Source organism: Paraburkholderia sp. D1E (genome assembly GCF_052682275.1).
Map to the genome: position 1 here is coordinate 5,898,242 of NZ_JBQYMB010000001.1, position 56,683 is coordinate 5,954,924.

General features: G+C 60.7%; 54 protein-coding genes, 1 tRNA gene, 2 pseudogenes and 1 riboswitch (1 of these 58 only partly in view). Of the genes and pseudogenes, 30 read left to right on the forward strand and 27 right to left on the reverse strand.

Annotation, left to right across the window (positions count from 1 at the left end):
* Positions 1–179 precede the first annotated feature (179 nt).
* The 3 genes from ACUN0E_RS26575 to ACUN0E_RS26585 all read right to left on the reverse strand — a co-directional run bounded on the left by ACUN0E_RS26575 (position 180) and on the right by ACUN0E_RS26585 (position 3,748).
* Positions 180–677: a hypothetical protein gene (locus tag ACUN0E_RS26575; RefSeq protein WP_445568451.1), complete on the reverse strand. Its 498-nt coding sequence runs from the start codon at positions 675–677 to the stop codon at positions 180–182.
* 366 nt (positions 678–1,043) lie between these two features.
* Positions 1,044–2,975: a phosphomethylpyrimidine synthase ThiC gene (gene thiC / locus ACUN0E_RS26580; RefSeq protein ID WP_445568452.1), complete on the reverse strand. Its 1,932-nt coding sequence runs from the start codon at positions 2,973–2,975 to the stop codon at positions 1,044–1,046.
* Between the two features lie 89 nt (positions 2,976–3,064).
* A riboswitch (TPP riboswitch) is annotated at positions 3,065–3,183 on the reverse strand.
* Positions 3,184–3,337: 154 nt separating this feature from the next.
* On the reverse strand, positions 3,338–3,748 hold the full coding sequence (locus ACUN0E_RS26585; RefSeq protein ID WP_408228960.1) for a GreA/GreB family elongation factor: 411 nt from the start codon (positions 3,746–3,748) through the stop codon (positions 3,338–3,340).
* Between the two features lie 528 nt (positions 3,749–4,276).
* Between ACUN0E_RS26585 and ACUN0E_RS26590 the strand changes: the two genes are divergently transcribed.
* From ACUN0E_RS26590 to ACUN0E_RS26615, 6 genes are all read left to right on the forward strand, one after another.
* A complete protein-coding gene (locus tag ACUN0E_RS26590) occupies positions 4,277–4,735 on the forward strand; it encodes a hypothetical protein (protein ID WP_408228963.1) in 459 nt (152 codons plus the stop codon).
* A gap of 189 nt (positions 4,736–4,924) precedes the next feature.
* Positions 4,925–5,755 carry a DUF1223 domain-containing protein gene (locus ACUN0E_RS26595; protein ID WP_445568453.1) on the forward strand — a complete coding sequence of 277 codons (831 nt, stop codon included), beginning with the start codon at positions 4,925–4,927 and terminating at the stop codon, positions 5,753–5,755.
* 43 nt (positions 5,756–5,798) lie between these two features.
* On the forward strand, positions 5,799–6,437 hold the full coding sequence (locus ACUN0E_RS26600; protein ID WP_445568454.1) for a cytochrome b/b6 domain-containing protein: 639 nt from the start codon (positions 5,799–5,801) through the stop codon (positions 6,435–6,437).
* 42 nt (positions 6,438–6,479) lie between these two features.
* Complete coding sequence (locus ACUN0E_RS26605) at positions 6,480–7,283, forward strand: molybdopterin-dependent oxidoreductase (RefSeq protein ID WP_445568455.1); 804 nt, start codon at positions 6,480–6,482, stop codon at positions 7,281–7,283.
* Between the two features lie 119 nt (positions 7,284–7,402).
* On the forward strand, positions 7,403–7,651 hold the full coding sequence (locus tag ACUN0E_RS26610) for a pentapeptide MXKDX repeat protein (protein WP_408219950.1): 249 nt from the start codon (positions 7,403–7,405) through the stop codon (positions 7,649–7,651).
* 366 nt (positions 7,652–8,017) lie between these two features.
* A complete protein-coding gene (locus ACUN0E_RS26615; protein ID WP_408333479.1) occupies positions 8,018–8,947 on the forward strand; it encodes an EamA family transporter in 930 nt (309 codons plus the stop codon).
* 105 nt (positions 8,948–9,052) lie between these two features.
* Here ACUN0E_RS26615 and ACUN0E_RS26620 read toward each other — a convergent pair whose 3' ends face one another.
* Positions 9,053–11,152 carry an oxidoreductase gene (locus ACUN0E_RS26620; RefSeq protein ID WP_445568456.1) on the reverse strand — a complete coding sequence of 700 codons (2,100 nt, stop codon included), beginning with the start codon at positions 11,150–11,152 and terminating at the stop codon, positions 9,053–9,055.
* A 358-nt stretch (positions 11,153–11,510) separates the two neighbouring features.
* On the opposite strand from ACUN0E_RS26620, the gene ACUN0E_RS26625 reads away from it, so the two are divergent.
* The gene (locus ACUN0E_RS26625; RefSeq protein WP_408228984.1) at positions 11,511–12,308 is read left to right on the forward strand and encodes a DUF4397 domain-containing protein; all 798 of its coding nucleotides are present in this window, start codon (positions 11,511–11,513) and stop codon (positions 12,306–12,308) included.
* Positions 12,309–12,539: 231 nt separating this feature from the next.
* On the opposite strand, the gene ACUN0E_RS26630 is transcribed toward ACUN0E_RS26625, so the two are convergent.
* Both ACUN0E_RS26630 and ACUN0E_RS26635 read right to left on the reverse strand, forming a co-directional pair.
* A complete protein-coding gene (locus ACUN0E_RS26630) occupies positions 12,540–12,674 on the reverse strand; it encodes an entericidin A/B family lipoprotein (RefSeq protein ID WP_007181189.1) in 135 nt (44 codons plus the stop codon).
* A 234-nt stretch (positions 12,675–12,908) separates the two neighbouring features.
* Positions 12,909–14,540: pseudogene (locus tag ACUN0E_RS26635) on the reverse strand (sensor histidine kinase); the annotation flags it as partial.
* A gap of 107 nt (positions 14,541–14,647) precedes the next feature.
* Here ACUN0E_RS26635 and ACUN0E_RS26640 point away from each other — a divergent pair.
* From ACUN0E_RS26640 to ACUN0E_RS26660, 5 genes are all read left to right on the forward strand, one after another.
* A complete protein-coding gene (locus ACUN0E_RS26640) occupies positions 14,648–14,824 on the forward strand; it encodes a DUF1328 domain-containing protein (protein ID WP_132373772.1) in 177 nt (58 codons plus the stop codon).
* 122 nt (positions 14,825–14,946) lie between these two features.
* Positions 14,947–15,108: a DUF1328 domain-containing protein gene (locus ACUN0E_RS26645; protein ID WP_006052455.1), complete on the forward strand. Its 162-nt coding sequence runs from the start codon at positions 14,947–14,949 to the stop codon at positions 15,106–15,108.
* 87 nt (positions 15,109–15,195) lie between these two features.
* Positions 15,196–15,768, forward strand: a complete 573-nt coding sequence (locus ACUN0E_RS26650) for a ferritin-like domain-containing protein (protein ID WP_408228987.1) — start codon at positions 15,196–15,198, stop codon at positions 15,766–15,768.
* 280 nt (positions 15,769–16,048) lie between these two features.
* A complete protein-coding gene (locus ACUN0E_RS26655) occupies positions 16,049–16,681 on the forward strand; it encodes a response regulator (RefSeq protein WP_408228990.1) in 633 nt (210 codons plus the stop codon).
* Between the two features lie 20 nt (positions 16,682–16,701).
* A complete protein-coding gene (locus tag ACUN0E_RS26660) occupies positions 16,702–17,130 on the forward strand; it encodes a response regulator (RefSeq protein WP_408228993.1) in 429 nt (142 codons plus the stop codon).
* Positions 17,131–17,350: 220 nt separating this feature from the next.
* Here ACUN0E_RS26660 and ACUN0E_RS26665 read toward each other — a convergent pair.
* From ACUN0E_RS26665 to ACUN0E_RS26680, 4 genes and pseudogenes are all read right to left on the reverse strand, one after another.
* A pseudogene (locus ACUN0E_RS26665) lies at positions 17,351–17,536 on the reverse strand (integrase core domain-containing protein); the annotation flags it as partial.
* Between the two features lie 12 nt (positions 17,537–17,548).
* Positions 17,549–18,598, reverse strand: a complete 1,050-nt coding sequence (locus ACUN0E_RS26670) for an IS110 family transposase (protein WP_408341249.1) — start codon at positions 18,596–18,598, stop codon at positions 17,549–17,551.
* A gap of 78 nt (positions 18,599–18,676) precedes the next feature.
* The gene (locus ACUN0E_RS26675) at positions 18,677–19,462 is read right to left on the reverse strand and encodes an IS3 family transposase (protein ID WP_445568078.1); all 786 of its coding nucleotides are present in this window, start codon (positions 19,460–19,462) and stop codon (positions 18,677–18,679) included.
* Entirely contained in the window at positions 19,459–19,761 is a 303-nt protein-coding gene (locus tag ACUN0E_RS26680; RefSeq protein ID WP_256456800.1) for a transposase, read from the reverse strand. Before ACUN0E_RS26680 ends, ACUN0E_RS26675 begins: the two co-directional genes overlap by 4 nt.
* A 247-nt stretch (positions 19,762–20,008) precedes the next feature.
* Here ACUN0E_RS26680 and ACUN0E_RS26685 point away from each other — a divergent pair, with 247 nt between their 5' ends.
* On the forward strand, positions 20,009–20,956 hold the full coding sequence (locus ACUN0E_RS26685; RefSeq protein WP_445568457.1) for an IS110 family transposase: 948 nt from the start codon (positions 20,009–20,011) through the stop codon (positions 20,954–20,956).
* A gap of 1,056 nt (positions 20,957–22,012) precedes the next feature.
* Here the strand turns inward: ACUN0E_RS26685 and ACUN0E_RS26690 are convergent.
* Complete coding sequence (locus ACUN0E_RS26690; RefSeq protein ID WP_445568458.1) at positions 22,013–23,212, reverse strand: MFS transporter; 1,200 nt, start codon at positions 23,210–23,212, stop codon at positions 22,013–22,015.
* Positions 23,213–23,479: 267 nt separating this feature from the next.
* Between ACUN0E_RS26690 and ACUN0E_RS26695 the strand changes: the two genes are divergently transcribed.
* Together ACUN0E_RS26695 and ACUN0E_RS26700 are read left to right on the forward strand one after the other, a co-directional pair.
* A complete protein-coding gene (locus ACUN0E_RS26695; RefSeq protein ID WP_445568459.1) occupies positions 23,480–23,950 on the forward strand; it encodes a DUF2569 family protein in 471 nt (156 codons plus the stop codon).
* Between the two features lie 23 nt (positions 23,951–23,973).
* The gene (locus tag ACUN0E_RS26700) at positions 23,974–24,459 is read left to right on the forward strand and encodes a DUF2569 domain-containing protein (protein ID WP_445568460.1); all 486 of its coding nucleotides are present in this window, start codon (positions 23,974–23,976) and stop codon (positions 24,457–24,459) included.
* 13 nt (positions 24,460–24,472) lie between these two features.
* Here ACUN0E_RS26700 and ACUN0E_RS26705 read toward each other — a convergent pair whose 3' ends face one another.
* The 6 genes from ACUN0E_RS26705 to ACUN0E_RS26730 all read right to left on the reverse strand — a co-directional run bounded on the left by ACUN0E_RS26705 (position 24,473) and on the right by ACUN0E_RS26730 (position 30,463).
* Complete coding sequence (locus ACUN0E_RS26705; protein WP_445568461.1) at positions 24,473–25,300, reverse strand: phosphodiesterase; 828 nt, start codon at positions 25,298–25,300, stop codon at positions 24,473–24,475.
* 45 nt (positions 25,301–25,345) lie between these two features.
* On the reverse strand, positions 25,346–26,392 hold the full coding sequence (locus tag ACUN0E_RS26710; protein WP_408391607.1) for an ABC transporter ATP-binding protein: 1,047 nt from the start codon (positions 26,390–26,392) through the stop codon (positions 25,346–25,348).
* Positions 26,389–27,303: an ABC transporter permease gene (locus ACUN0E_RS26715; RefSeq protein ID WP_445568462.1), complete on the reverse strand. Its 915-nt coding sequence runs from the start codon at positions 27,301–27,303 to the stop codon at positions 26,389–26,391. The genes ACUN0E_RS26710 and ACUN0E_RS26715 overlap by 4 nt, the downstream gene beginning before the upstream one ends.
* A gap of 32 nt (positions 27,304–27,335) precedes the next feature.
* On the reverse strand, positions 27,336–28,160 hold the full coding sequence (locus ACUN0E_RS26720; protein WP_408391611.1) for an ABC transporter permease: 825 nt from the start codon (positions 28,158–28,160) through the stop codon (positions 27,336–27,338).
* Complete coding sequence (locus tag ACUN0E_RS26725) at positions 28,157–29,236, reverse strand: ABC transporter substrate-binding protein (RefSeq protein ID WP_445568463.1); 1,080 nt, start codon at positions 29,234–29,236, stop codon at positions 28,157–28,159. The genes ACUN0E_RS26720 and ACUN0E_RS26725 overlap by 4 nt, the downstream gene beginning before the upstream one ends.
* Before the next feature lie 156 nt (positions 29,237–29,392).
* Entirely contained in the window at positions 29,393–30,463 is a 1,071-nt protein-coding gene (locus ACUN0E_RS26730) for a substrate-binding domain-containing protein (RefSeq protein WP_445568464.1), read from the reverse strand.
* Between the two features lie 183 nt (positions 30,464–30,646).
* On the opposite strand from ACUN0E_RS26730, the gene ACUN0E_RS26735 reads away from it, so the two are divergent.
* Positions 30,647–30,731 (forward strand) — tRNA-Leu (locus ACUN0E_RS26735).
* A gap of 177 nt (positions 30,732–30,908) precedes the next feature.
* Here ACUN0E_RS26735 and ACUN0E_RS26740 read toward each other — a convergent pair.
* Together ACUN0E_RS26740 and ACUN0E_RS26745 are read right to left on the reverse strand one after the other, a co-directional pair.
* Positions 30,909–31,526, reverse strand: coding sequence for a DNA-3-methyladenine glycosylase I (locus tag ACUN0E_RS26740; RefSeq protein ID WP_445568465.1), 618 nt, complete (start codon positions 31,524–31,526; stop codon positions 30,909–30,911).
* Positions 31,527–31,750: 224 nt separating this feature from the next.
* A complete protein-coding gene (locus ACUN0E_RS26745; RefSeq protein WP_445568466.1) occupies positions 31,751–32,386 on the reverse strand; it encodes a 2OG-Fe(II) oxygenase in 636 nt (211 codons plus the stop codon).
* Positions 32,387–32,758: 372 nt separating this feature from the next.
* Between ACUN0E_RS26745 and ACUN0E_RS26750 the strand changes: the two genes are divergently transcribed.
* The 6 genes from ACUN0E_RS26750 (at position 32,759) to ACUN0E_RS26775 (ending at position 38,883) form a co-directional block, all read left to right on the forward strand.
* The gene (locus ACUN0E_RS26750) at positions 32,759–33,667 is read left to right on the forward strand and encodes a TauD/TfdA dioxygenase family protein (RefSeq protein WP_445568467.1); all 909 of its coding nucleotides are present in this window, start codon (positions 32,759–32,761) and stop codon (positions 33,665–33,667) included.
* A gap of 53 nt (positions 33,668–33,720) precedes the next feature.
* Positions 33,721–34,758 (forward strand): ABC transporter substrate-binding protein, encoded by a 1,038-nt coding sequence (locus ACUN0E_RS26755; protein WP_445568468.1) that lies wholly within the window; start codon positions 33,721–33,723, stop codon positions 34,756–34,758.
* A gap of 70 nt (positions 34,759–34,828) precedes the next feature.
* On the forward strand, positions 34,829–35,659 hold the full coding sequence (locus ACUN0E_RS26760) for an ABC transporter ATP-binding protein (protein ID WP_445568469.1): 831 nt from the start codon (positions 34,829–34,831) through the stop codon (positions 35,657–35,659).
* Positions 35,656–36,534 (forward strand): ABC transporter permease, encoded by an 879-nt coding sequence (locus tag ACUN0E_RS26765; RefSeq protein WP_445568470.1) that lies wholly within the window; start codon positions 35,656–35,658, stop codon positions 36,532–36,534. The genes ACUN0E_RS26760 and ACUN0E_RS26765 overlap by 4 nt, the downstream gene beginning before the upstream one ends.
* Before the next feature lie 259 nt (positions 36,535–36,793).
* Positions 36,794–38,200: a selenium-binding protein SBP56-related protein gene (locus ACUN0E_RS26770; RefSeq protein WP_445568471.1), complete on the forward strand. Its 1,407-nt coding sequence runs from the start codon at positions 36,794–36,796 to the stop codon at positions 38,198–38,200.
* On the forward strand, positions 38,197–38,883 hold the full coding sequence (locus ACUN0E_RS26775) for a hypothetical protein (protein ID WP_445570524.1): 687 nt from the start codon (positions 38,197–38,199) through the stop codon (positions 38,881–38,883). Before ACUN0E_RS26770 ends, ACUN0E_RS26775 begins: the two co-directional genes overlap by 4 nt.
* A gap of 33 nt (positions 38,884–38,916) precedes the next feature.
* On the opposite strand, the gene ACUN0E_RS26780 is transcribed toward ACUN0E_RS26775, so the two are convergent.
* From ACUN0E_RS26780 to ACUN0E_RS26795, 4 genes are all read right to left on the reverse strand, one after another.
* The gene (locus ACUN0E_RS26780) at positions 38,917–39,819 is read right to left on the reverse strand and encodes a DUF1932 domain-containing protein (protein ID WP_445568472.1); all 903 of its coding nucleotides are present in this window, start codon (positions 39,817–39,819) and stop codon (positions 38,917–38,919) included.
* A gap of 70 nt (positions 39,820–39,889) precedes the next feature.
* A complete protein-coding gene (locus tag ACUN0E_RS26785) occupies positions 39,890–41,191 on the reverse strand; it encodes a cation:dicarboxylate symporter family transporter (RefSeq protein WP_445568473.1) in 1,302 nt (433 codons plus the stop codon).
* A 211-nt stretch (positions 41,192–41,402) separates the two neighbouring features.
* On the reverse strand, positions 41,403–42,638 hold the full coding sequence (locus ACUN0E_RS26790) for a LysR family transcriptional regulator (RefSeq protein ID WP_445568474.1): 1,236 nt from the start codon (positions 42,636–42,638) through the stop codon (positions 41,403–41,405).
* A gap of 29 nt (positions 42,639–42,667) precedes the next feature.
* Positions 42,668–43,591: a LysR family transcriptional regulator gene (locus ACUN0E_RS26795; RefSeq protein WP_445568475.1), complete on the reverse strand. Its 924-nt coding sequence runs from the start codon at positions 43,589–43,591 to the stop codon at positions 42,668–42,670.
* Positions 43,592–43,723: 132 nt separating this feature from the next.
* Between ACUN0E_RS26795 and ACUN0E_RS26800 the strand changes: the two genes are divergently transcribed.
* The 4 genes from ACUN0E_RS26800 to ACUN0E_RS26815 all read left to right on the forward strand — a co-directional run bounded on the left by ACUN0E_RS26800 (position 43,724) and on the right by ACUN0E_RS26815 (position 47,871).
* A complete protein-coding gene (locus ACUN0E_RS26800) occupies positions 43,724–44,587 on the forward strand; it encodes an amidohydrolase family protein (RefSeq protein ID WP_445568476.1) in 864 nt (287 codons plus the stop codon).
* A gap of 182 nt (positions 44,588–44,769) precedes the next feature.
* Complete coding sequence (locus tag ACUN0E_RS26805; protein ID WP_408227472.1) at positions 44,770–46,071, forward strand: dicarboxylate/amino acid:cation symporter; 1,302 nt, start codon at positions 44,770–44,772, stop codon at positions 46,069–46,071.
* Between the two features lie 117 nt (positions 46,072–46,188).
* Positions 46,189–47,277: a porin gene (locus ACUN0E_RS26810; protein ID WP_445568477.1), complete on the forward strand. Its 1,089-nt coding sequence runs from the start codon at positions 46,189–46,191 to the stop codon at positions 47,275–47,277.
* 366 nt (positions 47,278–47,643) lie between these two features.
* Entirely contained in the window at positions 47,644–47,871 is a 228-nt protein-coding gene (locus ACUN0E_RS26815; RefSeq protein WP_408227466.1) for a hypothetical protein, read from the forward strand.
* Positions 47,872–47,949: 78 nt separating this feature from the next.
* On the opposite strand, the gene ACUN0E_RS26820 is transcribed toward ACUN0E_RS26815, so the two are convergent.
* From ACUN0E_RS26820 to ACUN0E_RS26830, 3 genes are all read right to left on the reverse strand, one after another.
* Positions 47,950–49,746 carry a chloride channel protein gene (locus tag ACUN0E_RS26820; protein ID WP_445568478.1) on the reverse strand — a complete coding sequence of 599 codons (1,797 nt, stop codon included), beginning with the start codon at positions 49,744–49,746 and terminating at the stop codon, positions 47,950–47,952.
* Positions 49,747–49,748: 2 nt separating this feature from the next.
* Positions 49,749–50,165: a MarR family winged helix-turn-helix transcriptional regulator gene (locus tag ACUN0E_RS26825; protein ID WP_408227460.1), complete on the reverse strand. Its 417-nt coding sequence runs from the start codon at positions 50,163–50,165 to the stop codon at positions 49,749–49,751.
* A 95-nt stretch (positions 50,166–50,260) separates the two neighbouring features.
* Entirely contained in the window at positions 50,261–51,427 is a 1,167-nt protein-coding gene (locus ACUN0E_RS26830) for an HPP family protein (protein WP_445568479.1), read from the reverse strand.
* Between the two features lie 339 nt (positions 51,428–51,766).
* Between ACUN0E_RS26830 and ACUN0E_RS26835 the strand changes: the two genes are divergently transcribed.
* Positions 51,767–52,210 carry a universal stress protein gene (locus ACUN0E_RS26835; protein WP_445568480.1) on the forward strand — a complete coding sequence of 148 codons (444 nt, stop codon included), beginning with the start codon at positions 51,767–51,769 and terminating at the stop codon, positions 52,208–52,210.
* Positions 52,211–52,327: 117 nt separating this feature from the next.
* Here the strand turns inward: ACUN0E_RS26835 and ACUN0E_RS26840 are convergent, their stop codons facing one another.
* Positions 52,328–53,305 carry a LysR family transcriptional regulator gene (locus tag ACUN0E_RS26840; protein WP_445568481.1) on the reverse strand — a complete coding sequence of 326 codons (978 nt, stop codon included), beginning with the start codon at positions 53,303–53,305 and terminating at the stop codon, positions 52,328–52,330.
* Between the two features lie 130 nt (positions 53,306–53,435).
* On the opposite strand from ACUN0E_RS26840, the gene ACUN0E_RS26845 reads away from it, so the two are divergent.
* The 3 genes from ACUN0E_RS26845 to ACUN0E_RS26855 form a co-directional block, all read left to right on the forward strand.
* Entirely contained in the window at positions 53,436–54,779 is a 1,344-nt protein-coding gene (locus tag ACUN0E_RS26845) for an MFS transporter (protein WP_445568482.1), read from the forward strand.
* A gap of 143 nt (positions 54,780–54,922) precedes the next feature.
* Complete coding sequence (locus ACUN0E_RS26850) at positions 54,923–55,987, forward strand: porin (RefSeq protein WP_445568483.1); 1,065 nt, start codon at positions 54,923–54,925, stop codon at positions 55,985–55,987.
* A gap of 104 nt (positions 55,988–56,091) precedes the next feature.
* Positions 56,092–56,683: the start of an FAD-dependent monooxygenase gene (locus tag ACUN0E_RS26855; protein WP_445568484.1), read on the forward strand. The gene runs 908 nt beyond the window's last position; 592 of the gene's 1,500 nt are visible here — the first part of the coding sequence; it begins with the start codon at positions 56,092–56,094; its stop codon lies off the right edge, out of view.

Sequence of the window (56,683 nt, forward strand, 5' to 3'; positions counted from 1 at the left end):
GCATAGAGCCCGGATGTTGGCCGTCAAGAAGGGAAACTACGGGAGAAGGCGGGAATCGGTGAAAGCGCCGCGTTGTGCGGGCTGGACTGCGCGCGGCACGATGCGTGCGCAGGGAGCCCAGGAAGGCTCGCCATGCACACGCATAAGGGGGTCAGTGGGGGAAGCCAGGTCGGCAAGACTCAGTGATAGTGCCCGTGGCCACCCCATCCACCGCGGCCGCCGCCCCAATAGCCGCCGAAACCGAAGCCGATCGAGACCGACGGGCCATACCAGCCTGGGTATCCGTAATAAGCCGGATAGACCGGCGGCGGATAGTAAGCGGGATAGGCGGGATAGGGCGGAGCAACGTATACAGGCGGCTGGGCGACCGCGTAGGAGGGCGGTTGGGATTGCGCATTGGCCCGCGCCTGCTGCGCGGCTTGAGCCTGTTGTTGCGAGGTTGCCGAATCGCCGGCAGTTCCGACGGCGACTTCCCGCTGAACGTCGGTGGGCGGGACGGTGCCGTAGGCGTAGTAAGGGTAGTAGCCCGGATAGTAGCCGTAAGGGTAATAGCAGCCGGATAGCGTCAGCATGCAGGCCGCGCCGGCAAGCGCGATTCCGGTTCGGGAAAGACGGGGTAAGCCGCGCGGCAGCCGCTGGCTGATTGTGCAAAGAGAATCGATGACGCGGGACTTCATGACGCGCTCCTGTTTACCATCGGACGCCGCCATCCGGGGCGTAATGGCCTGAGCTTACGCCGCTGTAGCGCCAACACGATTGCAAAACCGTAACGGCTTATTTCACCCCATTGCAAAGCATTTTTCGCAGCAATCGGCACGCATCCAGATGCACGGGCATGTGTCAGCAGATTGTCGATGTCGTGATCGCATGCTTACACTCTGTCGGCATGTGGCATGTGGCATGTGGCATGTGGCATGTGGCATGTGGCATGCCGGCTTGCGCAGAAATGCAAAAGCCCGCCAGGGGCGGGCTCCTGTGCTGCAATGCAATGAGGCAAAGGGTTCGAATGGCGGGCGTGCACGTCTGCGCCCGCGATCCGTACCTTACTGCCGCTGATAAATCTCAGCGCCTTTCTTCATGAACTCGATCGACTTCACTTCCATGCCTTTCTTCAACGCGTCGTCGTCGGAGAGGCCTTGTTGCGCGGCGAATTCGCGCACGTCCTGCGTGATCTTCATCGAGCAGAAGTGCGGGCCGCACATCGAACAGAAGTGCGCGACCTTGGCAGAATCCTTCGGCAGGGTTTCGTCGTGGAATTCGCGTGCCTTGTCCGGGTCGAGACCGAGATTGAACTGGTCTTCCCAGCGGAATTCGAAACGCGCCTTCGACAACGCATTGTCACGCACCTGCGCGCCCGGATGGCCCTTTGCCAGATCGGCGGCGTGCGCGGCGAGCTTGTACGTAATGATGCCGGTCTTGACGTCGTCCTTGTTCGGAAGTCCAAGGTGTTCCTTCGGCGTGACGTAGCAGAGCATTGCCGTGCCGAACCAGCCGATCATCGCAGCGCCGATGCCCGAGGTGATGTGGTCGTAGCCCGGCGCGATGTCGGTCGTCAACGGTCCCAGCGTGTAGAACGGTGCTTCGTCACACCATTCCAGTTGCAGGTCCATGTTTTCCTTGATCAACTGCATTGGCACGTGGCCGGGGCCTTCGATCATGGTCTGCACGTCGTGCTTCCACGCGATCTGCGTGAGTTCGCCGAGCGTTTTCAGTTCGCCGAGTTGCGCTTCGTCGTTCGCGTCGTAGATCGAGCCGGGGCGCAAGCCGTCGCCGAGCGAGAAGGCCACGTCATACGCCTTCATGATTTCGCAGATGTCTTCGAAGTGCTCGTACAGGAAGCTTTCCTTGTGGTGAGCGAGGCACCACTTCGCCATGATCGAGCCGCCGCGCGAGACGATACCCGTCATGCGCTTGGCCGTCAGCGGCACATATTGCAGACGCACGCCCGCGTGGATCGTGAAGTAGTCGACACCTTGCTCGGCCTGCTCAATCAGCGTGTCGCGGAAGATTTCCCACGTCAGGTCTTCGGCCTTGCCGTTGACCTTTTCCAAAGCCTGGTAAATCGGCACCGTGCCGATCGGCACCGGTGAATTGCGGATGATCCACTCACGCGTTTCGTGAATGTGCTTGCCGGTGGAGAGATCCATCACCGTGTCGCCGCCCCAGCGGATCGCCCACGTCATCTTGTCGACTTCTTCGCCAATCGACGAGGTCACCGCCGAGTTGCCGATGTTCGCATTCACCTTCACGAGGAAGTTACGGCCGATGATCATCGGCTCGCTTTCCGGGTGATTGATGTTGTTCGGGATGATCGCGCGGCCACGTGCGACTTCTTCACGCACGAATTCCGCGGTGATTTCCTTCAGGCCGTCGGGACCGAATGCGCTCGCGCCGAACGCCTGGCCCGGATGCTGGCGGCCCATCATGGCCGCGAGCTTTTCGCCGTTCGGGCCGCTCGTCCTCAGGGTTTCCAGATACGCGGCGCGCTGCTGGTTCTCGCGAATCGCGATGTATTCCATTTCCGGCGTGACGATGCCCTGACGCGCGTAGTGCATCTGCGAGACGTTCTTGCCGGCGACTGCGCGGCGCGGCGTGCGATGCAGGCCCTGGAAGCGCAGTTCGGCGGTTGCCGTGTCGGCGGCGCGTTCACGGCTGAAGCCGCTCGACAGGCCCGTCAGGGCTTCGGTGTCGCCGCGTTCTTCGATCCAGGCTTGACGCAGCGCCGGCAGACCCGCGCGGATGTCGATCTGCGCTTGCGGATCGGAATAGGGGCCCGACGTATCGTAGACGAAGACCGGCGGATTCTTCTCGCCGCCGAAGCTATCCGGCGTGTCGGACTGCGAGATTTCGCGCATCGGCACGCGGATATCGGCTCGCGAGCCGGTCACGTAGACCTTGCGGGAATTCGGCAGCGGGGCGACAGCGGCGGCATCGACGTGAGCGTCGGCGGAAAGAAACTTCGGATTGGCGTTCATGCGTATCTCCTCGCAAAGCAATGTGGGCCGCTAAGCAGGAGACGAGATGGAAGTTGTCGGAAATCGCGAGAGATGAAACGGTAGACCAGGTGCGAAATCCGTACGCTTCCCTGCGCTGGCATTATCCAGATCAGGTTCAAAGGGTATTTCTCACCCACGCAACACGGACCTCCAACCTCCGCGCTACGCAGGACCCCCGCGTTAGCAGCGCACACGATACACCGCCCGGGCGGTGCTTGGCAACCCGTCTTGAAAAAGTCAGATGTCGGAGATAACGCCGGTCAGCCACGCACTATTCTTATTGTGATAGGGCTGCCGGGGATGGTGCGGCGCAGCGGTTCTGCGTCGCGAGTGCGCCTGGCTTACAGCGTGAAATCGTCGGCGGCTTCCGGCTGAAACAGGATCTTTTCGAGCTTCAGGACTTTCTCCGTGCCGCTCGGCGGCGTGAAGCGGATGCGTTCGCCGCGTTTGGCGCCGAGCAAGGCGAGGCCGACCGGTGAGAACACGTTCAGGCGGCCGTGCGCGAAGTCCGCATCGGGCGGATAGACGACCGTCCAGGTCATCTGCTCGCCGTTGGTTTCGTCGACCAGCGTGGCTTGCGAATTCATTGTGAGGACGTTCGCGGGAATGTCGCGCGATTCGACGATCACGGCGCGTTCCAGGACGTCGTCGAGCATGTCTTGCAGTTTGGCGTCGGCGCCGGGCGCGGCCGCGTGTTTTTCAAGACGAGCGACGTCGAGTTCGGTGAGGTAACAGGTTTTCGTCTTTTTCATGACGGGTTCTCCAATTGATCTGCACATATGGGAATTGCGTGCGAATGAGATCAGCCCGGAGCCCGACGACGTGGCTCCGGTTATGGAGGAAGCAACGTCAGATCGGGCGCCGGGCGGCGAGAAGCGGGAGCGTTCGGGACGGCTGACCGGCGTGAGGCGCTGCTACGTCCGCGCGCGCGCCACCGGTTGCGCGGCGGGGGCGCAAGCGGGTGAGGGCACGGGAGAACGGAGGACGCATGGGATAGCTGGCAGGGAGCGAAAAGTATTGGGGTAAGCGCCGGAAAGAAGACTTGATCGACGCAATCGAAAGGGGAATGTTAGCACGGGCCGGGCGTCTCCTTAATCGCCGCCGAGAGGTGCCGTGTGCGCAGGGTGCGGCGCGTCTATTTCGCACCGGGTCGTTCAAGGCCGCCGCGGCGCTGCCGTTAATCCGCCTGTAGGGGCGGCCGTTGCCCAGCCGGACGACCGGCGGTGGGTGGCGCGTCAATGGCGTGATGCGGATCGATACGGCTTTAAGGAGATGGGCTCATGAAAACGGGACTAGTGCGGTTTGGGGCGCTCGGCGCGGTCGCGGCGATGGCGGCGCTGGTTGCATCGCCAATGCCGGCGGTGGCGGCGAGTAATGGAACGATTAGTTTTTCGGGAGCGATCGTAGCGCCGCAACTGGCGATTTCGGCGGCCCCGGCTCCGGCCGGGGCACGCGTCGATGCTACCGGCGGGCGGCTCGCGCAAACGGGTTCGGCGGTCACGCTAACCTTTAGCGCTGCGCCGGGCGTGGCTACGGGTGCTGATGTTGCACTTCAGGTGAATAACGGTGCGACGGCGCGTGATGCGGTGGCCGGACGTTTTGTCGATAGCGGTGGCCGTGTGTCTCGCGCTGCCAGTGATGGGCACTACCGGGTTGGCCGCGATGGCGGGGTGTTGTCGCTTGCACCGAAGAATGCAGCGCTGGATACCCGGGTGACGGTTGTCGTTAGTTACGATTGAGGCGTCTTCGCGGGGCAGCGGTGTATTGAGGCAGTTTGCCCTCAAGCGTACAGACACGCCGCGCCCCGCGGGCGTATATAGCATGGAACGGTCGCGACCGCAGTTGAACAACCCCAAAAAAAAAAAGAACTGGCTGTCATAAGCGGGCTCGTGGATCGACAAACGTGCAGATCCTGATGAGAGCACGCCATGCAAACCGCCCGAACCCGCCGAGCCAACCGGCATGTCACCCGCGCAATCGCGCTAGCCGTCGCGCTGACAACGCTGTCAGCCAGCGGCCTCGCCACCGCCGCCGGTGCCGTATGCGCGTCGCACAGTCCATCCCACCGCGTAGCGCTGGTCGAGCTCTACAGCAGCGAAGGCTGCAACAGTTGCCCGCCCGCGGACAACTGGCTGAGCCAGTGGAAAAACAGCGGGGCAACCCAAAGCATCGTGCCATTGGCTCTGCACGTGGACTACTGGAATAGCCTCGGCTGGACCGACCGCTTTTCGCAGCATCGCTTTACCGAACGTCAGCAAACCCTCACTGACCTCGCCGGCGGCCACACCATCTACACACCCGAGATTTTCGTATCCGGCCGCGAGCTGCGCAGCTGGTCGCAGCGCGACAGTTTCCAGAGCCGCATCGGCAAGGTTGTCGCCGAACCGGCGCAGGCGAACGTGGCGCTCGAACTGAAGCCGCAGGCGAAGGGCGCCTTCAATGTCGATGCGCAATTCACCAGCAAGGCGGCAGACACAACAGCTCAGCTGAATGCCTACGTCGCGGTCTACCAGAACGCATTGAACTCGCAGGTCAGAGCCGGGGAAAACAGCGGCGCGACGCTGCATCACGAACGCGTCGTGCGGCAATGGATTGGCCCCGTGCCACTTGTTGCCGGTAACGCGCAAATCCGCCGCGATATCCGCATCGACGATGCCGATGCCAACGCCCCGGCTGACAACTTTGGCGTAGTCGCGTTCGTCGAAAACGCGGCGACCGGCGACGTGCTGCAAGTGGGCGAACTGGCCGCCTGCAATTGATCGCGCGACGCCCCTCGGTTCCCCTATTTCACCGGAGATTCTCATGGCAACGCCTCATGCTCTCAGCGAAACCGCTCCGCCCGTTATACCGAAGAGCGGCACGATTCATCCGGTGTGGGTGCGCATCACGCATTGGCTCAATGCACTCGCAGCCATCCTGATGATGCTGTCCGGCTGGCGCATCTATGACGCGTCGCCGATCTTCAAAGGTTTTACGTTTCCCACGACGATCACGCTCGGCGGCTGGCTTGGCGGCGCGCTGCAATGGCACTTCGCGGCGATGTGGCTGCTGGTCTTCAACGGTCTGCTGTATCTCGCGCTGAACCTGGCGAGTGGGCGTTTCGTGCGCAAGTTTCTGCCGGTCTCGCCGCGCGCCGTGCTGCACGACTTCGTCGCCGCACTGACCGGCAAGCTCTCGCACGCCGATCTGCGTGTCTACAACGCAGTGCAGAAATTCGCTTACCTGTTTGTCGTCTGCGATCTGATCGCGCTGGTGCTTTCGGGCCTCGCGATCTGGAAATCGGTGCAGTTTCCGCTGCTGCGCGATCTGATGGGCGGCTATGACAATGCGCGCATCGTCCACTTCTGCGCCATGTCGCTGATGGCTGCGTTCATCGTCGTGCATCTGGCGATGGTGGCGCTCGTGCCGCGCTCGCTGCTGGCCATGCTGCGCGGACGCTAAGTCGCGGGTTCATGGATACGCACAGCTTAAGGATATCGAATCATGACCAAGCCCGATACAAAACCTGATCGAAAGCTCGCCCCTATGGCTGGCAATAAGCTCGACCGCGAATCGATCCTGATCGACGCCCGGCGCGAACTCGCGATGCCGTCGCGGCGCCTGTTCGGCAAACGGCTTCTGACGCTCGGCGGCCTGTCGATGCTGACGGGCTGCTCGCTCACCGACAACGATTCAGTCAACGCATTCCTGACCGCCGTGTCGCGCCTGAATGACCGGGCGCAAGCCGCACTGTTCGATCCGAAGCAACTCGCGCCGACCTACACCGAAGCGCAGATTACGCGGCCATTTCCGTTTAACGCGTTCTACGGTATCGACGACGTCCCCGAGGTCGACGCCTCCGACTACAAGCTGAAAATCAGCGGTCTCGTGACCGGTCAGCGTGCCTGGACCTTGCCCGAGTTGTATGCGCTGCCGCATGCCGAGCAGATCACGCGGCATATCTGCGTGGAAGGGTGGAGCGCGATCGGCCGCTGGGGCGGCACGCCGTTTGCCGATTTCCTGCGGCGTATCGGCGCGGACACGAGCGCGAAGTACGTCGGTTTCAAATGCGCCGACGACTACTACGAAAGCATCGACATGCCGACCGCGCTGCATCCGCAAACGCTGCTCACGTTTTCCTATGACGGCGAACGTCTGCCCGCGAAATACGGCTTTCCAATGAAGCTGCGCATGCCGACCAAACTCGGCTACAAGAATCCGAAACACATCGTCGAGATGTTCGTCACCAACACGTTCCCCGGCGGCTATTGGGTCGACCAGGGCTACAACTGGTTCGGAGGCTCCTGACGCACGGGTCGGCGCGTGCAGGACCCAGCGCGCGACCCCGGGCGGCAGAAGCTTCGGAAGTACCCCGGCACAAGCTGGAAGCCGGTTCATAGTTATCCATAACGAAACGGAGTTATCCCATGAAAAAGTTCGCAATCGCAGCAATGGCCGTCGCTCTCCTGACCAGCGGCGGTGCCGCGTTCGCTCAGGCAAGTGGCGCAATGTCCAACGATGCGATGTCCAAGGACACGATGTCGAAGGATTCGATGTCCAAAGACACCATGTCGAAGGACAGCATGAAGAAGGACACGATGAAGCACGACAAGATGAAAAAGAGCGGCGACGCAATGGGCATGAAGCACGAAGCCTCGGGCGCGATGGCCAACTAGGCGTTTCCGGCGATGCCGGTTGCATAGCTTCAGCGCCGGTGTCACGGGCGGCTCAAAAGCCGGGGATACGTCCCCGGCTTTTCTGTTGCAAGTACGCAAAAAAGTTACGATTCTTTCAGGCAACGCGGTGGGCGCTTACTGCATAATGCGATGCGCGCCAAACTTTGGGCGCGTGTCAGCCGTGGATCGATTTTTATCGACCGCCGCGGCGTTGTGGCCCCATTGGCCATCTATCGTCTTTCTGTTCCACCAACATGTCCGCCAGCCTCGCCCGTCAGACCGCATCGCCGATGCGGTATCCGCCATCCCGACACCGGGTTTTCAGCGGGGGCGCAGCACCTCGAGCGGCATGGGCGGGTTGAACGCATGTCGCCGCAACTCCCCAGCCGTTTTCCGCGTGGTTTTCCGATCCGTTTGCCGCAGTCCCGCAATGGACAGATCGCGCTCGCGCTCGCCGTCGTTTATCTCGTGTGGGGTTCGACCTATCTCGCCGTGCACGTCGCGCTCGGTTCGTTTCCGCCGCTGCTGCTCTCGGGGCTGCGCAATCTGTTTGCCGGCATAGGGCTCTTCGTCTTCGCGGCGCGCCGCAATCCGGTCTGGCCGAGCGCGGGTGAAATCCGGAACGCAGGCCTTGTCGGCACGATGCTGGTCGGCTTATCGAGCGGCATGCTGGCCTATGGCATGCGCACCGTCGGCACCGGCACTGCGGCCGTGATGGTCGCAACTGTGCCGCTGTTCGCGACGGTGATCGCGGCGGTGGCGGGGCGCAAGATCGGCAGGGGCGAGTGGTTCGCGGTGGGCCTCGGGCTGGTGGGCATCGCGATCCTGAGTCACGGCGACAGTGCGCCGGGATCAGCCGGCGGCAGCCTGGCGATCCTGTGCGGTGCGCTTTTCTGGGCGGGTGGCGCGCATCTGGCCGGCCGGCTGAAACTGCCGTCGGACCTGTTTCTATCGACGTCGTTGCAGATTGGCCTCGGCGGCGCGATGTCGACGCTGGTCGCCTGGGTATCGGGTGAGCGGATGATGGAGGTGCATTTTCTGCCGGTGCTGGCCTTCGTCTACCTGATGCTGATCGGGACGATGGCCGCCTATGTTGCGTACGGTTTTCTGATCCGGCATACGAGTCCGATCATCGCCAGCAGTTGCATGTACGTGAATCCGGTAGTCGCGGTGGCGCTCGGCGCGTTGTTGCTCGGCGAGCCGGTCACGCATTCGACGGTGATCGCGACCTGCGTGATTCTGGCCAGCGTGGGGCTGTCTTTCTGGCTCGATTACCGGAAGAAGGGTCTCGTCTGAGGTCGGGTGGCGGGCAGTTGTCTGCTGCCGGTTGCCCGCTGTCCATTCTCCGGTCTTCGCGTTCCGCTGCTTTGGAGCGCGACGATCACTCCGCTTTCCACTGAGTTAAAGCGCCGCCGCCACTTCCGCGCCTTCGCGAATTGCGCGTTTCGCATCCAGTTCGGTTGCCACCTTTGCACCGCCGATCACGTGATAGCGCGGACCATTCGCGCCATTCGAACCTTTAACGCTGTTCGCGCTGCCGGTCCCATTCGCACCGGTGGCGCCATCCGTAACCCGTGCGGCCGTCTCCGGATGCAGATCGCGCAACGATTCCTGCCCAGCGCACACGACGATCGTGTCCACCTCGAGCCATTCTTCGACACCTTCGCGCGCAATCTTCAAGCCGCGCTCGCCGATCTCCAGATACGACACGCCGCCGAGCATCTTCACGCCGTTTCTCGCCAGCGTCGCGCGATGCACCCAGCCCGACGTTTTGCCAAGCCCCATGCCGAGCTTGCCCGCTTTGCGCTGCAGCAACCAGATCTCGCGGAATGGCTGCGCCGGCGACGGTGCTTTCAAACCGCCGCGTTCCCGCACCGTGAGATCGACGCCCCATTCGTCGAGCCATGCGTCGCGCGGCATCGGTAGCGGATCGCCAGAACGATGCAGCAAAAACTCGCTGACGTCGAAGCCGATGCCGCCCGCACCGATCACCGCGACGCGTCTTCCCACCGGCGCACCGCGCAGCACGTCCACATAAGAGAGTACGTTAGCCCCGTCGATGCCCGCGATCGCAGGGCTCCGTGGCACGATGCCGGTGGCGATGATCACATCGTCGTAACCACCTGCTGCGAGCAGCGCCGGATCGACGCGCGTATCGAGCCGCACGTCGACGCGATGGCGCTGCAACTGGCTCTGAAAATAGCGGATCGTTTCGCTGAATTCTTCCTTACCCGGCACGCGCATCGCCAGGTTGAACTGACCGCCGATGGTTGCGCTCGCATCGAATAATGTCACGCGATGTCCGCGCGACGCCGCGACGGTCGCCGCGGAAAGTCCCGCCGGCCCCGCACCGACTACCGCAACCGAACGCGCCGCCTGCGGGCTTGAAACCGGCAGGTAGATCAACTCGGTCTCGCGTCCCGCACGCGGATTCACGAGACAACTCGCGCGCTGGTTCTTGAACGTGTGATCGAGGCAGGCCTGATTGCAGGCGATACAGGTGTTGATTTCGTGCGCGCGTCCCTCGGCGGTCTTCAGCACGAACTCGGCGTCGGCGAGCAATGGCCTCGCCATTGAAACCAGATCACCCGCTCCCTGAGCGAGCAGTTCTTCCGCGACCTCGGGCGTATTGATGCGGTTCGACACGATCACAGGTACCCTGACCGCGTCTTTCAGACGTGCGCTCAGCGCTGCGAAGGCCGCACGCGGCACCGAGGTCACGATGGTCGGCACCCGTGCTTCATGCCAGCCGATTCCCGTGTTGAACATCGTTACGCCGGCGGCCTCGAGCGCCTGGGCGACCTGCACGGTTTCCTCCCAGGTGTTGCCGCCTTCGACCAGATCGATCAGCGAGAGGCGGTACACCACGACAAAGCGTTCGCCGCACGCCGCGCGCACGTGCTCGACAATTTCCCGCGCGAGCCGCATGCGGTTCTCGATGCTGCCGCCATAGCGGTCGCTACGATGGTTCGTGCGTGGACACAGGAACTGGTTGAGCAGATAGCCTTCGCTGCCCATGATCTCGATGCCGTCATACCCGGCGCGCTGGGCGAGGCGCGCACAGCGCGCATAGTCGCGCACCGTCCGCGCAATACCGGCTTCGGTGAGTGCGCGCGGTTTGAACTTCGAGATCGGCGATTTGAGCGCCGACGCCGACACGACGAACGGCTGGTACCCATAGCGGCCCGCATGCAGGATCTGCAACGCGATCTTGCCGCCTTCGGCATGCACGGCCTCGGTCAGCAAGCGGTGATTGCGCAGATCGAACACCGAATTCAGCGTGCCGCCGAAGGGTAGCAACCAGCCTTGCCGGTTCGGCGAAATTCCGCCCGTGATGATCAGGCCGACACCGCCTTTGGCGCGCTCGCGGAAATACGCGGCCAGTTTCGGGTAATTCCAGAAACGGTCCTCCATGCCGGTGTGCATCGAACCCATCACCACGCGGTTGCGTAAGCGGGTGAAGCCGAGGTCGAGTTCGGCGAGTAAGTGTTGGTAAGACATGCAGGGGGCCGTGTAAGTATTGGGTGCGCACGAACAATACACCGCTCACCGATCCAATCTTCCGAGGAAAAATTCTAATCCGCGCAACTCATTGCTCCGTAAGACATTCATCAGGTGCCAGAAGCCGTATGGAGCCCTGCGGCACGCGCATTGCTGAATTCGAGCGTCCATCGACACGGACCGCGCCGCTCACCAGAACGGGCGCGATGTGCAGCAGGGAGGGGGCGCTTCCTTTCGGAGAGCCGGCCTGGAACCGTTCCAACAACCAACGAACAAGGTTTCCAGCCGGCGCATTGCCCGAAGCGGAGCGCTCGCAAATTAACGGGTCGTGGGCCCAACATAGATAGAGGTGAGCACAATGAAAATGATCCGAACCATGGCGGCTGTGGCCGCTGTTGCATCCGTTCTGAGCGCATGCGGTGGCGGCGGCTCCAGCGACGTAGGCAAGGAACTCGGCCTGACGAATCCGGAGATCCATTTCATCAACGCAGTTCCAGGCGGCCCCGCAGTCGACTTTCTCGTGAACGGTACCGCGCCCTCGGGACAGACGAACATCAGTTATAAGGGCGTGACGAACTTCACCAATATCAACACCGGCGCAACCACGGTCGCGTACTCGAACACTGGCACGACGACCGCATTGGCGAGCGGTAGCTTCCCCGATGTTGCGAAGGGCCACGATTACACCGTGCTGGCTTTACCGGGCCTGACAGCACCGGATATCGGCCTGATCGACGACCCGTTCGACAAGGGTCTGCTGTCCAACAGCGCGCGCCTGCGTGGCTTCAACGCATCGGCTAATGCGACCAACCTCGATCTGTATCTGGTTCAGGCAACCAGCACCGACATCACCAACGCCAGCCCGACGATGGCGGGTGTGTCGTTCAAGAACGCGGTGCCGGCAAGCGGTCAGGATTCGATCTACGTATCGGGCGGCCAATATGTGCTGATCGCGACGGTGGCGGGCAGCAAGACACCGATCTTCCAGTCGCAGTCCTTCTCGCTGTCGAACAACGCCGACTGGCTGGTGACGTCGGTGCCGATCGCCGGTACGCTGAGCCAGCTCGTGCCGGGTCAGATCCATCTGCTGGTCGCGCAGAACGGCAACACCAGCACGCCGAGCGTTGAGTTGACGAATACGCTGACGGGTCAATAAGCGCGCGAGCCAGCATGCGCGTATAGCATGCGAGACATACGATAAGCGACAGTCCCAGGGAGGACGGAGCGGCGATCCACGCGAGTGGATCGCCGTTTTGTTTGTGGGTCTTTTGTGGGCCTATGTCTGTGGCCATAAAAAAAGCCCGCCGCGGTTTCCCGCGACGGGCTATGGAGATCCTGCCTGGCAAGGCGCCGCGAGGCGCCATGCAGTCGCCTGGATCTCGCTAGCTTACTTGGCCTGGTCAGCCGAATTCGTGATGGCGTTGCCCCCCTTCGAAATATCCTGCCCAGCTCCCGCCATCGTGTTGCAACCCGCGAGTGCCGCCGTCCCTGCAATGAGAAGCAAAGCGATCAGTCGATTCATGAAAGTTCTCCTTGTCGAGAATGCATCGGTTGACGTGCCTATGTTTTACGGCACGCGCTAGCCGGGCTAGCTGTCGTCCGACCGGGGCCTACACCAGTCGATCCGGTCTGATTGCATGTTAAAAAAAGGGCGAAGGCCGCGCTGTCAGTTGCGTTGCGATTTTGTTGTAAGCGTGCTCCGGTGTTGACGTCGGCGCACTCCTACACGGGCTTGGCAATAGACCGCAAAGCCTTGCTAGACGGACGTTGGCGACGGCGCCGACGGCGGCAGATCGACTGACGGCGTTGCCGTGCTGACGCTGGGCATCACCACATGGATGTCGGTGCCGTTCGGCACAGCGCGCTGGATATCGAAGCGCCCGCCGTGTGCGGCGACCCGCTGGCGCATGCCGAGCAGCCCGTGGGTGTGCGTACGCTTCAGATCGGCTGGCATGATGCCGACGCCGTTGTCCGCGATATGCAACGCCACCTCGTCGTCGCCGATCTGCAGGGAGATCGATACCTTCGAGGCCCGTGCGTACTTGGCCGCGTTCGTCAGCGACTCCTGCGCGACGCGAAAGAGCGCGATCTCGGTTTGCTCGTCGAGCTGGATATCGTCGGCGGGCAGGTGCGATTCGAGTGTCCAGTTGTTGCGCTGCGCGGCTTCGTCGGCGAGCGTGCGCAGCGCGGTGACGAGCCCGAAGTTCGCCAGCACGGTGGGCCGCATGTCTTCGATGATGCGGCGCTTCAGTGCGATGCCCTGGTCGAGATTGGCGAGCGCGCGTCTGAGTTTTTCGGAGATGTCGGGGTCGCTGTCCTTCAGTTTGCGGTTGGCCCAGGCTACATCCATTTTGCTCGCGGTCAGAATGGCACCGAGTTCGTCGTGCAGTTCGCGCGCGAGCTGCGTCTTTTCGTTCTCACTGACGGCCTGCAAGTGCCAGCCCAGCGCTTCAAGTTGGCGTGTGCGTTCGTTGACGAGTTGGTCGAGCTCTTCCTGTTGCGTGATCAGTTGACGTTGCACACGCGCCTGCCGGTCCATCTGGATGCCGATATTGCGAAACAGCAGGATGAACAGCACGATGTTCAGCGCGGACAGCCCGGCCGCGCACAGCGTGGAGATGCGCTGGTCGGCGCGGCTTGCGTCGAGTGCGTGCTGTGCGCGGCGCTCTTCGTTGTCGCGCAGCAGTGTGAGTGTGCTGTCGACCAATGCGGCGTCGGCGGGACTGGCCTCGCTCGCACTTGCGCAAGTGGAGAGATCGAGTGGGTGCGCGGCCGCGCGTTGCAATGCAGCAGCGCCCGCGCCGATGCGCGCTTCGATCAGCGCGACGATCTGCGTGAAACTCGCGAGCTCGGCGCTGTCCGGTTTGCCGCTACGGTAGAACCTGCCCAGTTGCTGTTCGTTCTGCCGTATCTGTCCGGCGGTCGCGCAAAAACCCTGCGCGGATGCATCCTGCTTCGTCAGAAGAAAATCGCTTTGGTGCGCGCTCAGGCGGGATAGCTGGCTTGCGAGCGTGCTCAGTTGCACGGTGACGTCGCGTGCTTCGAGCGCCGTTTCGTATTCCGCGGCAATGCGCTCGCGCGCGGTTTCGAGAATCACGAGCCCGCCCACGGTGATGACGATCGCCACGGTCATCGCGATCGCCCAACTGCGATTGCGCATCCAGCCGCTCAGTCGCGCTGCAGCCCCTGGATTTTCCGTGTTCGACAGGTTCGGCACATTCGGCTCCTGAGGTGGAACATCAGTGTAACGTCCGCTGGGTTCGAGGATGAAGTGAGTGCATCGCCCTTCGGATCGCAAGCTCCGTACGCCTGGGTAATCGACGCAAACGCGACGCAAACGCGACGCAAACAGCGCGACGCAAGCGGCGTAACCCTGCCGTAATCCAATGTAAGCGGATTCTCACACGAAAAACGGAATGCGTCGGAATGCGCCCACCGCCGCCGGTCGATAGGATGGACCTGATCGTTCATTGATTGATTCTGGAGGAAGCCATCATGCTGAAATGGGCACTATTTTTCGCCGTTATCGCGGTGATCGCCGGCCTTCTCGGCTTTACCGGTGTCGCTGCGGGCGCGGCGGCAATTGCGAAGTTCCTGTTTATCGTGTTCGTGATTCTGTGCGTGGTGTTCCTCGTACTCGGCTTTGTGGTGACGAAGAAAATCGTCGATTAGCACCGCTCGATGAGGCGGTTGCGTGCCGTTCCCGCCGATTGTGAGGGAGCGGTTTGCCTCGGGTTGCTTCAGGTTCGCTGCAGGTCCGTTTCACGCAGAGACTAACAACAGGGAGAGTTGCCATGCTTCACTATGCCATCGTCTTTTTCGTCATTGCGATCATTGCCGCCGTATTCGGATTTACCGGTATCGCAGCGGGCGCGGCGGAAATCGCGAAGATCCTGTTCTATATCTTCCTCGTCGTATTTGTGGTCACGTTGCTGCTCGGCGTATTCCGAACGTAGACGAATACTCCATCCTTAAACCGGCGTATCAGGCGCGATTCGTGCGGGATACGCAATTCCCCCAATACCGGATAAAGGAGAAATTCAATGGCGAAGTCTTCTGGCGCGCACAGCGCAGCATCTCAATCCAGCGATCCATTCGTGATGGACGTGAAAAAGATCCGCGACGATGCGCGCAAGCACATGTCGGATGGCGCGGTTACGCAAACTTACGGCGCGGATCGCGAGACGGTGCTGAAGTTGCTCAACGACTCGCTGGCCACTGAAATCGTCTGCGTGCTGCGCTATAAACGACATCATTTCATGGCCAAGGGCATCAACTCCGAGGGCGTGGCGGCGGAATTCGCGGCGCATGCGACGGAAGAGCAGGAGCACGCCGACCGTATCGCCGAGCGCATCGTGCAGCTTGGCGGCGAGCCGGATTTCGCACCGGACGGCCTGAAGACGCGGTCGCATTCGGAATACCAGGAAGGCGATAATCTGACGGATATGATCCGCGAAAATCTGATCGCAGAGCGTATCGCGATCGATACGTATCGCGAGATTGTGCGCTATCTCGGCGAGAAGGACGTGACGACGCGCCGGATGTTCGAAGAAATCCTCGCTGTCGAAGAAGAGCATGCTGATGATATGGCGGACCTGCTCGAAGGGCGCGAGTAACAAGGTCGAAAAGCGAGGCTGCGGCAGGCGGAAGTTGATAAGCGGGTATCGGCTGTGGATGTTGGTGTCGATAAGCGTTGGGTGGCCTAAACGCGAATTATCGCTTCCGTTGCCGCATTTGTTCGGGCGGTGCGGCCGGTGCGGGAAGGTCTGAATGGTCTCCCGCACCCGCAGTGTCCGCTGCTTCTGCCGCTGTGATTCTCCATCTTCGGCCGAAGCCGGGCCGGAGATCATTACAATGTCTGTTTTGGAGCAATCCTGTTGCACGGACACCAGACCGATGATTCGAGTGTTGATAGCTGACGATCATGCGATCGTCCGAGGTGGCTTCAGGCAGTTCGTCGCTGACGAGCCGGATATGTGCGTCGCGGCCGAAGCGGCAACCGGCGACGAAACCATTAGTCTCGTGCGGGAGCAGGCATTCGATGTGGTGCTGCTCGACATCGCGATGCCGGACAAGAACGGCATCGACACGTTGCGTGTAATCAAGCAGATTCGGCCGGAGCAGGGCGTACTGATTCTGTCGGGCTATCCGGAGAGTCAATACGCGATCAACCTGCTGCGCGCGGGGGCTAACGGTTACCTCAACAAAGACTGCGAGCCCGAGGAGATCGTGCGGGCGATCCGCGCGGTGGCGCGCGGGCATCGTTACCTGTCGGAGGCAGTGGCCGATACGCTGGCCGACAACCTCGACAAGCCGGCTGCGGGGCGGCCGCACGAAGCGCTATCCGAGCGCGAGTTCCAGGTATTCTGCAAGCTCGCGGCGGGACAGATTCCGACTGACATTGCAGAGGAATTGCATTTGTCCGTGAAGACCGTGAGTACTTACCGGGCTCGCGTGTTGGAGAAAATGCGGTTGGCGAACAATGCCGATCTGACTTATTACGCGATCAAGAACGGCTTGATCGAATAATGGACGATCGAGATACACCGATGAACAGCGAATCGAACACTGTTGAACCAGCCAGTCGCGCACCGTTGCGCGTGCTGCTGATCGAGGATTCGCCGCTGATCCGCAGGAGCCTGGTCGAAGCGATCGACGCGTCCGGTTTGCTGCAGGTGGCCGCGTATGCGGATTCCTCCGATCAGGCGATTGCTTTGTTGAGCGACGAGACGTTTGATGCGGTGATTGTGGACTTGCAGTTGAAGCAGGGGTCAGGGGTGCCTGTACTTGCGTATTTGCAGCGCGAGGGCATGATTGATTCGATTTTTGCTGCAGTGCTGACGAATCATGCGTTGCCGGCTTATCGGGAGCGCTGTGAACAGTATGGGGTTCGGCACTTTTACGATAAGTCGTTTGAGTTTGATCGGGTTATTGATGCGCTGCATGAGTATGCGTTTGCGCGGGGCGCTGGGGGGTAGGGGTTTGTTTTTGTTTGTTCGTTTTTTTGTCTTTCGTCTTTTGTCTGTTTGCCTACGGCGTTGGCTTTTTCTTGATTAGGTTGCTTGCGCGGTGCTTGTTTGTCTGTGTTTTTATTGCGTTGGCCTTTCCTTGTTTTCTTAGTGGTCTATTAGCGTCGCCCCTGTGCGGGGCAGGCACTGTAGTGGTCAAGTAAACATGGACACCCGGAGAGGGGAATATTTAAAAAAGTGAAGCTTCGCATCGTGCCGGCGGCTGACCGCCTGCTGCCGAATGGATGCGACGGTAGTTATAAAAGTCGTCGATGTAGGCCCCGATGTCGTGTTCGGCGTGCGCGTGATCGGGGTACCCTTTCTCGTCGATCCATTCGCTTTTCAGGCTTCTGAAGAAACGCTCCACCGGCGCGTTGACGCTCCTATGTCAAGCAACAGGCGTCGAATCGGCCAGATCAGCCAGAATGAGCGGGTACAGCTCCCGGACGATATAGCGTTTCAGGCAGCGGTGGATTTCCTTGTGCGACATGCCTTCCTTTGTCCGACGATCGACGTAGGTCCGGGTACGTGGATCACTGCGCATCCGAACCATCGCAATGGTCCATAGGGCGTTGTTCGCAGACCGGTCACCGCCCCTGTTCAAACGATGCCGGACCGTCTTGCCGGACGACGCCTGCAATGGACTTGTGCCACAGAGTGCCGCCAGCGCCGCTTCACTTTTCAAGCGTTCGGGATTGTCGCCCGCCACAGCAACCAATACTGCAGCGGTCTGCGGGCCGACGCCGAATCGTTCGCGAAGTCGCCTGGCATGCTGGCTGGTCAGGCTGTCAAGCATGGTGTCGAGTGCTTTGATCTCCTCTGCCAGCGTCAGCCAACGCTTCGCCAGCAAACGCAGTGTGGTCGTGAGCGTTTGCAACATTGGCGTTTTGCCCAACGAGCGAAGACGGGCGCAACCTTCAACGCACTCTGCAGTCTTCGCTTTCAGAAGACGCTCACGGATTTCCTGGGGAGCGCTCACGAGCAAGGCCCGTAACTGATTGATAGCCTGCGTCTTTGCCTTGACTGCACTGCGTCTCGCAACGGAGACGGCGCGCATTGCCTCCGCGGCGCCGGATTGCTCCTTCGGGATAGCCGTAGCCTTTCCGGCGAGGACTGCGCGCGCCGCGTTCTCGGCATCGGTGGGATCGGACTTCCCTTTAGATCGGCGCATCGCGCGATCGGGACGATTGACTTCAAACACCTCAATCTCATGATCGCGAAGCACGCGGGTCAATCCCGCTCCGTAGGTTCCAGTCCCTTCAACGCCGGCGCGCCGTAGTTGGCCGAACGAATTTGCCCAGGTCAGCAGCTCGAAATAGCCTGCTGTGTCGGTCGATACCGATAGCGTTCCGAGAAGCCTGCCTGTATCGCTGATCACAGCCCCGACATGCTTATCCAGATGCGTGTCAACACCCAGAATCACTTCGTTTTGTTCCATGCGTATATCCGTTGTAGTGGGCGCATCGCCAACCCCACTCGCAGGACAGGACACTCACGGTGCAGAACAAAGCTCCTATCAGGTCACAGACGGTGAGCCCGGCAACGCTCGGGGAACGCCGGAATCCGATCGACAGGTCAACGCAAAGGCAGCTTGGCCAATCCCAGCACGGGTCAGATCGGTCCGACATTCAGAAGCGATCTTAGACTGAGTATCCCAGCAATTCCCCTTTCTACTCATGCTCTGAACGATGCCGTTTGCCTTCAGTTCGTTCACGAAGTGCGCGCTGGTGTACTGGCATCCCTGGTCCGAGTGGAACATCAGCCCCGGCGGCGGACGTCGCTGGTCGCGCGCCTGCTGCAAAGCCCTGATGACCAGTGCTGTATCAGGCAGCAGTGCAAACGCCCAGCCGACGATGCGGCGCGAATACAGGTCCATCACGATGGCCAGATACGACCAGCCCTGAAGCGTTCTCACATAAGTTATATCTCCTGCCCACACCTGGTTGATGGACGGCGGCTCGAAGTTACGCGCCAGCAGATTCGGCGCCACCAGCGCCTCGCCATTGCTCTTCTGATAGCGATGCGTGCGCTTTCTGGTGACCACCAGTTGCGCGCGCTGCATCAACGTGCGGGCACGATAACGCCCCACCTTGTGACCGCGCCTTTGAAGCTCATCCGACATCCTGCGGCTGCCATAGCTGCAGCGGGTTTCGCGATGAATTTCACGTGCAGCGGCCATCTGCGGGCAGGGCGTTGGGCTAGCCGACGGGCGCCCCGCGAACGCGTAATAGCTGCTGCGCGCCACTTTCATCACCTCACACATCACCCTCACAGGCCAGGCCTTCTTCAGTGAATGGATCACTTCGAGAAGCGATCCATTTCCTTGACGAAGAAGGCCGTAGACTTTTTTAGAATGTCGCGTTCCCTCTCGAGATCAGCGACCTTCGCCTCGAGCTCGCGAATGCGACGCGCGTCGGTCTCGATCTCTATCGCTGTGCGCGGCGGTTTGGCCTGCTCCTCTCGCCACCGCGCGACCCAGCGACGCAACGCCGTATCGCCAACGCCCAGCGCTTCGCAGGCCTGCGAGTACGAATAGCCCTTGCTGACCACCAGCTGGACTGCTTCTGCCTTGAATTCTTCAGGAATGTTCCGTCTGCTCATTTCTCACCTCAGTTGGAGAATTATCCCCTTTAGAGGTGTCCAGGTTCATTGAACCACTACACACCTACTTGTATATTCCCTCCTGTGGCGTCGACCCGATCAGTTGTCGCCACACGGACAGTCAGCTCGTCTGCCTACAGTGCCTCGAGCCCGCAGAAAAGCCTGAGCGACTGTCCTTTTTATCCTCGTAACCCGAACAGTTGACTGAGCCTCGAGCTCGTATTTTCCTGCAAGTATGGGTACCGTGATGAACCAGACTTCCTCTTCCGTTTATATCGGCATCGACGTCAGTGGTAGCACCCTCGACGTTGCCATCCACGACACTACCGAACATTTCAGTGTCGACAATGAAACCGCCGCCATCGACCAGCTGGTCCAGCGTCTGATGGCGCTGAGCCCCACACTGATCGTCATGGAGGCCACCGGCAAGCTCGAACTCGCTGTGCTCAGGGCACTCTGCGAGGCCGGTCTGCCCGCTGTCGCAGTCAATCCCCGACAGGTTCGGGATTTCGCGCGTGCCACAGGCCGACGCGCCAAGACCGATCGCATCGACGCGTTCGCCATCGCCCATTTCGGCGCCGTCATCAAACCCGTCGTGCGTCCGTTGAACGATGTGCAGACCGAGCAGTTGCAGGCGCTGCTGTTGCGCCGCGCCCAGCTTATCGACATGCTGGTGGCGGAAAAAGCCCGCCTGGAGCGCGCCCACGCCGCAGCTAAGGAAAGCCTGAACGACCACATCAAATGGCTCAAACGGCAGCTCACCGTCGCGGACAAGGACATCGATTCGTTCATGCGCTCTTCGCCCGCCTGGCGTCAGAAGGAGGATCTGCTGCGCTCCGTGCCCGGGATCGGCCCCGGTGCCGCGGCCACGCTGATTGCATTCATGCCCCAGCTCGGCTCGCTGAACCGTCGCGAAATTGCCGCACTCACCGGTGTCGCGCCGTTCAATTGCGACAGCGGCAAGCACATCGGCAAGCGTCGCATTCAGGGCGGTCGCGCCATCGTGCGTCGCGCGCTTTACATGGCCTGCATACCTGCGCTGCGCTTCAATCCGGTGATCAGAGCCTTCTATGACCGTCTGCGCAAGGCCGGCAAACCATTCAAGGTGGCCATGACCGCGTGCATTCGCAAGCTCATCGTGACGCTCAACGCCATGGTCCACAACGCCACACACTGGAACGCATCGATGAATTGACCGGCGGTATAGCTTTGCCCGGATGCTGTGCCTGAACGCGATCACTCGCGTGGTCTGCGCTCGCCTGTACGGACTGGCGAACCGCACTGAGAATCCAGCACCCGGAAACAGCCTGTCGCTTGACTTCCAATACGGTTGCTTTTCTTTGCCTGCCGCAAAGAAAAGTAGGCAAAAGAAAGCAGCTCAAACCGCTAGCTCATAAGCGGGTCCCCTGGCTTGGAAGGGACAGTGGAGCATCTGGAATCCGTGTTCTCGCACAATTCGGCATCAGTGACAAGGCCGTCATACTTCCGGCAGCGCTGCGCGCGCCGAAGCGCACTTCATAAACCCGCGCGCTGTGTTTTCGCGCTCACAACTCATTCGCCTCAGTGATTCAGCCGGTATCGTGCTTATCGCTTCGCCGCTTCGCTACTTCAGTGCTTCGGTACATCGGTACATCGGTACTTCGGTACTTCGGTACTTCGGTACTTCGGTACTTCGGTACTTCGGTACTTCGGTACTTCGAATAAAGCATCGATGCTTTATTCGAAGTACAAACTATGAAAAGTTCCGACTGGGACGGCTTGCTGGTCGGTCGGAGTGAAGTAGCGATACCTGCAGAGCGCTGCGGTACTTGCGCATTTGGCGTCTTGCCAAGGCGAGGCGAGGCGAAGCGAAGTCGATGGCCCCCATCGCGCCCAAACGAAGCCCCTGGTTTCCCATGCAGACCCATCCGCGACGCACGCAGTGCGGAGTGGGAGCTGATGAGTGCTTTGTCACTAAGGCTGAATGCGCGTGGACACGGATTCCAGATGTACCACTACCGTGGCTGCGCAGGGGATCCACTTAAGAGCTAGCGGTTTGAGCTGCTTTCTTTTGCCTACTTTTCTTTGCAGCAGGCAAAGAAAAGTAGGTGCCTGCCCCGCACAGGGGCGACGCTAATAAACCACTAAGAAAACAAGGAAAGGCCAACACCATAAAAACACAGACAAACAAGCACCGCGCAGGCAACCAAAAATCAAGGAAGGCCCAACGCCACAGACAACCAGAAAAACAAGCGCCGAGCAGGCAAAACCCCTAACCTCTAACCCCGGCTGGAAGCCTCAAATGATTCCAGGCCGCCAGCCCGGCAAAAACAACCCCAGCAACGCTAACCCCCATCCACCCAAAGGCCGGCCAAACCACAGCGCCGACCCCCGACCCGACAGCTCCGCCAATAAAATACGCCACCATGTAGACCGTATTCACGCGGCTCCGCGCTTCAGGCTTGAGCGCATAAATCCGTGATTGATTGGAAATCTGTGCCGCCTGCACGCCGATATCGAGGATGATCACGCCAATCACCAATCCGGCAATGCTCCTGGCCGACAAGGCAAAAACAACAAACGAAATCGCCACCAGCACAATTGATACCGTGATAATCGCCCGCGGCCCGCGTCGATCGGAAAACTTGCCGGCGAGCGGCGCGGCCATCGCCCCCGCTGCACCGACGATCCCGAATAAGCCGGCCGCCTGCGGCCCTAGATGAAACGGTGCGCCGGCCAGCAATAACGCCAGCACGGACCAGAAAATGCTGAACGCCGCAAACATTGCCGCGCCGGTCAAGGACGCTTCACGGAGCGCGCGATGCTCGACCACCAGGTGCCACATCGAGACCAGCAGCTTGCCGTACGGCAATGTTGACGTCGGCTTGCTCTTCGGTAGACGCATGATGATCACCACCGCCAGCACCAGCAGCGCGACGACCGAAGCGCCGAACACCGCACGCCAGCCGAAATACTCCGCGACAATGCCCGCCGCGGTCCGTGCCAGCAAAATTCCGAGCAACAGTCCACTCATCACCATGCCAACGGCATGGCCACGCTCCGTTGGCGGCGCGAGTTCGGCCGCGAACGGCACGGCCTGCTGCGCGATGGTGGCGAGTATGCCGATCGCGAGGCTCGCGATAATCAGCACCGACAGCGTCGGCGCCGCGGACGCGACCACCAGCGCGATACACATGCCCACGATCTGCAACAGGATCAGGCGGCGTCGATCGAAGCGATCGCCGAGCGGCGCCAACAACAGCATCCCGGCTGCGTAGCCGAGTTGGGTCACGGCCGGCACCGCGCCGACCCACGACGCGCTGTTCGGAAACGACTGCCGGAAATTGTCGAGCAGCGGCTGGTTGTAGTAGATGTTGGCGACTGCCACGCCGGCAATCGTCGCGAGCAGGAGCAGCAGCCCGCGCAATGACCGGTCGGCGGAAGCGGGAGTGGAAGCGTCGGAAGTGGACATGAGAGGGGACGATCGTTGGACCGGCCCATGCGCGGTCCTCAAGCGTGCCGATCATACCGGAGCAGGAAGGATCGTGCTGACGGCCGCTGATGCACCTCTGCAGTACTGCGTGGACGGAAAGGCAAGGTGGGCCAAGCCCCGCGCTACAGAGAAGCGGAGGCAGTTTTGAATGCCGTGCAGGAAAAATGAGATGGTCGTTCGGTTTTCGTTCGTAGAATCGGTACGCGCCGCAACAGGCGCAATCAAAACTATGACGTGAACGACTTCATGAAAACTAAAACGAAACTTGAACCGAAGGGCATCGGTGGCTGGCTGCTGCTGCCGCTGAGTGGATTGCTCCTGACGCTTGCGTCGCTGCCCAGCGATCTGTACGGACCGTTGAAGAAAATCATCGCCGAATGTAGCGCCAGTTGCGACGGTTGTGGTGGCGTCGCGCTAGTGCCGATCGGGTTGATACTGTTCTCCGCTTTCGTAATGGCGACGTTCATCGTCTGGCTGCTGTCGCTGTCATACCGGCGTTCCAGGCGCTTTCCAAAGTGGATGAAAATCTCGTTGTTCGCCTGTACCGTGTTCGGCGCTCTGATCGGCCTTTGCGAGTACATGGCCATGGAGCATGGGCTGGTTCCAAGAAAATCCCCATCGGTCGATCTGTGGACTGAGCCACTCACTTATGCCTTGATCTGGATTCCATACTTTCAGTGGTCCCGGCGCGTAAAAAATACGTTCACGCAACCGTGATCTCGGTGAATGGGTACGAAAAGATGAACACAACGACACAGCCCGCACCGCGGGCCGTTGGCGGTTGCTTGCTGCTGGCCCTGATCTGCCTTGCCGCATGGGCGCTTTCAACCGCGATCACGCTGCGCGATCCGTTGAAGCTGATGCTCGAATGGGAACTCCTGGCAGTATTCGTGCGCCCCGAAACGCATGGCTGGTATCGCACCGTGATCGCCATGGTCGGCTGCGACGTGCTCATCGGGGCGTTCATCGTAGCCGGCGCAGGCTGGCTGGCGCTGCTCGTGCGGCGCAAATCGGCACGCTTTCCCGCACAGGTGCAGGCGTGGCTGCTGGCCATCGTAGTAATGCGCACCGGCGCCTATCTGCTCGGCGATCATATGACCCACGCCATTGGCATCGACATTGCCATTCCATTCGATGGCTTTGTTCAGGCCGTTGTTGCCGCCGCGCTCGGAATACCGTATTTCAGGCTGTCCCGGCGCGTACAGCAAACTTTCGTCGCCGCCTGAACTGGCGGCACGCTCAATCGATCAGGTCACCCTTGGGCTCGTAAAACGGATACGGCCCATCGGCTTTATCAACATACGCATGATGCGTGACGATGCCCGTCGGCGGATCGTAGCGATGCAGTGCATACGCAGGCGGCTCCATCACGAACGCGGATGGCGCATCGTCGCGCAAGTCGAGCCTGACCTGATGCGCGGGCGCCGGCACCGCCGACGCAATCGTGCCGCCAAAACGCACGAACATCGGCCGATGCACATGGCCGCAGATCACCCGTTCGACGTTTGGATAACGCGCGATCAACGCGGCGAGCTTGTCGGCGGCCGCGGGATCGAGCCGCAATTCATCCATATGCCCGATACCGCAGACGAACGGTGGATGATGCAACGCAATCACCGTGGGCCTGCCTTGTGCCGCATCGAGTTGCGCCGCGAGCCACGCTAAACGCACATCGCACAGATTGCCGGCGCTTTGCCCCGGCACCATCGAATCGAGCGCGATTACGCGCAGCGGTCCGACGTCGACCGCGTATTGCACGAACTCGTCGCCACTGCGCAATTCGTTGCGATCGGGAAACGCCGCGCGCAACGCGGTCCGTTCGTCATGATTGCCCACCAGCAGGAAGTAGGGGATCTCGAGCGGCGCGAGCAGGGTCTTGAGGTGCTCGTACTGTTCCGGATCGCCCTGATCGACGAGGTCGCCGGTCATGATCACTGCATCGGGACGCGGCTCCAGCGCATTGAGCGCGGCGATGGTGCGCGCGAGATAGGCGCCGGTGTCGACGCGGCGGTAAGCCAGCGCGCCGGGTCGTTTGATATGCAGGTCGCTAATTTGAGCCAGCAGCATGGGGATATCCTTTTTATGGCGCGCTAAAAACACCGCGCTGCCTCGTTACGATAGCGCAATCAGCGCGTCCTGCGCGATCGAAATCCCGACCGGTGTGCCGCGCGCGAGTTCTACCCGACCCGCCACGTCGATCAGCAAAGCATCCGGCGCGGCGCCACCGATCGTCAGCCGGGTGCGCTCGCCGAGAAACGCCGTGCTTTCGATATTGCCGCGCAACTGGGCGCTGGCCGGGTCGGCAAGATACGCGTCTTCAGGGCGGAAGAAAATTTCGTGTGCCGCGCTGGCGTGGGCGGGACCTGAGGGCAGCGGTACAGCACCGCCAGTCGTCGTCAGCAGGCCATCGCGCCGCTCGCCTGCCAGCCGGTTGATCGTGCCGACGAATTGCGCAACCGTGCGATTCGCCGGCCGGTAGTAAATGTCGCGTGGCGAGCCGATCTGTTCGATACGCCCCGCACTCATCACGACGATGCGGTCGCCCAACTCCATCGCCTCGGCCTGATCGTGCGTCACGTAGACGGTCGTGATGCCCAAGTCGCGCAGCAGCGTATTCATTTCGCTGCGCAAGGTGTCGCGCAAACGTGCATCGAGGGCGGTCAACGGTTCGTCGAGCAGCAGCACGCGAGGTTGCACGGCGAGCGCGCGCGCCAAGGCAACGCGCTGACGCTGGCCACCCGAAAGCTGATCGATGGATTTGTCCGCGTGCGCGGTGAGACGCATCATCGCGAGCAGTTCATCGACGCGTTGCCGTACAGCGTTCGCCGGTACGCGTTTGATCCTCAGCCCGTAGCCGATGTTGCCGCGTACGGTCAGGTTCGGAAACAGCGCGTAGCTCTGGAACACCATGCCGACCTGGCGTTTTTCGATCGGCAGCGTGGTGACGTCTTCGTCGCCGAACGCGATGCAGCCGCCTGCGTCGGGTGTCTCGAGACCCGCGATCATACGCAGCGTGGTGGTCTTGCCGCAACCGGACGGGCCGAGCAGCACCAGCGTCTCACCGGCGCCGATGCGCAGATCGAGCGGTTCGAGTACGCGCGTGCCACGAAACGTTTTCGCGCATTGCGTGAGCGTGATGGGAACGGAGTCGAGTTTCATGGCGTGGACGTTGGTATTGGCTTTGAACGGGCGGCGGCAATGCGTTTTTTCCCCGCACTGCGCTGGCCGGTCGCATCGACGCCGAGCCATTGCATTGCGACGAGTAGCGGCATCGTCATGATGAAAAACAGAATCGTGTAGGCGCTGCCGATCTCGATGCGTAACGACGCATAGGTGTCGGCGAGACCGACCGGCAGCGTCTTGGTGTCGGGCGTGTGCAGCATCCACGTCAGGTTGAATTCGCCGATCGAGAGCGTGAGTACCGCCAGCGCACCGGCGACGATTCCTGGGCGTGCATTCGGCAGCACGACCGTTATGAAACGTTGAAGGAAGCTCGCACCGAGGCTCGCCGCGCCTTCCTCGAGCGTGCGCAGATCGCTGCTCGCGCACACCGCTGCGACCGCGCGAACCATGAACGGCAGTGTGAACACCACATGCCCGACAACGATAAACGCGACGCTCATGCGAAACATCGTGAAGCCGCCGTAGACCACCAGTAGCGCGAGCGCGGAAGCGAGGCCGGGCAGGGCGATCGGCAGCACCAGAAATTCTTCGATGATGCGCGAGAGCCGCGTCTTGCTGCGCGCGAGCACGTACCCGGCGGGCACTCCGGTCAGCAGCGTAATGAACAATGTCGCCGCCGCCACTTCGAGCGAGAGAAACACCGAGTCGTGATACTGGGTCCACACTTCGCCAAGCCAGCGCAATGTGAGTCCGCTCGATACGCCTTTGAAGTAGTTGACTGTGAGCCCGGCCATGATCGACATCACGACCGGCACGATCAGAAACGCGCACAGCAGCAGCGTAACGAACCACTGACCGGCTGCCAGCCAAGTGCGTGAGGCGGGAAACCTGATTTGCCGCGCGCGCGGCCTGGTGGCCGGCCGGCTTGGAGCGCTAATGGAATTCATCGAAGTCTTGTCATCGGGTTTGGAAACACCGCTCATGCGCTTGCCGCGACAGCCGAGCCGCTCACGCTGCGAGCGAACGCCAGCACGGCCCATGTGACGATGCCGAGCACAATGGACAGGCCCGCTGCCGTCACCATGTTCGCGTTCAACGTGAACTCGGTATAGATGGTCATCGGCAACACATCGATGTCGGTGGCCAGTGTGAAGGCGGTGCCGAAGGCGCCCATCGCGGTCGCGAAACACACCGCGCCCGCCGCGATCAAACCTGGCGACAACGCGGGTAGGACGATGTCGCGCGTGATACGCCACGGCGATGCGCCGAGCGAGCGCGCGGCTTCTTCGAGCGAGGCATCAAGCTTGGTCGCCGATGCCATCACCGTGACGATCACGCGAGGAATCGAGAAGTACAGGTAGCCGAGAAAGAGGCCGCTCATCGAGTAAGCGAACACCCAGCGCTCACCGGTGAGTTTTAACGACAATGCGCCGATCAGACCCTGGCGTCCGGCCAGCATGATCACCATGAAGCCGACCACGACGCCTGGGAATGCCAACGGAAACGTCAGCAGGGCGAGCAGCGTGCGCTTGAGCGGAAACTCACGGCGCGCCAGCAGTAAACCGGCGATCACCGAGAGCACCAACGTCGTCGCCGTGACCGCGGCGGACAACACGATGGTCGCGCCGAGGCTCGACATGTAGCGCGGATTCGTCAGCATCGCGCGATAGGTTGCGAACGCGTGGCCGTCGCCGCTGATTTGCGCGAGCGCCCCCATTGGCAGCAGCCAGAACGCGATGAAAACCACCAGCGCCGGCGCGATCAATGCGATGCGCCAGCGCAGCGGGAACGTGACGTCGTTCAATGCATCACCTGTAGATAACGCTCGCCGAAGCTCGACTGCTTCTCGGCCATTTTGCCGAAGTCGACTGGCTTGGCGCGGGCATAATCGCTTGCGGGCAGGAATTTAGCGGCGGTTTCCGGGCTCATCGCATTCGCGCGCACCGGACGCAGATAGGCTTCGGCCCACAGCTTCTGGCCTTCATCCGACAGCACGAAATCCAGCACTTTCTTGCCGTTCGCGTCATGCGGCGCGCCCTTCACGAGACTCATCACGTACGGTACCGAGATCGTGCCTTCCTTCGGAATCACGAATTCGACGTTGGCGTGATCCTTGTACTTCGCGCGGTAGGCGTCGAAGTCGTAGTCGAGCAGGATCGGGATCTCACCGGACATGACGCGCGCATAGGCGGTCTGCTTCGGCACGATCGGCGCGTTGGCCTTCAGCTTGCGGAACCAGTCGAGGCCCGGCTCGAAGTTATCGAGCGTGCCGCCGAGCGCCTGATTCACCGCGACAGCGCCCGCATAGCCGACAAACGCGCTCGACGGATCGAGGTAACCGATCATGCCTTTGTACTCAGGCTTAAGAAGGTCGGCCCACGAACGCGGCACCGGTTTGCCTTCGAGCGCGTCCTTGTTGACGAAAAAGCCCAGCGTTCCCGAGTGGATCGTGAACCAGTAGCCTTGCGGGTCCTTCATGTTCGCGGGGATGTCGTCCCAATGCGCGGGCTTGTAAGGCTGGATGACGCCTTTGTCCTTCGCCTGGAAGGCCGACGACACGCCGAGATACACCACGTCCGCGACCGGGCTCTTCTGCTCGGCCATCAATTGCGCAATCGATTGGCCGGAGTTCTTGTTGTCGAACGGTACGCGGATGCCGGTCTTTTGCTGGATCGCCTTGATCTGGCTCGCCCAGTCGGCCCATTCGGGCGGGCAGTTGTAGCAGATGGCGGTTTCGTCGGCGTGGGCTGCTTGCGGCGCGAGCGCTGCGAGTGCCGCGGTGACGATCATGCCAGCCGGGAGCGCGGTTGCCGCGGTGCGGGCGACGCGGCGCCAGAGCGGTTTGATCGATGAAGTAAAGCGTGTTGAAGAGCGGATCACTGCGGGTCTCCTGGAGCGGAAGAGGGCGGGTGGTTCGGCGTTGTTCGAACTGGATGATTCAACGGCGGCCTGACAACGGGGCATGGCGAACGGTTTGTGAAAACGACTGATGCAGTGAGTTGGTGCATCGAATCATGCAAAGACTCATGTGGTGGCTTATACAAAAGGCCTCTCGACCGATACCGAGGCATGCGCCGGCGGCTTTTCGTTGCTGTTCGAAATCGCCGCGATGGTGGCGCCTTCGCGCAGGCTGTGCGGCAACGTCAGCGTGAGCGACGTTTCACCTGATGTATCGTAGGTGCCGGTTACGCGAGCCAGCAAACGCTGCCAAGCGGCGCAGCCGATCTCACGATTCGGCGCGCAGATACTTGCCAGCGGCGGCGATAGTAGTTCGCCCATCGCGAGTCCGTCGAAGCCGAGAATCGACATGTCGTGCGGAATCTGCAGACGCGCACGGCGCAGGCCGCGCATCACGACCATGGCGAGCAGATCGTTGCTGCAGAAGAGGGCAGTCGGGCGGTTCGGGCCGCTGGTCAGATGAGCCAGCACGGACGGCGACAGTTCGTCGGCGTTGAAATCGACTTCGAGCGGGGGCGCGGGGGTAAGACCGGCTTGTTGCATCGCCTGCGCGTAGCCGAGATGCCGCTGACGGGCACGGTCCGAGGCGGCAAGCGTCCCGGCGAGCATCAGGATGCGGCGATGGCCGTGCGCGATCAGCATGCGCACGCCATCGAACGCGGCGAGGCGGTTATCGACCGAGACCGATGGACGCCGCACCGTGTCGTTATGTATCAGCACATAGAGCAGGCCGGCGCGGTCGAGTTCGTCGAGCAGCGGATGCGTGTCGGCATCGGCAACGGTCAGGATCAGGCCTTCCACACGATGTTCGCGCAGTGTTTCGATGGCGTGGCGTTCGCGGTCGGCATCGTACTGGGTGGTCATCAGCATGAGCCGGTAGCCTTGCGCCGCAGCGAGCTCGTCGATACCTTGCAGGCATTCGGCAAAGACGGGATTGGCGAGCGTTGGCAGGATCACGCCGATGAGGCGGGTGCGCTCACCGCGCAGTTGCCGCCCTAGCGGGCTGGGGCGGAAATTAAGGGCGTCGATGGATTGGCGCACTGTGTCGAGCGTGACCGGGTTCACGGTGTGCGGCGCGTTGATCGCGCGAGAGACCGTGGCGATGGAAAAGCCCGCGTGGGCGGCGACATCTTTGATCGTCGGGATCATGGTTTCCGCTCGGGTTGTAAACGTTTTCGTGAGCGGATTATCGGGAAGGTTTGTGACTCCCGGATGACTCTGACTTTTGTGCTTGCGGGATGGGAGGCGGTGTGCGCTGCGGCTGGATTGCGCAGGTTTGGTGCGCTCGCCGGGCAATGGTAGAATTCGCGTCCACGAGCGGTTCTGACCCCTGCCGGGGTGATGAAATTGGTAAACATAGCGGACTTAAAATCCGCCGCTTAACAGCTTGCCGGTTCAAGTCCGGTCCCCGGCACCAGAAAGTGTTCCACCCGATTCCTGGAAATTCCTTAAACCCTTGATGCAGCAATGCTTCGAGGGTTTTTTATTTCCAATGAGTTCCATGGAGTGCTATTGCCATCCGGGGTATTTTTAGAGTATCTGCCGAATTCAATACCCTTCTTGCTCCGTCTGACCGTCAGCAACCTTTTGCCGGTCACCCGGCCGGCCAGACTCCGGAACTCCCACGACGGTGACTGTCCAGCAAATGCGTGTCGATAATCCCTACAGCTTCCATCAGCGCGTGCATCGTCGTGGGGCCGACGAACGAGAAACCCTTTTTACGAAGTGCCTTGCTCAGTGCGGCCGACTCCTCGGAGACTGTGGGAACTTCGTCAATCGTTCGGGGACAAGGCGTGCTCGCCGGTTGAAATGACCAGATCAACCTGGCGAGACCTCCGTCCTGGCGCAGCTCGATCGTTGCGATCGCGTTTTTTATCGTCGCCAGTATCTTGGCGCGATTGCGTATGATGCCGGAATCGGTGAGAAGACGCTGCACGTGCTGCTCGTCGAACCGCGCGACTGTGTCGGGGTCGAAGTTGCAGAATGCGGCACGAAATGCGTCCCTCTTCCTGAGAATCGTCGCCCACGACAGGCCTGACTGGAACGCCTCCAGCGAAAGTCTTTCAAACAATCCTCTTTCATCTCGTACCGGCATCCCCCATTCAGTGTCGTAGTAGGCGCGCAGCATTACGTCAACCGCTGCCCATGGAGGCCGGGCCAGACCGTCATCGCCGATGACAACACTTCGCGTAGCAGCAGGCGAATTGTTCACCTCGTTCCGTCCGCTCCTGCGAGCCGATTTCGCCGTCGCTCCCAATTCAATTCTCCGTTCCCCAAGTTCCACCGCGTATCTTAGCCTCGGCCGCAAGATTCGAATCGAAACCTTTCACACCGGCACCTTCGTGACCGTACATTTAGATCCCAGGATTCGCCGATACAGCAAACTCCGGGTTGCGTAGAGATTAGCCGGGTGCGAGTGCACGAAAGCCAGCGAGATCACGCGCGGCGTCTGAACCACCCGGTGAGGGACAGGCGGTCGCGCGTCGCGGGCAATACCTCGTGCAACATATCGGCGGATAGAAACACCGCGATCCGGCTGCCAACCGGAGCGATATCCCGCATGCTCAAGCCCTCTGGATGCAGTCTTAATGCACCGCCATGCTCAGGCAGCCAGTCGGCATTCAGATAGACGACGATCGACACCGTGCGGCTGTCGTCGTGGCGAAACTGATCGCGGTGTTGCAGATACGAAGCACCTGGCGTGTAGAACGCGAAATGGCTCTCGTATTCTTCGAGTCCCAGAAACAGCCCGTGATTCAAGGCGATACGCAGCGCTTCCATGATCGCGAGGTACCGGTCGCAGGCTTCGGATTGACCTGCTTCCAGCCACTGGATCTGGTCGCCGCGGATGTTGGGTTGGAGCGAACGCGCCGCGCCCTGGCTGACACGGGCAAGTGTGAGCATCCCGGTTGCTGCAAGCGTCGAACATTCCAGCGCCAGCGCGAGTGTCAGATCCGGCGGAAAAAAATTGTCCTGTTCCGACCAGCCATGCAGATGAAGGTCATCCACGATTCGTTGATGCCCTTCATCTCCGCGCGCATCGGAATGCGCCGGTGAGTATGATCGGTTCACTGCCTGTTCCTTCGAATGAAGGTGCTGGTTGGGAATTCGAACTGTCGTCCGGGAGATATGAGAGAGGCGGGGTCTTCTGTGCACCCGGCTGCTGTCAGTGTGATGTCAACGGGTGGACTATACGCGTCTGACGAGCAGAATTGACCGCGAGCTTACGCGATGCTCGTTCTGGCTGACGCACCCAATCGATAAATCCCAGCATGTGCAGCCCCGGTGCGCGCGCTGCCCGCAGCGCGTTAAAGCATCGGGTTTATCACTCCAGCAGATAACCGTATCGGATTTGCTTCGTTGTCGTCGCGCGCGTGCGCGGGTAAATTTGGCTGACTTCGCCTTCGCCGGCGCCCTCCGAACAGATTCGACGAAGAGTTTCCTGTGACGACTGCCTTTGCCCCCACCGCCACCAGCGCTGCTGGCCGTGCTAATCAAACTCAGCCCATCGAAATTCGCGCTTTCGACGGCCCCGTCGGCGCGGAAGTTCTGGGTCTCGATCTCGACCAACCGCTGGGTCAGGATGATTTCGCACGCATCCACCGTGCGCATCTGGACCATCACGTGCTGGTGTTTCGCGATCAACGCATCACGCCGGATCAGCAGATTGCCTTCAGCCGCCGCTTCGGCCCGCTGCAGATTCACGTACTGCATCAATTCCAGTTGCCAGGCTACCCGGAGGTGCTGGTCGTCTCGAACATCGTCGAGAACGGCCAGCCGATCGGTCTTGGCGACGCCGGTCATTACTGGCATTCCGATCTGTCCTACAAGGAGAAGCCGAGCCTCGGTTCGCTGCTGCATGCGCAGGAACTGCCTTCGGAAGGCGGCGACACGCTGTTCGCCAACATGCATCTCGCGTGGGAAACCTTGCCGGCTCACTTGCGTAGCGCGGTGCAGGGGCGTTCGGCGGAGCACACGTATCTCGCGAAATATGCGGAATTGCAGAAACGCAGCCCATGGCGGCCGAATCTGTCGGCGGAGCAGATCGCCCAAGTGAAACCGGTGGTGCAGCCGATCGTGCGCACGCATCCTGAGACCGGGCGCCGCGCGCTCTTCGTCAGCGAGCATTTCACGACCCGTGTGATCGGCCTGCCGGAAGACGAGAGCAAGTCACTACTCGAGGAAATTTTCGCGCATAGCGTGCGCCACGAGCACCTCTACCGGCATCAATGGGCCGAACACGACATGGTGTTCTGGGACAACCGCTCATTGATGCATCTTGCAGCCGGTACGCCCGATCATCTGCGCCGCAAACTGTATCGCACGACGATTGAAGGCGACGTGCCTTTCTGACGGCAACGCCGCCCGCCTTGACCACTATCCCATGCTGACCGGAGTTCCGATGCTTGCCAGGTTTCGCCCGACCGCTCTTCGGTCGTCTTTTGCCCGCATCGCTGCTTACCTTATCGGTGGGTGCGGCCGGCTTCGGCGCAGCCGTGCCCGCCCGTGCCGAAGGCCAGATCCGCGTGGCCGAACAGTTCGGTATCGTCTATTTGCTGCTGAACGTGGCGCGTGACCAGCAGTTTGTCGAGAAAGAAGGGCGTAAGCAGGGGCTCGACATCAAGGTCGACTGGGTGAAACTATCGGGCGGTGCCGCCGTCAACGATGCGCTGCTCTCCGGTGCGGTGGATATCGCCGGTGCGGGCGTCGGCCCCTTGCTGACGATCTGGGACCGCACGCACGGCAAGCAGAACGTGAAGGGCGTGGCGTCGCTCGGTAATCTGCCGTATTACCTCGTCAGCAACAATCCCAATGTCAAGACGATCGCCGACTTTACCGAGAAGGACCGCATCGCGGTGCCGGCGGTTAACGTGTCGGTGCAGTCGCGCGTGCTGCAATACGCGGCGGCGAAGCGCTGGGGCGACAAGGATTACAACCGCCTCGACAAGTTCACGCAGGCGCTGCCGCATCCTGACGCCGCAGCGGCGATCATTGCGGGCGGCACGGAAATCAGCGGACACTTCGGCAATCCGCCGTTTCAGGAGCAGGAACTCGCCGGCAATCCAAAGGCGCACATCGTGCTGAATTCGTATGACGTGCTGGGTGGGCCGAGCTCGGCAACCGTCCTGTACGCGACGGAAAAATTCCGCGACAACAATCCGAAGACCTACCGCGCATTTGTCGATGCGCTGGCGGATGCCGCACGCTTTATCTCGGCGAATCCCGACGCCGCAGCCGATATCTACATCCGTACGAATCAGTCGAAGATCGACCGTAATCTGCTGCTGAAGGTCATCAAGGATCCGCAGGTGCAGTTCAAGGTCGCACCGCAGAACACGTTCGGACTCGCGCAGTTCATGTATCGCGTCGGCGCCATCAAAAACGAGCCCAAGTCATGGAAGGACTATTTCTTCGACGACCCGGCGACGGCGGCAGGAAGTTGAGCATGACTTTCTTCTTGAGCTTCGACGAACATAAATCGGCCCGCGTGGTCAGCTCACAGGGAGCGATCTGATGGTGGCAAATCCCACGCTGCTGTTTCCAGGCCACACTGAGCAAGCCGGTCCGGCGACCAGTGAAAGACTGCTCGCGGTCGAGAATGTCAACCTCGAATACCGCACGCGCGAGCGGATCGTTCGCGCGACTCATGACGTGAGTTTCGATGTCTACGGCGGCGACCGCTTCGTGCTGCTGGGACCATCAGGTTGCGGCAAGTCGACCCTGCTCAAAGCCGTGGCCGGGTTTATCGAGCCGACCTCCGGCAGTATCTCGCTCGACGGCCAGACTGTGCGAGGCCCCGGTGCCGATCGCATCGTCGTGTTTCAGGAATTCGATCAGTTACCGCCATGGAAGACGGTACTGCAGAACGTCGCCTTTCCATTGCGTGTAGCGAAGAAGCTTTCGCGCGCGGAAGCCAACGGGCGTGCGCTCCATTATCTGGAGAAGGTGGGGCTCGCGTCGTTTGCGAAGGCCTATCCGCATACTTTGTCGGGCGGCATGAAGCAGCGCGTCGCGATTGCGCGTGCACTGGCGATGCAGCCACGCGTGCTGCTTATGGACGAGCCGTTCGCCGCACTCGATGCGCTCACGCGCCGCAAGATGCAGGAAGAACTGCTGCGTCTGTGGGAAGAAGTCAACTTCACGCTGCTGTTCGTGACGCACTCGATCGAGGAAGCGCTGGTGGTTGGCAACCGTATCCTGTTGTTGTCGCCGCATCCCGGACGTGTGCGTGCCGAACTCAACAGCCATCAGTATTCGCAGGATAGTTTCGGGCGCAGTGATTTTCAGCGCAGCGTCGCGCGTATTCATCATCTGTTGTTCGAGCAGACGGAGGCCGTGCAATGAGTTCCCCCGCCACCTTGTTGCCGCCGGTTCGCGAGGAGTACGAGCGTCCGCTCGAACCACTCGGTGAACTCGTGCTTGAGGCACCGCTGCCGCTCGGCAAACGCCTCTACGCGCAAAGCTGGTTGCGCAAGACGCTGATCGCGCTGGTGTTGATCGCAATCTGGGAAATCGCCGCACGCGTGATCGATAACGATCTCCTGCTGCCGACGTTCGGCGCGACATTCAGTGCGTTCGTCCAGGGCGTATGGTCCGGCGAGTTGCTGCAGAAAACGGCTGTGTCGATGTCCGTGCTGTTGCGCGGCTATCTGCTCGGCGCCGCATTCGCGTTCGTGCTGACCTCGCTTGCCGTGTCGACGCGCCTGGGGCGTGATGTTCTGTCGATGCTGACGGCGATGTTCAACCCGTTGCCTTCCATCGCGCTATTGCCGCTCGCGTTGCTCTGGTTCGGTCTCGGCACCGGCAGTCTGTTGTTCGTGCTGGTCCATTCGGTACTGTGGCCGCTGGCGCTGAACACCTACTCCGGTTTTCAATCGGTGCCGGCTACGTTGCGAATGACGGGGCGCAACTACGGGCTCACGGGCATACGCCATGTGCTGCTGATTCTGGTGCCGGCGGCGTTGCCCGCGATTCTGGCTGGCTTGCGGGTGGGTTGGGCCTTTGCGTGGCGCACGCTGATCGCTGCCGAACTCGTATTCGGTGCGAGTTCCGGCAGTGGTGGGCTTGGCTGGTATATCTTCCAGAATCGCAACGAGTTGTACACGGATCGCGTTTTCGCAGGGCTAGCCGCGGTCATCGTGATTGGTTTGCTGATCGAGCATCTGGTGTTCGATACGCTCGAGCGCGTGACTGTTCGACGCTGGGGCGTGCAGCACTAACGGTCCGAAGCCCGCGACCACTATAGTGTAGAAAAGCACTTGAACATGACGAAACGCGACGCTTGCCAAAGTTGGCGAAACTCTCAGTTGCGCTTGCTGCTACTGTGCACTACAACTCTTAAGCTGCGCCGCGGCCTGCCACCGGCGCGCTGAGCATCTCATTGACAAACGACGGTTCGCAACAAGGCGTGCGACCCGTTGGGGACTGTGAGTAGACGAGCGCCTTGGGCCCTGAACCAGATAGAAGGAGCGTCCCGTCATGCTTATGCGCCCAGATCCCACTTTCCACGCGTCGCCGAAACTCGCGATGGATGCGCCAGCGGAAGACTTCGCCTACACGCTGCTGCTCAGCCCCGATTTCTCGCAGCCTGACGCGCTCGCCGTCGTGGACGTGAAGGCCGGCTCGCCGACCTATAGCCAGGTGGTTCACACGGTGCCGGTGCCTAACAAAGGAGACGAATTCCACCACTTCGGATGGAATGCCTGCTCATCGTCACTGTCGCCGCTGACCGGCCACGCCTTTCTCGAACGGCGCTATCTGATCATTCCGGGAATGCGCTCCTCGCGCATCTACATCGTCGACACCAAGCCTCATCCGACCCAGGCGCGAATCCACAAGATCATCGAACCTGAGGAAATTTTCAACAAGACAGGCTACTCGCGTCCGCACACGGTCCATTGCGGGCCTGAAGGAATCTACGTCAGTACGCTCGGTGGCGGTGGGAAGGATGGCACAGACGGTCCTCCGGGCATCTTTATCATGGACTGCGAGACGTTCGATGTTCTCGGCCGCTGGGAGATCGACCGCGGGTCGCAGGAGAAACACTACGATTTCTGGTGGAACCTGCCGCGTGACTACATGGTGTCGAGCGAGTGGGCGTTGCCGCCGCAATTCGAGAACGGAATCGTCCCGGAAGATCTTCTGTCGAACAAGTACGGGCACCACATCCACTTCTGGGATCTGCGGGCGAGACGCAACGTGCAGACGATCGATCTCGGCGCGAACCACCAGATGGCGCTCGAAGTGCGGCCCGCGCACGATCCCAGCCGGGAGTACGGCTTTATCGGCGTGGTGGTCGACACGACGAACCTTGAAGGATCGATCTGGACCTGGTGGCGGGAGGGTGGCAAATTCCACATTGAGAAGACCGCGACCATTCCGCCCGAGCCCGCAGCCACGGAATTGCTTCCACCGTTGCTTCAGGGATTCGGTGCGGTGCCGCCGCTCGTCACCGATATCGATCTCTCCATCGACGACAAATTCCTGTACGTCGCCTGTTGGGGAACCGGCGAGATGCGCCAGTACGATGTGACGGAGCCCCGGAAACCGAAGCTCACGGGATCGGTCCACGTCGGCGGGATCGTGCGGCGCACGCCCCATCCGAACGGTAAAACCTTTGCAGGTGGTCCGCAGATGGTCGAGATCAGCCGCGACGGGAAGCGCGTCTACTGGACGAACTCACTTTACTCGACCTGGGACAACCAGTTCTACCCGGACGGCGTGCCGGCGGCACAGGTCATGGCTCGGGCTGAACCGGGCGGTGGCCTCGCGCTGGCCGACGATTACTGGGTAGCCTTTCCCGACGGATACCGGGCTCACCAGATCCGGCTCGAAGGCGGTGATTGCTCGACCGATTCGTTCTGCTATCCGTCGGTGGGGGTTTGATCGGGGGCGGCTGGCCGCAGACCAGCCTTTGGTTAGCTGTCGCGGCGAGTGGTTTTTATCACGGGCTCAACCCGGCGATGGGATGGCCGCTCGCCGTCTCGAGCGGGCTAATGGAGAGACGGTCACGGGCGCTGTTCTCCGCGCTCTTATACCTCGCGGCGGGGCACGTGTTGGCCATGTTCGTGGTAATGGTGCCCTTCGCCATGCTTGCGATCCTGCTCGCCTGGCAGCGCGAAATCCAGATTGGCGCGAGTGTGCTCGTCATTGGCTTTGGTGCCTTTCTTCTGATCTGGCGGCGTCATCCGCGTGTACTCGCGCGGATCCCCCCGTCGCGGCTTGCGCTCTGGTCCTTCGCTGTTGCCATCGCGCATGGCGCAGGACTGATGCTTGTGCCGATCTACCTCGGTCTTTGCCGGCCCTACGACAGCGATCAAGGGCATCAGGCCGCACGGGCCCTGATCGACGCCAATCTGGGCATGGCGCTGCTCGTTTCTGGCGTCCATGCCACCGCCATGATCGTGGTCGGTGGACTGCTGGCCTGGTGGGTCTACCGCTACGTGGGGCTGAAGTTCGTGTCACGGAGCTGGTTCAATCTGGACGCAGTCTGGGCATCGAGCCTCATTCTGGTGGGTACGCTCTCATTGGTATTCAATACCCTGGTATCAGGCAGCGAGGGGCGATAGTGGCGAGCTTGCGTCGACGTGGCGTTGATCGAATTAGGCTACCCCGAGCAGGTTTCTCCACTCCGGGAGGCTTCCCTTCGGATCCAGTGCTTCGACCAATGGCGCGCCTCGCGTCGCCAGGTCCTGTTGCACGTCGGCGACAGCGTTTGCGAGGGCACTCGACATCCCTAAGGCGTCCAGCATCAATGCGGCTTCGCGCATCTCTTCGGCGCGCCGTTGCCCGTGTTCGACTACACGACCGATCAGATAGGCCTCGTAGCCCTTATCCCAGCCTACGCCCGGAAAGCTTGCCGCGAGCGATGCAAGCACGCGGCCGTCCACGTCGAACTGTCTGGCTGCCAGCATCGACTGAACGCATAGCGCCTCCATGCCCTTGATCATGATGCTGCGGCATAGCTTGATGGCTGACGCGAGGCCGACCTCCTGCGCCACCGCTTCGGTGCGCATCCCCAAACCATTGAGACGGTCTGCCGTTTGCCCGGCGAGCCGGCCGCCCAACAGCATCGGCACCTGTATGCCGTGCGGCGGAACCGGCGCCATCACCGCAGCCTCCACGTAGTCGGCGCCATTGCGTTCGATCTGCTGGCAGTTGCGTTGTTTGACGGCGGGCGAAACTGAATTGAGGTCGAGGAAGGTCTGGCCGCTCGTCAGATATTCCGCTGAAACGGTGGCGACCGTTTCTGCCTGGCTCGCGGTCACCGCGGAGAAAATGAGTTGCGCATCGCGTAGTGCCGCTGGGAGATCGTCGGCCACGTGAACCTTGCATTCGTGGGCCCGCTGCACGATCGTCGAACGCGTAGCCGCATCTTGCAGCTTGATGTCGAAGATCGACACTTCATGGCCGGCCGCGGTCAATGCGAGACCGAAGATAGGCCCGACTTCTCCGAAGCCGATGATTGCGATGCGGCCAACAGGCTGAGTGCGATTCTGATCCATGCTGATTCTCTGCGAGTGAGGGTGGGAAATGACAATATGTTTTGGGGGCGCCGTGATTTGCGTCGCAACCTCAACGCGGGTGTTCGGTTGCCCGGACTGTCACCGGTCCCGCTGGCGGCGCGTGGCGACCGTTAACGTAAGCGTCGAATTTTTGCTGATCGAACATGCGCTCCCATTTCGCCAGCACGAGCGCCGCGACCGAGTTGCCGATCACGTTGGTCGTCGACGTGGCGATCGCGAGCACGCGATCGATGCCGAATAGCAGACCCACACCCGACAACGGTAGCGCGTGTGAAGACTGCAAGGTGGCCGCCAGTTTGACTAGTGCGCCACCGGCCGCGCCGGCGCCGCCTTTGGACGTAAGCAGCATTACCGCGAGCAGGGCCAGCTGTTGCGAGAGCGGGAGCGGGGTATCGGTCGCCTGCGCAATGAAACCGACCCCGCACGCCATATACAGGCAGGCGCCGTCAATATTGAAGCTATAACCTGCCGGCAGCACGAAACCGACCACCGCCTCGTCGCAGCCCGCCTGTTCGAGCTTGGTGATGAGACGGGGCAGCGCGACTTCGCTGGCGGCCGTGCCCATGGCGAGAATGGCTTCTTCCTTGATCAAGCCAAGAATCTTCAGAATGGAGAAGCCCGCTGTGGCCGACACAATGCCCAGTACTACGAGCACAAAAAATAATGTGCTCGCGTAATAGGTCAGAACGTAGCGCAACAGATAAAGCAGCGTGACGCCGCCGTAGCTGCCCACGGCAGTCGCCATTGCGCCGAATGCGCCGAGCGGCGAGAGGCGCATGATGAAACCGAGGATCCTGAAGACGACAGTTTGCGCTTCTTCGATCAGCCGGAAAATCAACCAGTCAGGCTTCGCGCAACTGCTCAACGCGAAGCCCGTCAAAAGCGAAACGAATAGAACGGGGAGGATGTCACCGCTGACGAAAGCGGAGAACAATGTGTGAGGAATGATGGAGCTCAGGAAGTGGGTGAACGAGAAGTCGCCGGAACTGCCCGTCTTGATGACGTCCGCCGCGGCGTGCACCGGACTTAGGGCGCTGGCATGCAGTCCATCGCCAGGCCGCACGATATTGACGATCGCGAAACCGACCAGCATTGCGAGCGTGCTGACCACTTCGAAATAAAGCAAGGTTTTGATGCCGAGCCGGCCTAGCCGCCTGAAGTCCTTGATATGCCCGATTCCATGAACGACGGTGCAGAAAATGATGGGTCCGAGCATCATCTTCAGGAGCGCGATGAAGCTGTCCCCGAGCGGTTTCATCATCACGGCCTGATGCGGCGCAAGCAGACCGAATGCGATCGCAAGGGCGATGGCGATCAGCACCTGGACGTACGTCTTGCTCAACAGACTCACCGTCTCCTCCGTTCTGCTTTTTCTCGATGTCGAAAGTATGGAGGGGGTGCGGACGTTTGCCCGCTGCCAAGTGTTGAATGTGCCGCCTGTTTTGTTTATCGGGGCAGGCGGGGAAGGTCAGATGTCCGCGTTTATACCGATGGAATCGATGGAAATGCGCCGTGCGTGGGGTGGCGAGCGCGGCGAATCACGCAGATCGGGGCAGGTTCGCTCAGGTTCGCCGGGTGACTTCGCGAATCGCTTCGATCAGCTTGCGGGCGGCCGGAGACGGTTCGGCCGCCGCTCGCGTTGTCAGACCGATTGCGCGTTCCGTGTCGGGCAGCGCAACGTCCAGAATCACCAGTTGTCCGGTCTCGAGTTCGTAGTAGACCTGTTGCGCAGACAGAACGGCAAGCATGTCCGTACGCAACAGGAGACCGCGAATCATCGCGAGATCCGCCGTTTCGATCGCGGGTACCGGCACTCCCAGCTCCATGCGCACGAATAGCGCATCGAGAATCGAACGCGCCGGCGTGTGGTTGCGCGGTAAAAGCCACTCCGCGTCGGCCAGTTGCTGTAACTCGAGTCCCCGCTTGCCGGCGAGCGGATGGTCCGCCCGGGCGAGCACGACCATATCGTCCGACATCAACGGTTCGCCATGCAGCCCGCTCGCGGCATCGGTGGGACGCAGGGCGCCGAGAATGAAGTCGATGTCGCCGGCGCGCAGCTTCGCCACGAGCGTCTCGTAGGCGCTTTCGTCGGTAGTAATGCGCACACCCGGATAGGCACGCCTGACACACGCTACCGCCTCCGGAAGGATCAACGTACGGCTGAGCGGTAACGCGCCGACCGCAGCATGACCGCGGATACTGCCGCGCACTGCAGCGATATCGTCAGGGATGTGGCGCAGTTCGTTGAGAGCGCGCCGCACGTGCAGTGCAAAAATTTCTCCCTCGCGGGTGAGTTGCACGCCTCGCGCCGTACGGTGAAACAGCGCGATATCGGCGCCATTCTCAAGAATCCGCACTGCGCTGCTGACGGCCGGCTGGCTGACGCCGAGCGCCTGCGCCGCGCTTGGCATGTGCTGATGACGCACGAGAGCGACGAACAACTGCAAGCGCCGTGTGTTCAGCAAGTAGGACGGAATCGAGCCAGAAGTGAAGGCGCGTGCGCGCGCCTGGCGCGTCGCGCACCACTGCGCGAGTGCCTGCAATTCCGCGAAGATGCGCCGGCTGCGTTCGTCGACCGTACGCCCAACCGAGGTGGGCAGCATGCCCGATGGCCTGCGTTCCAGCAGCCGTTCGCCGAGCGTTTCTTCGAGCTCCCGCACGGAGCGTGTCACGGCTGATTGCGCGCGAAAGAGCAGCGCGGCTGCCCGGCTTGCACTGCCGTGTTCAACGACGATGGTGAACACACGCAGTTGAGCGAGATTGAGAAGATCGGTGCTCGGAGATGTCGAATTGGCCAAGAGAGCGGACGTGCGAAATAAACCCAGGGTCAGGCAGCGGTGCCGTAGAGCGGCAATATTTTCGATTCGAGCATGGCGATCGCCTGGATGGCAAGTTGCGACAGCGTGTGCTTGCTACTGGTTGCGATCGCAAGACGGCTGAAGAGCGTCGGCTCGGTAATGCGGATCACCTGGAAGCGCCGCTTGAGCGCATCGCTGCTAGTTGCATTGAGCGATAGCACCGCATAGCCGATACCCTCGCTGACCAGATCGAGAATTGAGGTCACTGCATCGACCTCCAGTTCGATCCGCAATCTTACGCCCTGTTCTGCGGCAGCCGCCTCGACCATCCGTCTGATCGCGTGCATGCGGCCGGGGATGATAAGTGGGTAGCGTACGATTTCCCGCAGCGTGATCGTTGTTGTGGGCTCGCGTTCTGCCGCTGTGGGGGTGCCGTCACTGTCCGGGCCGATCAGAAACAGTTCTTCGGTAAAGATGGTTCGCTTGTCGATCAACGGCGTATCGAATGTGTCGTACAGAACCGCGACGTCGATGCGGCCCATCATCAGCCATTCGATCAGATAGGTGGACAGGCCTTGAGCCACCGAGATAGTCGCCCCGGGAAACGAGGAGCGAAAACCCCGGACGAGCTCGTGCGTGGCGACTCTCGCGAAGCTGGGGGTGATGCCGATGCCGAAATGACCGCCGGGTGCACCGTGCAACTCGTCCAGATCCTGCGAGGCGCGCTGCACCTGCTGCAGGATACCTTTCGCATGTGCGAGCATCCGCTGGCCTGCCGGCGTTAACGTCACGCCGCGACCGGTCCGTTCGAGCAGCGTATGCCGCAATTCCACTTCCAGATGCCGCACGAGCCGGCTCAGGGCGGGCTGGTTCGTGTCCAGCGTGATCGCGGCACGCGTAAAGCTGCCGAGTTCAGCGACGTGAACGAATGCCTCGAGCTGCTTCAGGTCCATGGTTGGCAACGTATGTGAAATTCACATATCAGATAGTTCAATATGGTGATTGTACCGATCGATCATCGTCGCCACAATGCATGCAGCCCTTACAAAGCCGCGCCATGCGGCATGACATCGAGACGACGCTTCATGAAATCCTGCCTGCCTCCGGATCCCGATCCCGTTCGACCCGCTCAGCAACTGCCTGCCGGTGCATGTGACGCGCACTGCCACGTATTCGGCCCTGCCGATCGATTTCCTTATGCACCGGAGCGCAGCTACACGCCGCCCGACGCCCCGTTCGAGCGCCTTGTCGCGCTGCACGATTTTCTCGGCGCGAACCGGGGCGTGATCGTGCAGGCAAGCTGCCATGGCACCGACAACACCGCGATGCTGGATGCGATCGCGCGTGGCAATGGACGCTATCGCGGCGTCGCGATCGTCGACGGCGACGTGACCGACGAACAATTGGCCGAGCTCGACGCGCGTGGCGTGCGCGGCGTGCGCTTCAATTTCGTCGCGCATCTGGGCGGCGCGCCCGATCTCGACGTATTCGATCGGGTGCTCGAACGGATCGAGAGCCTCGGCTGGCACGTCGTGCTGCATCTCGACGCGCAAGACATCCTGCAATACGGCGAGCGGATCGCGCGTATCAAGGTGCCTTTCGTGATCGACCACATGGGCCGTGTACGCGCGGAAGCCGGCATCGATCAGCAACCGTTCCGCCAGCTTCTGGAACTGATGCGCAACCCGCTAGCATGGGTCAAGGTATGCGGCGCCGAGCGCGTGTCCGCAGGCCACCGTCCGTTCGACGATGCGATCCCATTCGCGCACGCGCTGATCGAAGCCGCTCCCGACCGCGTGCTGTGGGGTACCGACTGGCCGCATCCGAACATCAGCCAGGACATGCCGAACGACGGCGAACTGGTCGATCTGCTGTTCCGCTTCTGTCCGGACGCGGCGCTGCGCGAGCAACTGCTCGTCACGAACCCGGCACGGCTTTACGGATTCTGAGCGAACCGTTCGCTTTACTTATCCACTACTCACTTTTGAACTGCCACACCAAGAATGGCAGCCAGGCGGAAATCCGGAATCGACCGGCTTTCCGCTCACCATTCGTATCAGGAGACAACAATGACCGGTATGCATTTCCACTGGGCCCATTCGGCCCGTTCGGCTCATTCGCGAGCGGCGCCATGAACGACAGCGCCGTCATGACATCCCCCGCGCGCAGCGCGAAGCAACCCTTCTATCGCGCGCTGTATTTCCACGTGTTACTCGCGATCCTTCTCGGCGTGCTGCTGGGTCATTTCGCACCGTCGCTCGCCGTGCAGATGAAGCCGCTCGGTGACGCGTTCATCAAGCTGGTCAAGATGGTGATCGGCCCAATCATCTTCTGCACCGTTGTCACCGGCATCGCCGGCATGGGCGACATCAAGAAGGTCGGGCGTGTCGGTGGCAAGGCGCTGCTGTATTTCGAAGTCGTATCGACGCTGTCGCTCGTGATCGGACTCGTGGCCGGGCATCTGTTTCATCCCGGCACCGGCTTCAATCTGAATCCCGCGACGATCGATACCAAAGCGCTCGCCGGATTCGCGACGGCCGCGCACGAACAGAACACGGTCGAGTTTCTGATGCACATCATTCCCGACACCGTGGTCAGCGCATTCTCGAGTGGCAATGTCTTGCAGATTCTACTGGTCTCCGTGCTGTTCGGCGCCGCGCTCGCGGCTACGGGAGAATACGGCCGGCCCCTGGTTCGCATGATCGACCGCTTCGCACAGACGTTCTTCGGCATCGTTCACATCATCATGAAGGTCGCGGCGATCGGGGCGTTCGGCTCAATCGCGTTCACGATCGGCACCTATGGCATCGGCGCCGTACTACCTTTGCTCAAACTGATTGGCACGTTCTACCTGACGCTCGCCTTCTTCGTGCTGGTGGTGCTCGGTGTGATTTCGCGCTTGCTAGGCTTCAGCATCCTGCGCTTCCTGAGCTATATCCGCGAGGAAATCCTGATCGTGCTCGGCACGAGTTCGTCCGAAGCCGCGCTGCCACGGATGCTCGAAAAACTCGAACGGCTCGGCTGCTCGAAATCGGTGGTGGGTCTTGTGATTCCAGCCGGTTATTCGTTCAATCTCGACGGCACCAACATCTACCTGACGATGGCCGTGCTCTTCATCGCGCAGGCATTCAACATTGAGCTCAGCCTGACGCAGGAGCTCACGCTCGTGGGCGTGGCGATGCTGACGTCGAAGGGCGCGAGCGGTGTGGCTGGCGCGGCCTTCGTGATGCTGACTTCGACGCTGCTGGTCTTTCCGATTATTCCGGTGTCCGGCATGGTTCTTATCCTCGGCATTCACCGCTTCATGGGAACGGGGCTCGCGATCGCCAACACCATCGGTAACGGTGTCGCCACACTAGTGGTGTCGGCATGGGAGCACGAGCTTGACCGTTCGAAACTGAACGCCGAAATGTCGCGCCGTCACGCCGAATGACGCGCTAGCCGGCGAGAAAACCCCTCGTGTGTTTCGCCGTCTGCGTGCGCTGCCCGTGCACGCAGCGGGGGAGCGCTCGCGCGTAAAACAACAAACTGGTTTGGAGACGAAAACATAATGTCAGTGGAAAAAAGCGGATTGCCCGGTCGAGTGAAGCTCAACGCCGCATGCGTGGTAACGGGATTGTTGGTGGCCAGCGGCGTTGGCGTCGCGCACGCAGACGATTCATCGGCGGTAGCCGGAGGGGCGGGGACACCATCGTCTTTCGTACAGATGTATGGACTCATCGGCATGTATATCGACAGTTCGAAACTCAGCACGACCCGTGCAAGCACGGTACAGGAAGGCGGTGGAGGGATGACGACGTCGTTCTGGGGCATGCGCGGCCGCGAAGACCTTGGTGGCGGCAATGCGGTGATCTTCGCGCTCGAGAGTTTTTTCAGGCCGAACACGGGGCAGATGGGACGCAACACCACGGATGGTTTGTTTTCGCGCAATGCCTATGTCGGCCTGACCGGCGCATATGGCACGTTCAAAGTAGGGGAGCAGACCAATCCGACTTATTCCAACCAGCAACTCGTCAATCCGTTCGGCTCGTCGGTGGTGTTCTCGCCGTTGATCGTGCAGTCGTATACCGCGAGCTATAGCAATACGCAGATCGGCGACACGGTCTGGCAAAACGCCGTCGAGTACGTTTCGCCAAACTACAGCGGTCTCACTGGCACCGTGATTTATGGCGTCAGCAGTACCACGGGTCAACAGGGGAAGGACAATATCGGTTTGCATCTGACCTACGCAAACGGGCCGCTCACGGCGGTGTTCTCGGCGCAGCGTGTACGAACGGCGGCGGTTGCGCCGTCGAGCGGTCAATATCTTTATCTTGCAGGCGCTGCTTACGATGCAAAGATCGTCAAGCTCTATGGGGCTGCGCAGATGACAAGCAACAACGACGTTGAGACCGGCTCACATACGTATGAGCTAGGAGTTTCCGTGCCGTTGTCGCCGTCGAACACGATCCTCGCCGAATGGGCGCGCACGAAGCACAGTGCGCCGTTGAACCAGAGCAATGTGCGCAATACCGGCTCCATTGCCTATAACCATATTTTGTCGAAGCGCACGTATGTGTACGCGGTCTATTCTTATGACAAGCTGACGGCCAACCCGTCGGGCAGTACATACGGTGTCGGCATGCAGCACACGTTTTAGGGCGAGGCGATCTGGCGGCCGAAAGGGTGCATTTGCGAAGTCAGCGCGCATGGCACCTGGGCAGTCGCAGGCGTCCTGAATGGCTTTCGTTGAAAGCATAGATCACATTGGGAAGACGTCGACTTCTCTTTAAGCGCTCTTTATACCTGCCGCTATTCCATCAATTTCCTGGAAAATTGACGATTCCCTGCTGTTACACCGACCCGGAGATTCGGTGAACAAAACTCGACAAATCTCTACAGCGCCTGCCAACCCGGCTCGTAGGCATCACGCTAGAATTTGACTAAGGCAACGTAGAGAAAACGAACAGCCCGCGGGGAATCTGTCTGGAAACGGTTGGAGTTTGATAGGTACGAGTTAAAAGAAATGAAGTTTCGAAAACGAAATTGTACTGTCGACGCAGTCCAGTGGTTCAAGCCGGGTGATCATGCTGCGGTCGAAATGCACGATGGGCTGTGGCGTGTTTTGACGCCGGAGGGGTGGCGCACTGTCGCGCCGGGTGACTGGGTCGTGACAGACGACGGCAAAAACTCGTTCCCCATGAAAAATCAGTTGTTCATCAACATCTACGAACCAGCAACCGAAGCCGACTGATATAACGATTAGATGAACATCGCGTAATGCTGGATTTCAGACGGACCGGCAGGTCTTTAGCGCTGCCGGTCCGTTATCTCAGGCGGTCTTGCGACGGGCAAAGCGCCGCTTTCGAAGGGCTGGCGTAATGCGCCGGAAGCGCTCCTTCTTATGCTCTTCTTCAAAATGGCTGAGCGACGGCTTGATCAGATCGCTGCGTGACACGATCCCAACCAGGCGCATCGTGTCCCGGTCAGCGACGACAGGCAAACGTTCCAGACCATGTATTGCCAGCCTGGTCGCAACGAGCCGGCAGGTTTCGTCGGGCAAGGCAAAAGCGGGGGGCCGTTGCCGCAGTACGTCAGCCAGACTCAGACGGGATTTGAGCCCCGAGTCATCCTGACACAGCTGTTGAAGAAACATCCGGTCGATCATGCCGAGCACAGCGCCATCTTGCACCACCGGGTACGCGCGGCGCGTCTGCGTGCGACCAAAGTACGTTGCCAGTGCATCGGCAACCGTCGTGACGGCATCGATCGATTCGACCAACGGTGTCATGACCTCGTCGACATAGTGGCGCTCCAGCGGGTCAACGCCATACTCCCGATAGATGTGATAGCCGCGCCGCGCGATTTTTTCCGTCATGATCGAGCGACGCATCACTACCGTCGAGAATCCGTGTGCAACCAGTGTTGCGGTCAGAAGCGGCAGCAGCGCATTGCTGTCGTGCGTGAGGCCGAATGCGAATACGATCGCTGTCAAAGGCGCGCCGAGGGTCGCACCGAGCGTTGCAGCCATGCAGACGAGCGGCCACAGCGCCGGTTGATTGCCGGGCAGAAAGTGGGCAAGTACGGTCCCGAGTCCGGCGCCCAGCATCAGCAACGGTGCAAGCACGCCACCGGAGGTTCCCGAGCCGAGCGCAACGACCCACATGACGGCCTTGACGGCCAGTAACGCGAGCGCGCTTTGCAAGGCGATATTCTGGTGAAGCAGATCGCCGATCACGTCGTATCCGACGCCGAGTGCGCGTGGCTCGATGAACCCGCCAATGCCGACGATGACACCGCCGAGCGCGGGCCACCACATCCAGTGAATCGGCAACTTGCCGAACAGATCTTCCGTCTTGTACAAGGCAGTTGAAAGGCCTGAGGCCAGCGCGCCAGATAGCAGTCCGGCAATGACGCAGGAAATGAGCGACCAGCCGTCAGGCGCTCCCGTTTCCAGTGGGAACAGCGGTCCGGTGCCAAAAAACGCCGCCCGCGCGAAACCGGCGACAGCACAGGCGAGCGCGACAGGCAGGAAGCTGCGCGGCCGCCATTCGAAAAGCAGCAGTTCGACGGCGAGCAGCACAGCGGCCACCGGTGTGCCGAACACGGCGGTCATACCCGCCGCCGCGCCCGCGACCAGCAGCGTTTTGCGCTCCGCCGAGGTCACTTTCACACATTGTGCGAGCAGTGAACCGAGTGCGCCGCCCGTCATGATGATCGGTCCTTCGGCGCCGAAGGGGCCACCGCTGCCGATCACAATGCCTGACGATAGCGGTTTGAGCACGGCGATTTTCGGCGACATCTTGCTCTTTCCAAACAGGATCGCTTCAATCGCTTCCGGAATGCCATGCCCACGGATTTTTTCGGAGCCGTACCGCGCCATCAGGCCGACGATCAAACCGCCCACCACCGGCACGAGAATGACCCAGGCGCCGAGCGCATTGTGGGCGGGCGAGCGATCCTCAAACGAGAGGATTCCGAAGAAGAAAAGATTGGTGAACAGATGGATCAGATTCATCAATACAAATGCGGCAACGGTACTGATTGCACCGATACATGCAGCAAGTACGAAAATGCCAGGCAGCCGTGTATTGGTTGAAAAATCGCGCTTGTGAGAATCGGTGCTCATCATTATTCGAAGTCGATTTGTGGAATCTGGAAAGCACCCTCGAGCGATTTCAGCTCGGCACGGTGCAGTTCCGCCAGTTTTGCAAGGACCTTTTCACCCGCTTTCTCCAGGTGGACCTCAACCTGACGGCGGTCCGCTTCGCTGATCTGGCGGCGGACCAGACTGAGTGCTTCACAACGCGATACCAGAGCGACGACACCGTGGTGCTGGGCCTGAAGTCGCTCCGCCAGTTCGCCAACGGTTGCCCAGTCGCGTTCCGGATATCCCTTGATGTGCAGCAGCAGCAAATACTGGAGTGGCGTGATGCCTTCGCTTTGGGCGGCCTGTTCTGAGAACCGTTCAAAGCGCCGCATCTGGTAGCGAAACTCCGACAACTGCTCGAAGTCGGTCTTGCTCAGCCCGCGAATCCGTTCTTTCATTGGATACCTGCCAACGTAAAAGCGATAATTATATCATGGAGTGATATAAATGGTCGTAAATTGGCCGTGTTTGCTCCATCCGCCGGCTGCCGTCGTTACGTCGCCGGCCGGTCCTTCGCGAAAGTCTGACGATACAGGCCAGAGATCAGATCCACCTGCGTAATCATGCCAACGACCTGGCCCGCAGCTTCGAGTACCGGAATATGATGGTGGCCGTAGTTCGCGAACATGGGCACGAGTTCGGTAATTGGCGATGCCGCGTTGACCGTGCAGACCTCGGTGCTCATCACTGAGCCGACATTCGGCGTGGAGAGCGAATCCCGGCGAAGCCAGCCATCGACGTAACTGGCAACGGAGGAAAGCCTTCCGAATGTTCGCTTATCGATCAGATCCGCGCGGGTCACGATACCAACGAGCCTGTGCGCAGGATCGGTGACCGGCAGGGCTTTCACGTGATTGCGTTTGAGCAGCCCCCACGCGGCCGCCGCCCGGGTGTCCGGCGCAACCGTCACGACGTTACGCGACATGATGTCCGCGCACGTCAGTTCGTTAAAGGTTCGCGAGAAGGCTTGAAGCTGTGTTTCGCGCAGCAGCGACTCGAGGTCGTCCGGGTCGATGTCCAGCATTTCGCCGCGCCTTTTCAGAACCGCGTCCAGATCCGCGCGGGTGAAACCCGAGCGCGATGTTTGATCGGCCGCTGCGCCTGCGTTACCCTGGTTTTGACGGCCGGCGTGCGGATAGCGATGACCGGTGGCGGCGTGGTAGACGATCGCGGCGCAGAGTAGCGCAATCGACTGAACGGCAATGGGCTCAAGCACGAAAGCGTAGCCCAACGCATGTACGGCGGGGCCGCCCAGCACAGCCGTCAGCGCAACAGCACCCGAAGGCGGATGAACGCACCGAAGAGCGAACATCCCGCAGATCGAGAGGGCGACGGCGAGCGCCGACGCCAGGATCGGGTCCGCAATCACACTTGCACAGGTCACGCCAATCGTTGCAGAAACGAGGTTGCCGCCGACGATAGACCATGGCTGTGCGAGCGGACTGGCCGGCACCGCAAACAGTAGTACCGCGGATGCGCCCATTGGTGCGACGAGAAGCGGAATGTTCGCCGCAGACCCGAGCAGGAGATGCGTCGAGCCGCCCGTGAACGCGATGCCGAGCAGCGCACCGAGGCAGGACCGCCAACGCTCTTGCCATTTAACGGCAATGGGGGTCGGGATGAAGCTGGAAATCCAGTTGAGTGCGATGGAGCGGGACAAGATCAGACCGGGAAAAAGGGTGTATGAAGTCAATCGCGAGGCCATGACCTTGAGGGCGGGAACTCTCGCGAAACGAAATAAACAATCGCATTAATTATATCGCATTGTGATGTAACCTCGCGATCTGGCTGCTCGCAGTGCCTGTGAAACCGTTCGCCAACCCCGTTGTGGACCTGTACGGATGAGATGCGCCGAACCTTCAAAGAAATCGCCGTCTATCAAAGTGACTCATGGCGTGATATAAAATAACTGCATGGTTATTGTGCGAGTGAAACCAGTTCGACCGTGATTCACTCTATAAGAGAGAGGCCATCGCGAGTAGGAAGAGGAGGTGGTGACATGTCGAGTTTCAACCGTGTGCTTCTTTGTTATGACGCAACCCGTGAGGGACAGCGGGCTCTTGGAGAGGCGGCCGCGCTGGTCGAGCAACTCAAAGCGGAAACGCACGTTCTTTCCATTCTTAACAACTCTGCGTGGATACAGGGCGCGGATATCACCTCCGCTGTGCCCTTTGACGTCGTGAGCAACGCTGCCAAAGACCTGCTTCAGGAAGGGTTGAAGAAGCTCGAAGCGCGCGGAATCCAGGCAATCGGACATTTCGCCGTCGGCGACCCGTTGGATCAAATTCCGTTCTTTGCAAAAGATCTGAACGTTGACCTCATCGTGGTTGGTCACCGCCACTCCACGCGGTTGGCGCGTTGGTGGGCCGGAAAAAATGACGGGCTGCTGCTGGACAGGGTCAGTTGCAGTGTGCTCGTCGCGATGTGTCCGCACAGCCAATGACCGCGTATAACGCGGAATGTGTCCTCACACCTGTTCATGGGGGAATGGAATGCGCCCGGGGCGTCGCCGCGATCACCGGCATGTCCTGGCATATACCATCCTGAGCGGTGAGTCACCCTATCGCGCCGCACTCCGCCTGCGCGGTGATTTGCCGGAAGTCTTTCCGCCGGCGCCGGCCAGTTTAGTCACGGGCAGCTCACGGGCCGTCTCCCTTAGCAGGGTGCGCAGCCATGAGATCGCGGGATCGCGTTCCTGATACTTGTGCCACTGCACCTTTTCCGCGAACGTCGGAATCTCGATCGGACACTGCAGGATGCGCAGTGGAAATCGCTGCACCATCTGCAAGGCTAACCGTGTCGGAAGGGTGGCGATTCTTGACGTACCAAGGAGCAGTTCCGGGACAAGCGTGAAGGTGGGTGAAATCACGTCCTGCCGGCGAACCTGTTTGCCGGTGGAGATCATCTGCGCGTCTAAGGTCACGCGCCTGCCGCCGCCCCATTCGACACCGACATGTGCCGATTCAAAATATTGGTCGGTGGTGATCGTACCGCCTTTGACTGGGTGGTCCGCGCAGACCAGACATGAAAACGTGTCTTCAAACAGCACTTCGGCTGGGTGTCCCGCAACCGTGTTGAATACCGGTGCGATGAGCAATTCGACTTCGCCTCCCTCGAGGTGCTCCGGCGACTGTGGGCTGAGCGCCCTCAAGTCGAACTGCATCAATGGCGCAAGCGTGGCCGCCTTTCTCACCACTTCGGAAAGAAACACGCTGATCACGTAATCGGATGACTCTATGGTGAAGCGCCGCGTCGATGTCGCCGGATCGAACGTGGGTCTGGCCCGCGTGATCGTCTGAATTTGCAGCAGAACGTCTCTGACAGGTTTGACTAGCTCGGTAGCCAGTGGCGTCAGAACCTGGGTCTTTCCTACGGGCACCAGAAGCTCGTCTTCGAAATACTCGCGCAGGCGGGCGAGGGAGCAACTCGTTGCCGGCTGGCTGAGAAACAGTCGTTCGGCCGCACGGCCGACGCTGCGGGTGGACAGGATCGCATCGAGCACGACCAGCTGATTGAGGTCCAGTTTGTTGAAGCGCATTTTCGTGTGACATTTACCATATTAATGCTCTTCATTTAAACAATAAATTTGGTAAATGTCCCGCGAAATCTATACTTGCTGCAAATAGCGGCCCTCTGTGGCGCGCACAAAACCTTCGGAGACAGAGAATATGGAGGATCGCCGTAACCGCAATTCAATTCTGCGGCAGTGGGGGCTGGTTGCCTGCCTGACCGTCGTGAGCATGCTGGCGCAGATCGACAAGAACATTCTCGTGCTGATGGTGGGGCCAATTCAACGGGATTTTGGCGCGAGCGATGTCCAGATCAGCCTTCTTATCGGCGCGGCATTTGCCGTTGCCAATATTGTGGTTGGGTTGCCGTCCGGCTGGTTGGCGGATCGATTCAACCGGCGCGTTGTCATTGCCGTGGGCGTCGCGATCTGGTCGCTTGCCGTGGCTTCCAATGCAGTCGCGTCGGCGTTCGTGGCGCTCCTCGTGGCCCGAATTATCGTCGGCGGTGCGGAGGCATTGATTCCGCCTTCGTCCTATTCGTTGATTCGCGACGGGGTCGACGAACAGCGCCGGGCACGTGCATTGTCCGTGTACACCATGTCGCTGATGCTCGGAACCGGGTTGTCGCTCGTACTGGGTGGTCCATTGCTGGGCGCAATTCAATCCGCGGGTATCCGCTCGATTCCTTTCATTGGTACGGTTTCTCCGTGGCAGGTCACGTTATTTCTGATCGGCGTTGTCGGGCTGCCCATGAGTCTGCTCATTTTTCTTGCGAAGGAGCCGGGGCGGCAACAGGAAGCATCCTTGGATGCAAGCCGCGGTCTGTCGGGAATCGGCCGTTACCTGGTCGTCAATCGGGCGATATTTCTGCCGTTGTTCATCTTCGCCGTCTCTCACGCGATGATCACGTTCGGCCTCGGGAGCTGGATGCCGACCATGACCGCACGCCGCTTTCACCTCGGTCTGCGCGAAATCGGCCTGATGCAGGGCGGCCTGTTACTGACCATGGGCCCGCTTGGTCTGTGGCTCGCCGGCATGGCGATGGACCGGAAAGGGGGCAGAAACCTGGCGGGCGTTGCACGTGTCGGCGTGCTCGTGACGATCGCTGTAACAGCGCTGACAGTCACGATGTGCCTGATCGGGTCGGTGACCGCATTCTGGATCGTCGATGCCCTGGTGGTGCTGTTTTCATGGACGTTTATGGCAGTCACTTCGACGGTCGTTGCGAAAACCGCGCCTGCGTCGATCGTGGGCGCTGTTATGGCGATCGTCCTCGTTCTGAACGGGTTGATTGGACAAGGCGGTTCTCCCACGTTGATCGCACTGGTCAGCCAGCATGGTTTTGGGGGAGGCCACGATGCGTTGCCCCAGGCGATGGCTTCGGTATTCGCCGCCGCGGGCGCCGTCGCGCTCTGGGCTGCCGTGGTGCTTTATCGCAACTTTCTTCGTTGGGACGGCGTGGGTGTCCCCGCAGCATTGCACGTTCATATCGGCGACGCGTGACGAAAATTGAACCGTCGGTCAGAAGAGTTGCAGAAGATCGCTACTCCATACAACGATTGGTCTGATCCCTGTCCGGCTTGCGAATCGCAGCTATAGCGATCGTGTTCGAGCGGGGTTTATGGAGGAGGTAAGGAGACATGGAAATGAAAACAAAATTATTAATTAGTATAACGATGTACATGGCTATTTCAGGTACTGCTTGCGCCCAGTCTAGCGTGACCCTTTCGGGTCTGCTCGGAACGGGCATTGCGTACAGCAACAATGCGGGCAAGGGGAGCAACCTGTATCAGATGACCGGATCCCATGCGGTGCCGTTCTGGGCAATATCGGGCAGGGAGGAACTGGATACGGATAGCTCGGCGTTCTTCCGGCTGAGCCAGTACGCCTTTCTGAACAATGGCACGAGCTCGCCTTTCGAAAGCTACCTTGGTCTGAAATCAAACAAGGTGGGAACGGTCACGCTGGGCTCCATGTATGACCTCCTTGCCGATCTTGTTCCATTCACGTCTGAACGCTTCACTTCTTTTCTGGCGACCCATCCTGGCAATCTGGACCGGACCGTGGGTAACTCGCTCAACAACCTGATCAAGTACAAATCGCCTGTGTTCGGTGGCGCGCTTCAGTTTGGCGCTCAGTATGGGTTCGGGCAGCAGGGTTCGACCACCAACACGGGTCGTACCGTTGGCGCGGAAGCCAGCTTTTCCAGCGGCCCGTTCCAGTCCGTGCTCGTTTGGGAATCGGTGGATGGCGTGCCGTACGCACCGTATACCAGGCTAGGTGTGAGCGAGCTGTACGGTATCAATTTCAGCGCCAATCCCTCGCGGACCGTTAGCCAGAACCAGAACACGACGACGATCGGCGTGGCCTACGCCGGCGACACGGTGCGTGTCATGGGCAACTACAGCTATACGCACCTGACGGCCGCGGGCCAATCGGAAACGGCGCAGTCCATCGATGTCGGTGCGTACAAATACATCACGACGCAAATGCGCATCGGTGGCGGCTATTCATACACGAAGCTGGACACCTACAAATGGAACCAGGTTCATGCCCATCTCGACTATGCGCTTTCGAAGCGCACGAGCCTTTACCTGCTTGGCGTGCTGCAAATAGCAGGCAGCGGACAACTGGCGGTGCTTCGAAACCAGGCGCCGGCGTCGTCGTCACGACAACTGGAGCTCGAGGCCGGGATGACGCATCTTTTTTAAGTCGAGGGGCCCGTCTGGCGCTTTCATCACATAACCGCGGTCGGGCCCGGCATTACAGGATCGCGATGCAGGATCCAAATTCACAAGGCAGATGGAGAAATACGATGCAGTGGGATGTCATTGTGGCCGGCGGCGGTCCGTCGGGCCTAACGGTTGCTGCGGAACTGGCGGGAGCGGGCGTCAAAACGCTGGTGCTGGAGCGACGTACCGAAGGTGTCCAGTCACGCGCCGGCACGATCCTGCCGCGCGTGCTTGAGCTGTTCGATGCGCGAGGTATTGCGGACAGGTTCATCGAGAAAACGCGCAAGATTGCGGAGTACCCATTCCGTCCGTCCCATATCTGGGCGGGCTTCCATCCTATCGAATGGAAGTATCTGGAAACGCGCTTTGGCTTCACGTTGGGCTTGCCGCAGAACCTGACCGAAGAGATCCTGTGGGACTGGGCGGTGGAAAGCGGTGTGAAGGTGCAGCGTGGCGCCGAAGTGCGGGACGTCCGCCAGCATGCAGACAGTGTTGAGGTCGATGTGGCCGATGCCTCCGGTGTCATCTCGACGCTGCACGCGCGCTACCTGATCGGCGCCGACGGCGGCCGCAGTACCGTGCGCTCGAAAGTAGGCCTGCCGTTCGAGGGGCGTTCCGGCACATTCCGCGGCATCGTGCTCGACGCCGAGTTGAAAGCACCGTGGCCGGGCGGAC

Coding starts and splice junctions, on each gene's coding strand:
- ACUN0E_RS26685 (WP_445568457.1), top strand. CDS start 20,009: ATGAACCAGACTTCCTCTTCCGTTTATATCGGCATCGACGTCAGTGGT.
- ACUN0E_RS26680 (WP_256456800.1), bottom strand. CDS start 19,761: ATGAGCAGACGGAACATTCCTGAAGAATTCAAGGCAGAAGCAGTCCAG.
- ACUN0E_RS26600 (WP_445568454.1), top strand. CDS start 5,799: ATGGCAACGCCTCATGCTCTCAGCGAAACCGCTCCGCCCGTTATACCG.
- ACUN0E_RS26810 (WP_445568477.1), top strand. CDS start 46,189: ATGTCAGTGGAAAAAAGCGGATTGCCCGGTCGAGTGAAGCTCAACGCC.
- ACUN0E_RS26760 (WP_445568469.1), top strand. CDS start 34,829: ATGGTGGCAAATCCCACGCTGCTGTTTCCAGGCCACACTGAGCAAGCC.
- ACUN0E_RS26700 (WP_445568460.1), top strand. CDS start 23,974: ATGAACACAACGACACAGCCCGCACCGCGGGCCGTTGGCGGTTGCTTG.
- ACUN0E_RS26610 (WP_408219950.1), top strand. CDS start 7,403: ATGAAAAAGTTCGCAATCGCAGCAATGGCCGTCGCTCTCCTGACCAGC.
- ACUN0E_RS26825 (WP_408227460.1), bottom strand. CDS start 50,165: ATGAAAGAACGGATTCGCGGGCTGAGCAAGACCGACTTCGAGCAGTTG.
- ACUN0E_RS26690 (WP_445568458.1), bottom strand. CDS start 23,212: ATGTCCACTTCCGACGCTTCCACTCCCGCTTCCGCCGACCGGTCATTG.
- ACUN0E_RS26835 (WP_445568480.1), top strand. CDS start 51,767: ATGTCGAGTTTCAACCGTGTGCTTCTTTGTTATGACGCAACCCGTGAG.
- ACUN0E_RS26795 (WP_445568475.1), bottom strand. CDS start 43,591: ATGGACCTGAAGCAGCTCGAGGCATTCGTTCACGTCGCTGAACTCGGC.
- ACUN0E_RS26710 (WP_408391607.1), bottom strand. CDS start 26,392: ATGAAACTCGACTCCGTTCCCATCACGCTCACGCAATGCGCGAAAACG.
- ACUN0E_RS26655 (WP_408228990.1), top strand. CDS start 16,049: ATGATTCGAGTGTTGATAGCTGACGATCATGCGATCGTCCGAGGTGGC.
- ACUN0E_RS26805 (WP_408227472.1), top strand. CDS start 44,770: ATGAACGACAGCGCCGTCATGACATCCCCCGCGCGCAGCGCGAAGCAA.
- ACUN0E_RS26645 (WP_006052455.1), top strand. CDS start 14,947: ATGCTTCACTATGCCATCGTCTTTTTCGTCATTGCGATCATTGCCGCC.
- ACUN0E_RS26840 (WP_445568481.1), bottom strand. CDS start 53,305: ATGCGCTTCAACAAACTGGACCTCAATCAGCTGGTCGTGCTCGATGCG.
- ACUN0E_RS26605 (WP_445568455.1), top strand. CDS start 6,480: ATGACCAAGCCCGATACAAAACCTGATCGAAAGCTCGCCCCTATGGCT.
- ACUN0E_RS26585 (WP_408228960.1), bottom strand. CDS start 3,748: ATGAAAAAGACGAAAACCTGTTACCTCACCGAACTCGACGTCGCTCGT.
- ACUN0E_RS26850 (WP_445568483.1), top strand. CDS start 54,923: ATGAAAACAAAATTATTAATTAGTATAACGATGTACATGGCTATTTCA.
- ACUN0E_RS26765 (WP_445568470.1), top strand. CDS start 35,656: ATGAGTTCCCCCGCCACCTTGTTGCCGCCGGTTCGCGAGGAGTACGAG.
- thiC (WP_445568452.1), bottom strand. CDS start 2,975: ATGAACGCCAATCCGAAGTTTCTTTCCGCCGACGCTCACGTCGATGCC.
- ACUN0E_RS26660 (WP_408228993.1), top strand. CDS start 16,702: ATGAACAGCGAATCGAACACTGTTGAACCAGCCAGTCGCGCACCGTTG.
- ACUN0E_RS26845 (WP_445568482.1), top strand. CDS start 53,436: ATGGAGGATCGCCGTAACCGCAATTCAATTCTGCGGCAGTGGGGGCTG.
- ACUN0E_RS26695 (WP_445568459.1), top strand. CDS start 23,480: ATGAAAACTAAAACGAAACTTGAACCGAAGGGCATCGGTGGCTGGCTG.
- ACUN0E_RS26640 (WP_132373772.1), top strand. CDS start 14,648: ATGCTGAAATGGGCACTATTTTTCGCCGTTATCGCGGTGATCGCCGGC.
- ACUN0E_RS26820 (WP_445568478.1), bottom strand. CDS start 49,746: ATGAGCACCGATTCTCACAAGCGCGATTTTTCAACCAATACACGGCTG.
- ACUN0E_RS26815 (WP_408227466.1), top strand. CDS start 47,644: ATGAAGTTTCGAAAACGAAATTGTACTGTCGACGCAGTCCAGTGGTTC.
- ACUN0E_RS26575 (WP_445568451.1), bottom strand. CDS start 677: ATGAAGTCCCGCGTCATCGATTCTCTTTGCACAATCAGCCAGCGGCTG.
- ACUN0E_RS26770 (WP_445568471.1), top strand. CDS start 36,794: ATGCTTATGCGCCCAGATCCCACTTTCCACGCGTCGCCGAAACTCGCG.
- ACUN0E_RS26650 (WP_408228987.1), top strand. CDS start 15,196: ATGGCGAAGTCTTCTGGCGCGCACAGCGCAGCATCTCAATCCAGCGAT.
- ACUN0E_RS26800 (WP_445568476.1), top strand. CDS start 43,724: ATGAAATCCTGCCTGCCTCCGGATCCCGATCCCGTTCGACCCGCTCAG.
- ACUN0E_RS26630 (WP_007181189.1), bottom strand. CDS start 12,674: ATGAATCGACTGATCGCTTTGCTTCTCATTGCAGGGACGGCGGCACTC.
- ACUN0E_RS26730 (WP_445568464.1), bottom strand. CDS start 30,463: ATGATCCCGACGATCAAAGATGTCGCCGCCCACGCGGGCTTTTCCATC.
- ACUN0E_RS26715 (WP_445568462.1), bottom strand. CDS start 27,303: ATGAATTCCATTAGCGCTCCAAGCCGGCCGGCCACCAGGCCGCGCGCG.
- ACUN0E_RS26595 (WP_445568453.1), top strand. CDS start 4,925: ATGCAAACCGCCCGAACCCGCCGAGCCAACCGGCATGTCACCCGCGCA.
- ACUN0E_RS26615 (WP_408333479.1), top strand. CDS start 8,018: ATGTCGCCGCAACTCCCCAGCCGTTTTCCGCGTGGTTTTCCGATCCGT.
- ACUN0E_RS26705 (WP_445568461.1), bottom strand. CDS start 25,300: ATGCTGCTGGCTCAAATTAGCGACCTGCATATCAAACGACCCGGCGCG.
- ACUN0E_RS26780 (WP_445568472.1), bottom strand. CDS start 39,819: ATGGATCAGAATCGCACTCAGCCTGTTGGCCGCATCGCAATCATCGGC.
- ACUN0E_RS26625 (WP_408228984.1), top strand. CDS start 11,511: ATGAAAATGATCCGAACCATGGCGGCTGTGGCCGCTGTTGCATCCGTT.
- ACUN0E_RS26590 (WP_408228963.1), top strand. CDS start 4,277: ATGAAAACGGGACTAGTGCGGTTTGGGGCGCTCGGCGCGGTCGCGGCG.
- ACUN0E_RS26620 (WP_445568456.1), bottom strand. CDS start 11,152: ATGTCTTACCAACACTTACTCGCCGAACTCGACCTCGGCTTCACCCGC.
- ACUN0E_RS26670 (WP_408341249.1), bottom strand. CDS start 18,598: ATGGAACAAAACGAAGTGATTCTGGGTGTTGACACGCATCTGGATAAG.